The organism is Sphingosinicella microcystinivorans (assembly GCF_027941835.1).
GTDB lineage: Bacteria > Pseudomonadota > Alphaproteobacteria > Sphingomonadales > Sphingomonadaceae > Sphingosinicella.
The window spans coordinates 1733334-1789167 of record NZ_CP116005.1; the positions used below are offsets into that span (position 1 = coordinate 1733334).

Genomic DNA, 55834 nt, shown 5'->3' on the forward strand with positions numbered 1-55834 from the left:
GCGGCCATCGTGGACGTCTCCTCGCCCGCCTTCGCGGTGAAGGGGCAGGTGCCGGTCGCGCAGTTCGGCACGCTGCTGCCCTCGGTTTCGGGCAGCGAAATCTACACCGGCGAGACCTTCCTCTCGCGCCTGACGCGCGGCGAGCGCACGGACGTCATCTCCATCTGGGACAAGGCGACGCTTGCGCCCAAGGGCGAGATCGTGCTGCCGGGCGGCAAGCGCGGCATGTTCGTGACGCTGAAGAACGCCATGCAGTTCACGAACGGCGAGAAGTGGATGCTGGTGTTCAACTTCACGCCGGGCGCCTCGGTGACGGTGGTCGACCTCGAAGGGCGCAAGGTCCTCGGCGACATCGACCTGCCGGGCTGCTCGCTCGTCTACCCCACTGGCCTGCGCGGTTTCACCTCGCTCTGCGCCGACGGCACGCTGATGACGGTGCTGCTCGACGCGGCCGGCGCCGCGCGGTCGACGACGTCGAGCAAGGCGGTCAACGACATCGACAACGATCCGTGGTTCATGACGCCCGCGATGGCGGGCCGCACGGCGTGGTTCGTCAGCTTCAAGGGCAGGCTGCGCGGGTTCGACCTCTCCGGCGACAAGCCGCGCGACCTCGGCGGTTTCGCGATGGTGCCGGGGGACGCCGCGAAGGGCTATCGTCCCGGCGGCTGGCAGGTGGCCTCCGCCGATGCGGCGGGGCGCGTCTACGTGCTGATGGACCCGAACGGCGAGCCGGGCAGCCACAAGAACGGCGGCACCGAGGTCTGGGTCGCGGACACGGCGAAGAAGGCCGTGGCGCGCAAGATCGCCATGAAGAACCACACGCTGTCGATCGAGGTGACGGCGGGCGCGAAGCCCTGGCTCGTCGCGGCGCGGCCCGACGGCAACCTCGACGTATACGACGCGAACAGCGGCGATTTCCTCCACACGGTCGCAGAGGTCGTGAACGACCCGATGACCATGACGGCAGCGGGCAAATGAGCTTCGCGGGTGACAGCATCGCGCTGTTCCTCGCGCTCGTCCTGCTCTCGGCGGCCGCCCACAAGGCATTCCAGCCGGAGCGCATGGCGGGGGCGGCGGCACGGCTCGCCGGCACCGGCACGGGCTTCGGCAAGGCCCTTGCGGCGACCGCCGGCGCGACGGAGTTCCTCGCGGCGATCGCGCTGCTGTTCGCCGCGACGCGGCCGGCAGGCGCGGCCATCGCCGCAGGTCTCTGGCTCGTCTATGCCGTGCTGCTGGTGCGGCGGCGCGGCGAGGCGTTCGATTGCGGCTGCACCTTCGGCGCGCACGCCGCAGCTCCCCGGGTCTTCGCTCCGGCGCGCGCCATCCTCTTCGCGGGCCTTGCGGTCGCGGCGGCGCTGCTGCCGGCGGGCGCGGGTTCGCCCGAGCCGCTGTTCGCGGCGCTCGCCCTCTTCAGCCTGCAGTCCGCCGCCGGTGAGCTGGCGGCCATCCCCGACCCCCATTGGAGGCACGCATGAGCATGATCGTCGTCTCGCAGGTGCTGCTCTGGATCACCGTCGCCGTGCTCGGCGTGCTCGTCGCGGCGCTCGCGCGGCAGGTCGGCGTGCTCCACGAGCGCATCGCCCCGGCGGGCGCGCTGACGCTGCACCAGGGCGTGAAGGCGGGCGACGTCGCGCCGGAAATGCACGTGAAGTCGCTGGACGGCAATGCCGTCGTGATCGGCGGCGCGCGGGGCCGCAGCCAGCTGATCCTCTTCCTGTCGCCCGATTGCCCGGTCTGCAAGACGCTGTTGCCGGTGTTCAAGTCGGCCGCCGCCGCCGAGCGCGGCTGGCTCGACGCGATCCTCGCGAGCGATGGAGACGAGGCCGCGCACCGGCGCCTGATGATGGCCGAAGGTCTTGCGGGTTTCCCCTATGTCCTCTCCGAGGACCTCGGCCGCCGCTTCGGCGTCTCGAAGCTGCCCTATGCCGTGCTGATCGGCGAGGACGGACGCATCGCGTCGCTCGGCCTCGTCAACACGCGTGAACATCTCGAAAGCCTGTTCGAAGCCAAGGAGCGCGGCGTCGCCTCGCTCCAGGACTTCCTGGCGAAGCGGTAAAAGAGGGGAAGCGGTCATGGCCATCGACAAGATCACCGAAGCGCTCACCCGGCGGGTGGCGAAAACGACCTCGCGCCGCAGCCTGCTGACGCTGATCGGCGGCGCGATCACTGGCGCGGCGGCGTTCCCCGTGCTGCCGGTCTCGCGCGCCTATGCGTCGGCGAACCCGGTGCACGGCGGCGCGAGCGGCGGGGTCGCCCCGCAGCCGACCGGCAACCCGCAGGATCCCGGCGATCAGGCGAGCTGCGACTACTGGCGCTACTGCGCGATCGACGGCTATCTCTGCTCGTGCTGCGGCGGCACGGCGAGCACCTGCCCGCCCGGCACGGAGATGTCGCCGATCACGTGGATCGGCACCTGCCTCAACCCGGCGGACAACCGCTCCTACATCATCAGCTACAACGACTGCTGCGGGAAATCCTCGTGCGGGCGGTGCCTGTGCAACCGCAACGAGGGCGACCGGCCGATGGTGCGGCCGCAGGAGAACAACGACATCAACTGGTGCCTCGGCACGTCGAGCGCGATCTACAACTGCTCGACCGCCGTCATCCTCGGCGTGGCGCTGGACAAATGACGATGCTGCGCGCGGGCGTCGCGATGCTGCTGCTGGCGCTGCCCGCCGCCGCACAGGCTGCGGACGGCCCGACGCTCTACAAGCGCTGCGCGGCGTGCCACCTCGCGACCGGCGCGGGCGTGCCGGGGGCGTTCCCGTCGCTGAAGATCGAGCCGGCGGCGCTGGCCGCGAAGCCGGACGGGCGGCGCTTTCTCGTCCTCTCCGTGACGCGCGGGCTTTCGGGGCCGCTGGTGGCGGACGGCAAGACCTATCGCGGCGTGATGCCCGCGCAGGCCACCATGAAGGACGACGAGGTCGCCGCCGTGCTGAACCACGTGCTGGACGCGATCGCGGTGGCCGACAAGGCGGTACGGCGCTTCGATGCCGATGAAGTGGCGGGCATCCGCAAGGGCGGCGCGACGCTGACGTCGCGGCACGTCGCCGAACTCAAGGCCGCGATCAAGTGATCCTGCGCGGCGCTCTTGCGATTGCCGCCCTCGCGGGGCTCGCGGGCGCCACCTTCGCGGCGCAGGGCGTTTCGCCCGACACCGGCGTTTCCGACCCGGCGCTGGCGCGGCAGAACTGGATCCTGAAATGCCAGGGCTGCCACCGGCCGGACGCGACCGGCACGCCGGAGACGACGCCCGCGATGGCGGGGATCGTCGCGAAGTTCCTGCACGTGTCGGGCGGGCGCGAGTACCTGGCGCGCGTGCCGGGCGTGGCGACCGCGCCGCTGGACGACACGCAGCTCGCCGATCTCCTGAACTGGACATTGTACCGCTTCGACGGCGCGCACGTGCCCGCGGATTTCAGGCCCTATTCGGCCGAGGAAATCGGGCGGCTGCGCAAGGCGCCGCTCCGCACCGAGGCGCCTGCCGTCCGCGCGGCGCTCGCCGCCAGGATCAACGCTCTTGCAGAGAGCGACCTTTAGACCTGTGGGAAAATAAAAGGGGAAGTCATGAACACGAAATCTTCAGGAAGGACGGCCGCGTTCGCTGCCATCATGCCGCTTCTGCTGGCGGGGACCGCCGGCGTCGCACACGCGCAGGAAGCGGCCGAGGCGCCGCCGGTGGACACGGAAATCGTCATCACCGCGACGAAGCGCGCCGAGCGGCTCCAGGACGTGCCGATCTCGGTCTCCGCGATCGGCGGCGACCAGCTTTCGAAGTCGCGCGTCACGAACGCCGACGATCTCGTCACCAAGGTGGCGAACCTGCAGCTCACCAGCATTGTCGGCGACAACACGCCGATCTTCGCGCTGCGCGGCGTTTCGATGTCGGACTACAGCCTCAACCAGTCGCGACCTATTACGACGAGGTCTACAAGGGCAATTTCGCGTTCCTCGGCGTCGCCATGTACGACCTCGAGCGCGTCGAGGTGCTGCGCGGGCCGCAGGGCACGCTCTACGGCAAGAACACCACGGGCGGCGCGGTGAACCTGATCAGCCGCGCGCCGGAACTGGGCGAGACGAACGGCTACCTCAACCTCGGCTACGGCAACTACAACCGCATGGACGCGAGCGGCGCGATCAACGTGCCGATGGGCGACAAGGCGGCGGCGCGCGTCGCCTTCACCTTCGCGCGCGCGGACGGCTGGTTCAAGAACCAGCTGCCGGGCGAGCCTGACCTCGCGAGCGTGCGCGAATACGCGGTGCGCGCGTCCGTGCTGCTGGAGCCGTCGGACGGCGTGCGCTTCGTGCTGCGCGGCTCGACGAGCCTGCAGAACCCCCGCAACTACGGCATCTTCGCGCAGCCCGAGGACGTGAACCGCCCCGGCCTCAGCAAGCGCGAGATCGAGGCGAACGTCACCGACCGCCGCCGCGCGCGCACCTATTCGCTCGCGCTCACCGGCAACATCGACGTGTCGGACACGCTCACCGTCACCAGCATCACCTCGTGGGACAAGGGCACGCTGTTCTTCTACGAGGACACGGACGGCACGGCGACCGAGCTGCTGGAGATTCCCTACTACGACAAGGCGAACCAGTTCGCGCAGGACCTCCGGCTCACGAGCAACATGGGCGGACCCTTCGATTTCATCCTCGGCGCCTATTTCAACCGGGAGAAGGTGTTCAACCGCACCACGTTCGAGATCGCCAAGGACATTGATTTCGACGAGGAGCCGGGCGTCACCGACGCCGACTGCGCGATCGGCCTGCCGCTCGCCTGCCTGTTCCGCAACAGCTTCAACCAGGTGAAGAAGAGCCTCGCGCTCTATACCGACCTGAAATACGACATCACCGATTCGGTGACGCTGCGCGGCGGCCTGCGCTACACGCACGATACCGGGCGGCAGACCGATTTCGAATCGAACGCGCTGGGTCCGAACGAGGTTCTCGTCGCGAACCTCATTCCGCCTTCGAACCTCAAATACAGCACCGACAACATCTCGGGGAAGATCGGCGTCGATTTCAAGCTGGCGGACGGCGACCTCATCTACGCGCACTTCAGCCGGGGCTACCGGGCGAGCAGCTTCAACGCGCAGGCGTTCTTCGATCCGTCCGAGCTTTCCATCGCGAAGCCCGAGAAGGTGAACGCCTACGAGATCGGCGCCAAGACGCAGTTCGCGGGCCGCACGGTGACGCTGAACGTCGCGGCGTTCTACTACGACTACCGCAACCAGCAGTTCATCAACGTCGATCCGGTGACGGCGGCGCAGACGCTACTCAACATCCCGAAGTCGCGGATCATGGGCGGCGAGGCCGAGCTGAATGTCCGGGCGAGCGACATGCTCGGGCTGCGCGCCGGCCTCGGCCTCCTCGATTCGAAGATCAAGCGCGGCACGGTGAGCGGCGTCGACGTTTCGGGCAACGAGCTGTCGAACGCGCCGTCGATGACGCTGAACGGCGGCGTCGACCTCACCGTGATGGACTCGGACGCGGGCAGGCTCAGCCTGCACGGCGACGTCAGCTATTCCTCGAGCCAGTACTTCGAGGTGGTGAACGTGCCGCGCCTGCAGCAGGGCGCCTATGCGCTGCTCAGCGCCCATATCGACTTCGAAAGCGCCGACGGACGCTGGAACGCATCGCTGTGGGGCAAGAACCTCGGCAACGAGTTCTACTTCAGCTCGCGCGTGGACCTGCTCGAAGGCTTCGGTTTCGATTATAATCACATCGGCGCGCCGCGGACTTATGGTGTAACGGTGGGCTACAAGTTCTGAAGCAAGACGAGTTACGGGGAAGGATCGGTTATGGACGACTATCGGCTGCTGATCGGCGGCGAGCTGGTGCCCGGGGACATGACGATGGATGTCGTCAACCCGGCGACGGAAGAGGTGCTCGCCGTTTGTCCGCGCGGGTCGGAAGCCCAGCTCGACGCCGCCGTCGCGGCGGCGAAGGCTGCCTTCCCCGCATGGTCGCGGCGTTCCATGCAGGAACGCCGCGATCTGCTCCTGAAGCTCGCCGACGCGATCGAGGCGAAGACCGACGCCTTCGCCCGGCTGCTGACGCAGGAGCAGGGCAAGCCGCTCAGCGAATCGACGGCGGAGATCGCCTACACGGCGGCGTTCATGCGCTACCTCGCGTCGCTGGAGCTTGAAGGCCGGCTGATCGAGGACAACGACACCCGCCGCGTCGAGATGCGGCGGAAGCCGCTCGGCGTCGTGGGCGCCATCATCCCGTGGAACTTCCCGGTGCTGATCGTCGCCTTCAAGATGCCGATGGCGCTGCTCGCGGGGAACACCATCGTCATCAAGCCCGCGCCGACGACGCCGCTCACCACCTTGAGGCTCGGCGAGCTTTGCGCGGAGATCTTCCCGGCGGGCGTCATCAACATCGTCGCCGACCAGAACGACCTCGGCGGCAAGCTGACGACGCACCCCGACATCGCCAAGATCTCGTTCACCGGCTCCACGGAGACCGGCAAGAAGGTGATGGCGAGCGCGGCCTCCAGCATCAAGCGCATCACGCTCGAACTCGGCGGCAACGACGCGGCGATCGTGCTGCCGGACGCCGATCCCAAGACGGTCGCGCCCGGCATCTTCGGCGCGGCGATGATGAACGCCGGGCAGGTGTGCCTCGCCGTGAAGCGGGTCTACGCGCATTCGTCGATCTACGAGGACCTGTGCGCCGAGCTTGCGAAGCTGGCGGATGCCGCCATCGTCGACGACGGGCTCGCGCAGGGCGCGCAGATCGGGCCGCTGCAAAACAAGATGCAGTACGAGAAGGTGAAGGGCTTCCTCGACGACGCGCGCGCCAGCGGCAACATCATCGCGGGCGGCGAGGCCGTGGACCGGCCGGGCTACTTCATCCGCCCGACCATCGTGCGCGACGTGACGGACGGCACGCGCATCGTCGACGAGGAGCAGTTCGGCCCCGTGCTGCCGGTGATCCGCTACGACGACGCGGAAGAGGCGCTCGAACGCGCCAACGCCTCGCCGTGGGGCCTCGGCGGCTCCGTGTGGGGCAAGGACCGCGACACTGCTTACGACATCGCGACGCGCATGGATTCGGGCACGGTGTGGATCAACAAGCACCTCGACTTCGGGCCGAACATCCCGTTCGGCGGCGCCAAGCAGTCCGGCATCGGCGTCGAGTTCGCCGAGGAAGGCCTGCACGAGTTCACGCAGGTGCAGATCATCAACGAAGCGCGATGACGGAAGCATCTTTCGAGTGGAATCCGCCCGCGCGGACCAATTTCGCGCGGGACCGGATGCAGGCGCTTGCCCGCGAACGCGGGGCCGATCGTGCCCTGTTGTGGGTCGATGCGGGCGGCCGCGTCGAGGACATCAGCTTCGCAGCGCTCGATGCGCGCGCGGCGCGCGCGGCGGCCGTGCTGAAGGACGCGGGCGTGCAGCGCGGCGATACCGTGCTGATCCTGCTGGCGCGCGAGCTGGAGTGGTGGGAGCTGATGCTCGGCTGTTTGAGGCTCGGCGCCATCGCCTCGCCGGGCACCGTGCAGCTGATGCCGAAGGACATCGCCTATCGCCGCGCGGCGGCAAACGCGGTGTGCGTGGTCGCGGGGACGGATGTCGCGGACCGCGTGGACACGGCGCTCGGCGATGACGGGATCGCGAAGCTGCACATCGGCGGCCCGCGCGCGGGCTGGGGCGACTATTCGGCGCTCGCCGCGGCGGCCGCGCCGCTGGAGGAGATCGCCGACACGGCGTTCGACGATCCGGCGCTCTGCTATTTCACCAGCGGCACCACCGGCAATCCCAAGATGACGATCCACGGCGCGGGCTATCCGCTGGCGCACGCGATCACCGGGCGCACGTGGCTGGACCTCGGCCCCGGCGACCTGATGTGGAACGTGTCGGACACCGGCTGGGCGAAGGCGGCGTGGTCCAGCCTGTTCGCGCCGTGGATGATGGGGGCGGGCATCTTCGCCTATCACGCGCCGGGCTTCGACGCGGAGGCCGTGCTCGGCCTGCTCGGCAAATATCCGGTGACGACGCTCTGCGCGCCGCCGACCGCCTACCGCATGTTCGTGCGCTCCGACCTCGGCACGCGCCGCTTCGGGACGTTGAGGCGCTGCGTCAGCGCGGGCGAGCCGCTCAACCCCGAGGTGATCGACCTGTGGCGCGCGGCGACCGGGCTTTCGATCCACGACGGCTACGGCCAGACCGAGACGGTGATGCTGTGCTGCAATCGCGAGGGCGCGGAGCGGCAGGGGGCGATGGGGAAGCCCGCACCCGGCATCGACCTTGCCGTGATCGGCGAGGACGGCGAACGCCTGCCGCCGGGCGAGGAAGGCGACGTCGCGCTGCGCGTCGCGGAGGGGCGCCCGCCGGGCCTGTTCCTCGGCTACCGCGACGACGACGAGCGCACGGCGAGCGTGTTCAGGGGCGGCTGGTATCTGACCGGCGACCGCGCCTACGTGGACGTGGACGGGTTCTTCTGGTTCGTCGGGCGCGCCGACGACGTGATCCTGTCGGCGGGATACCGCATCGGTCCGTTCGAGGTGGAAAGCGCGCTGTTCGAGCATCCGGCGGTCGCCGAGAGCGCCGTCGTGGCGAGCCCCGACCCGACGCGCGGCGAGGTTGTGAAGGCGTTCGTGGTGCTCGCCGCCGGGCACGCGCCTTCGGATGCGCTCGTCGAGGCCTTGCAAACCCATGTGAAATCCACGACGGCACCCTATAAGTATCCGCGCAAGATCGAATTTGTCGCATCGCTGCCGAAGACGGTGAGTGGCAAGATTCGTCGCAAGGAATTGAGGGAGCAGGAATGGTCCGGGGAGAATCGCAAGGCTTGAGCCATGTTGTCGGTGCTGTTGAGCCGTCGTTGATCGAGCGTCCGATCGGTGTGCTTTTGGCGGAGGCTGCGGCGCGCGATCCGGACGGCGAGGCGCTGGTGGTGCGGCACCAGGGCGTGCGGCTGACGTGGGCGGAGCTGAAGCGGCGCGCGGACGCGGTGGCGTGCGGGCTGCTGGCGGCGGGCGTGCGGCCCGGCGACCGGGTCGGCATCTGGGCGCCCAACTGCGCCGAGTGGACGATCCTCCAGTTCGCCACCGCGACCGCGGGCATGATCCTCGTGACGATCAACCCGGCCTACCGCACCAGAGAGGTCGAGTACGCGCTGAGGAAGGTCGGCTGCCGCGCGCTGGTGACGGCGGTGCGCCACAAGACGAGCGACTATGTCGCCATGCTGCGCGAACTGATGCCGGAGCTTGCGGAGGCCACGCCCGGCACGCTCCGGGCGCGGGCGCTGCCCGACCTCAGGCTCGTCGCTACCATCGGCGAGGAGACGCACGCGGGCTGCCTGCGCTTCGGCGCGCTTGAAGCCGAGGTTGATGCCGCGGCACTGGATGCGATCCCCATCGACGCGAACGACGCCGTCAACATCCAGTTCACCAGCGGCACCACGGGCTTCCCCAAGGGGCGACGCTCACCCACCGGAACATCCTCAACAACGGCTACTTCGTCGGCGCGGGCATCGGGCTCACGAAGGCCGACCGCGTGTGCATCCCGGTGCCGCTCTACCACTGCTTCGGCATGGTGATGGGCAACCTCGCCTGCCTCGCGCACGGCGCGACGATGGTCTACCCGGCCGAGAGCTTCGACCCGATGGCGGTGCTGGAGACGGTGGCGGCGGAGCGCTGCACGGCGCTCTACGGCGTGCCCACCATGTTCATCGCCGTGCTCGGGCGGCCGGAGTTCGAGAGCTTCGACGTGTCGTCCTTGCGGACCGGCATCATGGCGGGCTCGCCGTGCCCGATCGCGACGATGCGCGAGGTGATCGCGCGGCTCGGGATGAGCCAGGTGACGATCGCCTACGGCATGACCGAGACGAGCCCGGTGAGCTTCCAGAGCGCGATGGACGACCCCATCGAGGAGCGGGTCTCGACGGTGGGCCGCGTGCAGCCGCACCTCGAGGTGAAGATCGTCGGGCCGGACGGGGAGACGCTGCCGCGGGGCGAGGCGGGCGAGCTGTGCACGCGCGGCTACTCGGTGATGCAGGGCTACTGGGACGACGCGGAGCGCACGGCCGAAGCCATCGACGAAGACGGCTGGATGCACACCGGCGACGTCGCGACGATCGACGCGAACGGCTATTGCCGGATCACGGGCCGGATCAAGGACATGGTGATCCGCGGCGGCGAGAACATCTACCCGCGCGAGATCGAGGAGTTCCTGCTCACCCATCCGCTGATCGCCGACGCGCAGGTGATCGGGGTTCCCGACGACCGCTACGGCGAGGAGCTGTGCGCGTGGATCATGACGCGCGGCGGCGCGGCGCTCAGCGAGGAGGACGTGCGCGACCACTGCCGCGGACGCATCGCCCACTACAAGGTCCCGCGCTACGTCCGCGTCGTCGAAACCTTCCCAATGACCGTCACGGGCAAGGTCCAGAAATTCGTCATGCGCAAGACAATGATCGCTGAACTCGAGGGCTGATCCCTCACTCGTAGCGGAGCGCGTGGATGGGATTGGTGCGCGCCACGCGGTAGCTGTGCGCCGCGATCGTGCCGACGGCGATGACCATCGCGAGCGCGCCCGCGCCGATGAACGGCGCCGGTCCCAGCGCGATGCGCGCGTCGAAGCCGTTCAGCCAGTCGCGCATCACCCACCACGCGACCGGCCACGCGATCAGATTGGCGATCAGCACCGGGCGGCTGAACTGCCAGACGAGGAGCTGCACGATGCGCCCCGTGCTGGCGCCGAGCACTTTGCGGATGCCGATCTCCTTGGTGCGGCGCTCGGCGGTGAAGGCGGCGAGGCCGAACAGGCCGAGACAGCCGACGACGACGGCGAGCAGCGCGAAGGCGGCGAAGGTCGTCGCGCGGGCGGCTTCCGCCTGATAGAGATCGCGGACGATGTCGTCGGCATATTGTCCGTTGAAGGGAACGTCGGGCGCAAGGCGCGTCCACACACCCTCGATGCTCCGCATCACCGCCGCGGGGTCGGCGCCCGTCTTGTAGCGGACGACCATCACCTCGTGGCTGTCGCGTTCGTAGAAGAAGGTGATCGGCTCGAGCGGGTCGCGGATCGAGCGGAAGCGCGAGCTCTCCACGACGCCGATGATCGTCGCGGGCACGACACCGCCGTATTCGGGATTGACGATGGAGACGCGGACCTGCTTGCCGATCGCCTCGGCCGGCGTGCGGAAGCCCATGCGCTCCGCGGCGAGCTGATTGACGACGACATTGGCGCCGCGCGCGACGAAGGCGCGCTCCGCGGCCGGGTCTTCAGGGAAGGGCGCGACGAATCGTCGAGCGGGCGGCTGATGTCGAACAGGCGGCCGGCGAGCAGCCTGATGCCCATCGTGTCGAAGAAGGTGGTGTCGACCGAATAGACGTCGCTCGTCACCGGTTCGTCCTGGCCGGGCAGATACACGCCGGTCGACCGGTTGTTGGTCGTGTTGATGCCGATCTGCGTGCGCCCCACGGCGGCGACGTCCAGGATCTGTTCGATCTCGCGCACCAGCGTGTCGCGCACGCCGCCGAGCTGCCGGCGGCTGAGCCCGTCGATCTGGATGAGCCCGTCGCGCCGGTATCCCGGATCGGAATTCCGCGCGTAGAGCGTCTGCGTGTAGACGACCGCCGTGCAGATGATGAGGCCGATCGAGACGGCGAACTGCACGACGACGAGCGCCGAGCGCAGCCGCCCCGAGCCTTCCGCGTCGGCCGAGGACTTGTTCGCCTTCAGCACCCGCGCCGGCTGGAAGCGCGACAGGTAGAAAGCCGGGTAGAGACCGCCCGCGACGCCGACCGCCAGAACGAGGCCGAGGACCGGGAGCAGCAGGCCTCCGTCGCCGAAATAGCGGAGCGTGAGATCGGCCTTGAGGAAGGCGCTGACGGCCGGGAGCAGGAGCTCCACGAAGGCGAGCGCGAGCAGCATGGCGACGGCGGCGATGAGGATCGATTCCCCGACGAACTGCACCACGAGCTGGCGGCGGTTCGCCCCGAGCACCTTGCGCAGCGCCACCTCGCGCGCCCGCTGGCTCGCCCGCGCCGTCGCGAGGTTGACGAAGTTCACGCAGGCCATGCCGAGGATCAGCAGCGCGACCACCGCGAACGTGGTGATCGACCGGTAGTCGTTGCCCGGCGTCATCGCGCCCACTTGCGCGCGGCCGAGGTGCACGTCGCGGACGTTCACGAGCGCGAAATCTATCGAATCCCCGGCGTTGGAACGGCGGCCGTTGATGATCTGGTCCGGGATGTTGCGCTTCTCCCACGCGGGAAACTGCGCGTTGATCGCGTCGACGTCGGCGCCGGGGCGCAGGCGCACGTAGATCCAGCCCGATTGCCAGCCGTATTCCTTCAGGAACTGCGGCTGCTCGGCCCAGTATCTCTGGATGTCGTAGCGGCCGATCATCGAAATCTTGAGATGCGAATTCCTCGGCAGGTCCCTGAGCACGCCCGTGACGCGATAATCGGCGGAAATGCCGCGCGTGACGATGGTCAGCACCTCGCCCACGGGATTGTCGGTCCCGAAGCGCCGCACGGCCTCGCTTTCGGTGATGACGAGATCACCGGGCTTCGCCAGCGCGGTCTTCGGGTCGCCGCGAAGCAGCGGAAGATCGAGCGTGTCGAAGACGGGGCCGTCCGCGAACTTGAAATCCGGGACGTCGGTTGCGACCCCGTCCTTCAGCGCGACCGGACGGGTCGACAGCAGGTGCACGCTCGCCTCGATCTGCGGGAAGTCTTTCCGCAGGGGCTCCTGCGCGACATAGGGACCCATTTGCAGGTCGTAGGGCTCACCCGTCTGGGGGTCCTTGACATAGAGCTGGAACTGGTACGTGCGCTCCGCTTCCGGCAGCCATTCGTCGTAGGTCAGCTCGTTGCGGACGAAGAGCAGGATGACGAGGCACGCCGCCATGCCGATGGCGAGGCCGAGGATGTTGATGAACGCGTAGACCCGGTTCGCCAGCAGCGCGCGGACACCGACCGTCAGGTAGTTCTTCCACATCGTCGGTTCCTCCTCAGGCGGCGCGGCGGCGCTCGACCAGCACGCGGCCGTCGAGCATATTGACGACGCGGCCCGCATAATCGGCGTGCGCGGGGGAATGCGTGACCATCACGATGGTCGCGCCGTCCGCGTTCAGCGCCTGCAGCATCCGCATCACCTCCTCGCCGTGGCTGGTGTCGAGGTTGCCGGTGGGCTCGTCGGCAAGGATCAGGCGCGGCTCGGCGACGAGCGCGCGCGCGACGGCGACGCGCTGCTGCTGGCCGCCCGAAAGCTGGCTCGGCCGGTGCTTCGCACGGTGCGCGATGCCGACCTTGTCCATCACCGCCGCGACCCTGGCGCGGCGCACGGACGCGGGAATGTCATGGTAGAGGAGCGCAAGCTCGATGTTCTCCTCGACCGAAAGCTCGTCGATGAGGTTGAAGCTCTGGAAGATGAAGCCGAGGTTCGCCTTGCGGACGTCCGCGAGCTTCGCCTCGGAAAGGCCCGCCACCTCGATGTCGCCGAAGCGGTACGACCCGCTCGTCGGGCTGTCGAGCATCCCGATGACGTTGAGCAGCGTGGACTTGCCGCAGCCCGACGGCCCCATGATCGCGACGAACTCGCCTTCGAAGATGTCGAGATCGACCAGATCGAGCGCCGTCGTCTCCACCATGTCGGTGCGGTAGACGCGGCTGAGGCCTTTCAGGCTGAGCATCGGCTGGGTCATGGTTGGCCTTTCATGTCTCGAGGTCGAGCCGGTCCTTGTCGGCGAAACCGGTGTAGGGGGAGGTGATCACCTTCTCGCCGGGATCGAGCCCGTCGAGCACCTCGACAAAGTCGCTGTTGCGGCGGCCGAGGCGGACCGGGCGTTTCACCGCCTTGTCGCCGTCCGGCGTCACCACGAACACCCAGCTTCCGCCGGTGTCGTTGTAGAAGGCGCCGTTCGGGATCAGCCGCGCGCGCGACGGGTCGCCGAGCGTCAGGCGCGGCTGCAATGTCTGCCCGCGCTGCAATTGCGGCGGCTCGTCGCCCCTGAATTGCAGGTCGATCTCGAACGTGCCGTTGACCACCGTGGGATAGATCTTGGCGACGGTGAGCGTATAGGTCTTGCCGCGCCATTCGACGGCGGCGGCCTGACCGGGCCGGATGCGCGGCAGGTGGAATTCGTCGACCGGCGCGGCGAGCTTGTTTCGGCCCGCGCTGTCGATCTGCCCGAGCCGCTCGCCGCGCGCCATCGACTGGCCGACCTGGATCGAGAACGCGGAGAGCGTGCCCGACACGGGCGCGCGGAGGTTGAGCGCGTCGAGGCTGGAGCGGGCGAGCGCGAGGCTCGATTCGAGCGAGGCGGCGGCTTCCCGGAGCTGCGCCAGCTGTTTCGTCTGGAGCTGCTCGTCGGTGCGGCGTGTGCGCGCGACGACGCCGTGCCGGTCCTTCTGGAAGTCCAGCTCGTCGGACGTGTCCTTGAACGTCTTGCCGGCGACGAAGCCCTTGGCGGCAAGCGGCGCCTCGCGGTCGTACTGGCGCTGCGCCTTCCTGAGCGCCAGCTCGGATTCGAGCAGGGCGCGGTCGTTCTGGAAGCGCGTCTGCGAGAGTTGAAGTTCCAGCGCGCGCATCGAATTGAGCTGCTGCGTCACCTCGGTCTGGCGCGCCAGCACCGAAAGCTGAAGCTCGGCGTTCGAGAGCACGGCGAGGAGCTGGCCCTTCTCGACCGTGGCGCCGTCCTCGACCAGCACCTTCTCGACGCGGCCGCCCTCGATGGCGTCGAGATAGACGCTGACGAGCGGCGTCACCCGCGCGCGGACGGGAAGCGTGTCCTCGAACCGGCCGTCGGTGACAGTGGAAATCGTGATGCGTTCGGCGGGAACGGTCTGGCTCTGCCCGTCCGGCGCCACCGCGTAGAGGCCGCCGATGACGGCGAGCGCGACGGCGCCGCCGAGGGCATATTTGACCGGCTTCGGGAGCGTCCGCCTTTCGATGACCCGGTCCATGCCGCTGCCGCTGACGGCGCCGGCGGCCTCGGTCTCGTTCTTGATGCGGACGACGCTCATCGGGCTTCCTCTCCGCCGGTGCCGAGCAAGCTGCGTGCCAGACCGGTTTGCGGACGATTGCGGGCTTTTCCGGCCGGCTGCGCCTCGGCGACCGTCCGATTCCGGACACTTGCTGTCCGAAACCGGACGGTCGCGGCGCGGACGACCATCAGTAGCGGACCGGGCCGAAGCAGGACGGAACGGGCGCGCCGCACGACGGCGTGCGGTCTCCGGCATGGACGACCTCGGGAACGGCGCTGATAATCGTGACGAGCGTTGCGGCGACGATCGCGCCGAGCGCGCTCGGGAGGCGGAAGCGGCTGAACGGGGACATTGCGGTTCTCCTTGTCTGCGGCGGCCGGGGGACCGCCGCGGCAATGGCTTCGCAGGAACCGTGCCGGTTTCTGGAAATGGCGGATTTCCGCGATTTCCGCTGTACTGCCCCGATCTGGCACAGATATTGATTGTCCGGTTCCGGACACCGGTTGTACGGGAGCGGACATGGCGGAGAGCAAACCCTTCGACCTCTGCGTCGTCATCGACGACGACACGGACATATTGCTCGCGGCGCGGCTGCTGCTGCGGCAGCTCTTCGACGAGGTGCTGACCGCGGCCGACCCCGCCGAGGCGTTCGCCGCCACGGCGGGCCGCGCGCCCGACGTGATCCTGCTCGACGCCAATTTCGCGCGCGGCGCGACGAACGCCGCCGAGGGCTTCGAATGGCTGGGGCGCTTCCTGGAGCGCGACCCCGAGGCCGTGGTGGTGATGATCACCGCGCACGCGGGCGTGCAGGTCGCGATCGAGGCGATGAAGCGCGGCGCGACCGATTTCGTGACGAAGCCGTGGTCGAACGAGCGGCTGCTGGCGACGGTCCGCACCGCCGCCGCGCTCCGGCAGTCGCGCAAGGCGGTGAACACGGAAAAGCACCGCGCCAGCGCCATCGCGGCGCCGCCCGGCGGCGAGACGCCGCTGCTCGGCCGCTCGCGCGCGATGCGCCACGTGTTCCACCTGATCGACCGCGCCGGGCCCACGGAGGCCAACGTGCTGATCCTCGGCGAGAACGGCACCGGCAAGGAGCTCGTGGCGCGCGAGCTGCACCGCCGATCGGCGCGGCGCGACCGGGTGATGCTGTCGGTCGATCTCGGCGCGATCTCCGAAACGCTCATCGATTCGGAACTCTTCGGGCACGTGAAGGGCGCCTTCACCGACGCGCGCAGCGACCGCATCGGGCGGCTGCAGGCGGCGGACGGCGGCACGGTGTTCCTCGACGAGGTCGGCAACCTGCCGCTCCATCTGCAGCCGAAGCTGCTCACGGCGCTCGAACAGCGCCGGGTGACGCCCGTCGGCGCCAACAAGCCGGTGCCGGTCGACATCCGCGTGATCGCTGCGACGAACCTCTCCGCCGCGCAGCTCGCCGACGAAGGCCGGTTCCGGCAGGACCTGCTGTTTCGGCTGAACACGGTGGAGATCGTGCTGCCGCCGCTGCGCGAACGCCGCGACGACATCCCCATCCTGATCGAGCACTATCTCGCGCTCTACGCGCGCAAGTACGGCAAGCCCGTGCAGCCGGTGCCGCAGGAGGTGATGGACGCCGTCGTCGCCTACGACTGGCCGGGCAACGTGCGGGCGCTGCGCCATGCCGTGGAGCGCGCCGTGATCCTCGCCGGGGACGCGCCGCTCGGCATCGACGACTTCTCGCTGCGCCGCGATGCGCCGCGCCCCGTGCATGTGCCGACCGCCGCCGATCCGGCTGCCGACGACATGAACCTGGAGCGCGTCGAGCGGCGGCTGGTCGAGGCGGCGCTGCGCAAGCACCGCTACAACATCTCGCTCGCCGCGTCCGAACTCGGCCTCACCCGCGCCTCGCTCTATCGCCGGATGGAAAAGCATGGGCTTTGACCAGCGCTTCACGCTCGGGCTCGCGCTGCGGCTCGCGCTGGCGCTGCTTGCGCTCGCCGGCCTTGCGTGGTCGCTGCTGACGCCGGGGCTCGGCGCCGTCCGGATCGTGGCGCTTCTGCTTGCCGCCGCTGCGGGGTGGGCGCTGTGGCAGCACGTGCAGCGCACCAACAGGGAGATCGCGCGGTTCATCGACGCGGTTCGCTTCGGCGACATGCAGGCGCGCTTCTCGCAGCCCGGCGCGGACAGCGGCTTCGATGCGCTCGGCGCGGCGCTCGACGGCGGTATGCGCACGCTCCAGACTGAGCGGGCGAAGCTGTCGGAGGCCGGGCGCTTCTACGAGGCGCTCGTCGACGATGCGCCGGTGGCGATGCTGACCGTCGACGCTGACGGCGCCGTCACGCTCGTCAACAAGGCGGCGCGGCGGCTGTTCAACCGTCACACGGGGGTGCGCGCGGCGGACTTCGAGCCCTACGGCCACGCGCTCGTCGGCGCGATCGAATCGCTGGAGCCGGGCCGCGCGCTGACGATCATCCTCAGCCTCGACGTCGGGCCGCAGCGCGCCATCGTGCGCGCAGGCACGCTCGCCCGCACAGGCGCGGCGACGCGCGTGATCGCGGTGCAGGTGATCCAGCAGTCGCTGAACGCCATCGAGATGGCGGCGCAGAGCGACCTCATCCGCGTGCTGACGCACGAGATCATGAACTCGCTGACGCCGGTGACATCGCTGGCGCGCACCGCCGCCGAACTGATCGCGGAGGCGGACACGGGCGCCGACCCGGTGATCGTGGATGCGCGGCAGGCGGTGGAAACGCTCTCCCGCCGCGCCGACGGGGTCATGCACTTCGTCGAGACCTACCGCGAGATCACGCGGCCGCCGCAGATCGCGCGCAGGCCCGTGCCGGCGGCGCCGTTCGCCGCCGAACTCGCGCAGCTGTTCGAGGCCGACGGCAAGTGGGACGGCGTTGCGCTCGGCGTCGAGGTCGTGCCGGAAACGCACGTCATCGACGCCGATCCGGACCTGCTCGCGCAGGTCGTCATCAACCTGCTGCGCAATGCCGCGGAGGCCGCGGCGGCGCATACGGAGACGCCGCGCGTCGCGCTCCGTATCGCCGCGATGCGCGCGGGCCGGACGATGATCTCCGTCGCCGACAACGGCGCGGGCGTGCCTGTGGCGGTGCGGCAGGACATCTTCCTGCCGTTCTTCACGACGCGGAAGACCGGCACGGGCGTCGGCCTCAGCTTCGCGCGGCAGGTGATGCTGGCGCACGACGGCTCGATCGAGGTGGCCGACGCCGAGGGCGGCGGCGCACTGTTCCGGGTTATCGTCTAACCGAAGAGCTTGCGCGCCTTCGCCATGCGTTCGAGCGCGGCGTCGACGGTGGCGTCGGTCTTGGCGAAGCAGAAGCGCACCACCGAGGTGACGGGCGCCTCCGCGTAGAACGCCGAAACCGGGATGGCGACGACATCGCCTTCGCGCGCGAGGCGGTCGCAGAAGCCGACGTCGTCGAGCGAAACGCCCGAGGCGGCGAGATCGACCGACAGGAAATAGGTGCCCGCGCTCGGCAGCGTCTTCCAGCCCGCGGCTTCGAGGCCCGAGGCCAGCCGGTCGCGCGAGCGGGCGAAATCGGCGCGCATCGCGGTGAAGTACGCATCGTCCTTGCCGAGGCCGTAGGCGATGGCGGCCTGAAGGTTCGGCGGCGTCGTGAAGGTGAGGAACTGGTGCGCGCGGGCGAGCGCGTGGCTGAGCTTGGGCGCGGCGCACATCCAGCCGACCTTCCAGCCGGTGAGCGAGAAGATCTTGCCGCCCGAGCCGATCTTCACCGTCCGCTCGCGCATACCCGGCTGCGCCATGATCGGCGAATGGGCGCGGCCGTCGAACACGACATGCTCCCATACCTCGTCGCTGATCACGACCGCGTCGTGCGCGACGACGAAGCGGGCGAGCAGCGCCAGCTCTTCATCGGAGAACATCGTCGCCGTGGGATTGAGCGGATTGTTGAGCAGGACGACGCGCGTGCGGGGCGTGAACGCCTCGGCGAGCGCCGCCTCGGTCAGCCGCCATTCGGGCGGTTCGAGGCGGATCAGCTTCGGCACGCCGCCCGCTTGGCGAACCATCGGCAGGTAGGCGTCGTACATCGGCTGTATGAGCAGCACCTCGTCGCCGGGGCTGACGAGCGCCATGATCGAGGCCGCGAGCGCTTCCGTCGCGCCCGAGGTGACGGTGATCTCGGTCTGCCAGTCGAGATCGATGCCCTGATGGCGGCGGTAATGATCGGCGACCGCCTGCCGAAGCGCAGGCAGGCCGGGCATCGGCGGATACTGGTTGTAGCCGTCCGTCAGCGCGCGTGCGCCCGCTTCCAGCACGTCGCGCGGCCAGCCCGCGTCGGGGAAGCCTTGCCCGAGGTTGATCGCGCCCGTCTCGCGGGCAAGCGCGGACATCTTCTCGAAGATCGTCGTCGGCAGGTCGGCGTAGAGCGGATTCATGAGGATGGTTCATAGGTGAGCGGAAACCGCTTCGCCAGCGCCGCCGCGATGGTTAAGGAAACATCATGGTTGCAAGCACTTTCGAAAGGGCGGCCGACGCCATCGTCGCCGTGGGGCGCGCATTCGACGCGCGCGGCTGGGCGCCCGCGACGAGCGGCAACTATTCGGCGCGGCTCGACGACGGCAGCTTCGCCGTGACGGTTTCCGGGCGGCACAAGGGGCGCCTGACGCGCGACGACGTGATGCGCGTGGATGCGGGAGGGGCGCCGCTCGACGGCAAGCGCCCGAGCGCGGAGACGGCGCTGCACCTGTCGCTCTACCGGCGCTTCCCGGAGGTCGGCGCGGTGCTGCACAGCCATTCGCCGCAGGCGGTGGCGCTGTCGCGGCTGCTCGGCACGGACTGGGCGATCCGGGGGCACGAACTCGTGAAGGCGTTTCCGGGCATCGTCACCCACGCGGCGGAGATCGTGCTCCCGGTCGTGGACAACAGCCAGGACATGGGCGAGATCGAAGCGGCGATCGCGCCGCATATCGCCCGCGAAGCGCCGCCGCCCGCCTACCTTATCCGCGGCCACGGGCTCTACGGCTGGGGCCGCGACATCGCGGAGGCCGAGCGCGTGATCGAGGCGGCGGAATGGCTCGCCGCGTGCGAGGTCGCCGAACGCAGCATGAGGAGGGAAGCATGAGCCACCTTGCGGTCTATGCGGAGGACGCGCCGGAGCGTCCGCTTCTGGAAACCGCCGATGCGGAGGAGATCGCAGCGGCACTCGGCGGGATCGGCGTGCGCTTCGAGCGCTGGCCGACGCGGGGCGCACCGGGCGGCGACACGCTCGCGGCCTATGCTGAGGAGATCGAACGGCTGAAGGCGATCGGCGGCTATCAGGCGGTGGACGTGGTGAGCATGACGCCCGACCATCCCGACCGCGCCGCGTTCCGGCAGAAGTTCCTCGCCGAGCATCGCCACATGGAGGACGAGGTGCGCTTCTTCGTGGACGGCGAAGGCCTGTTTACGCTCCACGAGGGTGGGCGCGTGTTCAACATGCTGTGCACGAAGGGCGACCTCATCGCCGTGCCCGCCGGGATGCGGCACTGGTTCGACATGGGGCCGGCCCCGCGCTTCACGGCGATCCGCCTGTTCATCAATCCCGAAGGCTGGGTGGCGCATTTCACCGGCGACGACATCGCCGCCCGCTTCCCGCGCCACGAGCCGGCGCTCGCCTGAGTGATCCGCGCCGTCCTCACCGACATCGAAGGCACGACGAGCAGCATCGCCTTCGTCACCGACACGCTGTTCCCCTACGCGCGGGCGCGGCTGGCGGACTGGATCGCGGCGCACCCTGAGGAGGCCGCGCCGATCCTGAAGGACGTGCCCGGCGACGCGCTGGAGACGCTGACGCGCTGGATCGACGAGGACCGCAAGGAAACGGCGCTCAAGACGCTTCAAGGGCTGATCTGGGCGGAAGGCTATGCGGACGGCACGCTGAAGGGCCATGTCTATGCCGACGCCGCCGAGGCGCTGCGGCGCTGGCACGCGGCAGGACTGCGCCTCTACGTCTATTCCTCGGGATCGGTGGCGGCGCAGAAGCTGATCTTCGGGCACAGCGACGCGGGCGACCTGACGCCGCTGTTCTCGGGCTACTTCGACACCACGACGGGGCCGAAGAAGGAGGCCGACTCGTACCGGCGCATCGCGCAGGAGATCGGCCTGCCGCCCGAGGACATCCTGTTCCTGTCGGACAGCGTGCCGGAAATCGAGGCCGCGCGCGCGGCGGGCCTCAGGACCTGTCTCGTCGACCGGGAAACCGGGAACGGCGATGCAACCTCGTTCGCGGAGATCCGCCTGTGAGGCTTGAAGGCGAGCATCGCCGCTCGATCGCACGCACCGCGGACGGCAAGGGCGCGCGCATCCTCGATCAGCGCCGCCTGCCGTGGGAGGTCGTCTGGGTGGACCTGCGCTCCGCCGCCGATGCCGCGCGCGCCATCCGCGAGATGTGGACGCGCGGCGCCCCGCTGATCGGCGCGACCGCCGCATACGGCCTCGCGATGGCGCTGGCCGAGGACGGATCGGACGCCGCGCTGGATGCCGCCTATGCCCTGCTCGCCGGGGCGCGGCCGACGGCGGTGAACCTGCGCTGGGCGCTCGACGAGGTGGCGAAGGCGGTGCGCCCGCTGCCGCCAGCCGTGCGCGGCGAGGCGGCCTTCGCGCGCGCCGACGCGATCTGCGACGAGGACGTCGCGCTCAACCGCGCGATCGGCGCGCACGGCCTCGAACTGCTGCGCGATCTCCACGCGCGAAATCCCTCCCGTCCACTCAACGTCCTCACCCACTGCAACCCCGGCTGGCTGGCGACCGTGGACTACGGCACCGCGACCGCGCCGATCTACATGGCGCAGGACGAGGGGCTCCCCGTCCACGTCTGGGTGGACGAGACGCGCCCGCGCAACCAGGGCGCGCTGCTCACCGCGTTCGAGCTTGCCGGGCACGGCGTGCCGCACACGGTGATCGCGGACAACACGGGCGGGCTTCTGATGCAGCGCGGCGAGGTCGATCTCGTCGTCGTCGGCACCGACCGCGTGACCGCGAACGGCGACGTCTGCAACAAGATCGGCACGTACCTGAAGGCGCTCGCTGCGCACGACAACAATGTGCCTTTCTACGTGGCGCTGCCCTACACGACTTTCGATCCCGCCACGCCCACCGGCGCCGACGTACCCATAGAGGAGCGCCATCCCGACGAGCTTGCGCTGCTCACCGGCCCCGGCGCGGATGGGCACGCGACCGTGCGCGTGACGGCCTCGCCCGCGTACAATCCGGCCTTCGACGTGACGCCCGCCCGCCTCGTCACGGGCTTCATCACGGAACGCGGCCTGCTGGCGCCTTCGGCGCTCGGCGCCTGAGACGATCGGGAACGCCTTTCGCGGGCGCGCGTTCTCACAGCGCATATCCCGAACGGAGGATCATAGGCCATGTACGGAACCGCAATGGGTGACGGTACGCGAAGCAAGACCGGATGGATCGGGCTGGCCGCCGGGCTCGGCGCAGCCGCGGCGGCGTTCGCCGGATGGCAGTTTTTCCGCGCCCGCAAGACGGCGCCCGGCGCTCCGGCCTTCGCGCCCGGCGAGGCCGATCCCGAGAATTTCGACCAGACGCGCTCGGCCGGGCACGAGTCGATGCGCGACAAGCCGAAACGCGAGTGGGACAAGGTCGATCAGGCGGTCGACGAGTCCTTTCCCGCCAGCGATCCGCCCGCCTACTAGAGCGGGCGATGGCGGAAACCCTGTCTCCGGCTCTGCCGGAGCCGCTGGAGCGCGCCGTCCATGCCGTGCTCCGGCGATTGCATGAGGCGGGCCTGAAGGTCGGCACCGCGGAAAGCTGCACGGGCGGACTGCTGGCGTCGCTGTTCACGGACGTGCCGGGCTACGGCCATGTCTTCGAGTCGGGCCTCGTCGTCTACACCGACGCGGCGAAGCAGCGGCTGCTCGGCGTCGATCCCCGGCTGATCGCGGAGCACGGCGCGGTGTCGCGTGTCGTCGCGGTCGCCATGGCGGAAAACCTGTTCGCCCGCGCCGACATCAATCTCGCGTTGGCGATCACGGGCTTCGCCGGACGAGCGGGTGCGGACGACGAGCCCGGCCTCGTCTACCTCGCACGCGCCGGGCGGGGACAGCCGACCGTGTGCCGGGAAGAGCATTTCGGCGACATCGGCCGCGGTGCGACCCGCCTGAAGTGCATCGAGGCCGCCGTCGCCCTGCTTGAGGACGCCTCCCGCCTTCCGCCTGATTTCCCTCCGTCTCGGCCCTTTACGTGCCGGAAGGCGCGTGCTCTATCGCGGTGGGGAGAGCAGAGGCGGGAGGGCGCATGACTCCGACTTTCAACCGGCGCGAGTTGCTCGCGGTCGGGGGTGCGGGTGCCGCGCTGCTCGCCGGCGGCCCGTCGTTTGCCGCTGACAAGGGCGTGCCGCGCGGCGCGATCGTCGTGAACGCGCTCGGCGGGCTTTCCAACCCGAATGTCGAGCGGCCGGAGAAGACGGAACGCTCCGGCTGGACCTCCACCGACGCCGTGATCGACCGGCGCGTGATCGACGATGCCCGCGCGTCGGGCCTCACCGCCGTGAACATCACCATCGGCCACGTGTTCGGACCGAACGCGCCGTTCGAGCAGACCGTGCGCGAGATCGCGCACTGGGACGCGGTCGTGCGCCGCCATCCCGCCGACCTCCTGAAGGTGCTGACCGCGGAGGACATCCTGCGCGCGAACCGCGAGAACCGCATCGGGATCATCTACGGCTTCCAGAACACGACGATGCTGGGCGAGGACGCGAGCCGCGCCGACGTGTTCGCGAACCTCGGCGTGCGCATCGTCCAGCTCACCTACAACCCCGCGAACGCGGTCGGCGACGGCTCGATGGCGCCGGAGAACCGCGGCCTGACACCGTTCGGGCGCGAGGTGGTGGAGCGGCTGAACGCGAACCGCGTGATGGTCGACCTGTCGCACAGCGGCGAGAAGACCTGTCTCGAAGCCGCGCGGGTCTCGAAGCAGCCGATCTCGATCAACCACACCGGCTGCCGCGCGCTCACCGACCTGCCGCGCAACAAGACCGACGCCGAGCTCAGGCTGGTCGCGGAACGGGGCGGGTTCGTCGGCATCTATTTCATGCCGTTCCTCAATCCGACGAGCAAGGCGACCGCCGACGACGTGGTGGCGCATATCGAGCACGCGGTGAACGTCTGCGGCGAGGACCACGTCGGCATCGGCACCGACGGTGGCATCACCACGATCGACGATCTGGGGGCCTACAGGGCAAAGATCGCGAAGGAGATCGCGGACCGGCGCGCGGCGGGGATCGGCGCGAAGGGCGAGAACCCGGATACGCTGCCCTTCGTGATCGACCTGCGCGGACCGTCGCAGTTCCACGACCTCGCCGATCGCCTGCGGCGGCGCGGCTATTCGGACGCACGGATCGAAAAGATCCTCGGCCTCAACTTCGTCGCCTATGCAAAGGCCGTCTGGGGCGCATAGAGAGACGGGAGGGGGGGAGTTCCATGTCCGACGCGATGATCGCCTTCGTCAACACGACCTTCGTGCCCGTGGGCCTGATGCTCATCATGTTCAGCATGGGGCTGACGCTCAGGCTCGGCGATTTCGGGCTGGTGTTCAAGGACGGCCGCGCCGCGCTCGCCGGGCTCGCGGCGCAGCTCCTGGCGCTGCCGCTGCTCGGCCTTGCGATCGGCATCGTGTTCCGCCTGCCGCCCGCGCTCGCGCTCGGCGTCTTCATCCTCGGCATCTGCCCGGCCGGCACGACCTCGAACGCGCTGACGTTCATCGCGCGCGGCAACGTCGCGCTCGCCGTGGTGCTGACGGCGATGTCCAGCCTCGTGACGGTGTTCTCGATTCCCGTGCTGCTCGACTGGGGGCTGCGTCATTTCGGGCTCGAGGGCACCGTGCCGGCGCTGTCGGTCGGCGACACGATGCTCCAGCTTGCGCGGATCACCGTGCTGCCGGTGGCGGTGGGGATGCTCGTCTGCCGCTTCGCGCCGAACGCCGCCGAAAGGATGAGCGGCTGGTTGCGGCCCGTCGCGATGATCGTGCTGTTCGGCGTCATCGCCTTCGCCGTGGGCGTCAGCGCCGAGATGGTGCTCGCGAACCTGCTGAGCGCGGGCCCCGCGATCTGGACGATGAACGTCGTTGCAATGGCGGCGGGGCTCGGCATCGGGCGCGCCTGCGGCGTGAACCGCCGCGATGCGATGACGCTCGCCATCGAGGTCGGCGTGCAGAACGTCACGCTCGCCACGTTCCTGACGCTGACCGTGCTGGGCAGCCTGCCGCTCGCCGTGACCCAGAACATCTACGGAGTCGCCATGATCGTGAACGCCCTGCTCCTCGTCCGCTGGTTCCGCGCCCGCATCGCCCGGGAGGCCGCATGAGCGCGCCGCTGCTGATCGTCGGGGCGGCGGACGTCGAACGCCTGCTCGGCTATGAGGACTGCATCCGCCTGGTGCGCGAGGCGATGGTGGCGCTCGCGCGCGGCGAGACGCGGCAGCCGCTCAGGAACATCGTCGATCTCGACGGCGGCAACGCCTTCGGCGTGATGCCGGGCGCGATGCTCGGCGGCACGTTCGGCGCCAAGATCGTCAGCGTCTATCCGGGCAATTTCGCGCTCGGCAAGCACTCGCATCAGGGCATCGTCGTGCTGTTCGAGCCCGAAAGCGGCGCGCCCGTCGCCATCGTCGACGGCAGCATCGTGACGGCGATCCGCACCGCCGCCGCGTCCGCCGCGGCCACCGATGCGCTCGCGCGGCCGGGTCCGTCGCGGCTCGCCATCCTCGGCTACGGCGAGCAGGCATGGCGGCACGCCGCGGCGGTGCGGCACGTGCGTCCGATCACGGGCGTCAGCGTGTGGGGGCGCTCGGCGGAGCAGGCGAAGCGTTTCGCGCTGCGCGTGCGCGAGGAGCTTGGCCTCGACGCCGAAACCGCGGCCGACGTGGCGGGCGCCGTCAGGGACGCCGACATCGTCTGCACGACGACCGCAGCGGTGGAGCCGATCCTCGCCCTCGCCGACGTGAGGCCGGGCACGCACATCAACGTCGTGGGGTCGAGCCGTGCCGGTCCTGCCGAGATCGCGAACGACCTCGTCGCGGCGTCGCGCTTCATCGCCGACTACCGTCCGGGCGTGCTCGCGCAGGGGGCCGAGTTCCTGAACGCGAAGGCGGCGGGCGTGGTGGACGACGCGCATGTGGCGGGTGAAATTGGCGAAGTATTCGACGGGACGCTCGAGGGGCGCACCGGCGATGATGAAATTACCATCTACAAGTCGCTCGGCCACATCGTACAGGACCTCGCGGCGGGCTGGCACGTCTTCGAGCAGGCGCGCGCCAAGGGGCTCGGGACGACGGCCGCCTTCTAGCTGGCGCGCTTGGTGCGGAGCGTCGGCGCGGCGGCGGCGGGGTCGTCCGGCCATGGATGCTTCGGATAGCGGCCGCGCATCTCCTTCGCGATCGCCGCCCAGCTTCCCGACCAGAAGCCGGGCAGGTCCGTCGTGGTCTGGATCGGGCGCCCCGCCGGTGAGGTGAGGCGCAGCACGAGCGGCACGTTTCCGGCCACCACCGGATGCGCGCGGACACCGAACAGCGCCTGCACGCGAAGCTCCACCGCCGGGCCGCCCTCCGCCGCGTAGTCGATGGCGTGACGGCTGCCGAGCGGCGACACGAACGCTTCGGGGGCGAGGCGGTCGACGGCGGTCCTGCCCGCCCAGCCGAGGCGGGCGTCCAGCATCTGCGTGAGCGCGGACGCGCTGACGGCGCCGAGCGAGCGCTTGCCTTCGAGGAGCGGCGGCAGCCAGTCGTCGAGATCGGCCGTGAGGGCCTCATCGCCGATGTCCGGGATCGCGGGATCGACGCGACGCGCGAAGGCGGCGCGGCGTTGCAGCGCGCGGGCATGGTCGGAGAACGGCAGCGCCGCGAGGCCGCACTTGCGCGCGCCTTCGAGAAGCGCGGCGCTCACGGCGGTGGGATCGGGGCTGTCGTCCTGCCCGGCCGACAGCGCCAGATTGCCGAGACGGCGTTCGCGGGTGGCGACGATGCCGCCGGTGCCTTCGTCGAAACGCACGCGGCGGGCAGTCTCGATGCTGCCGGCGAACAGCGATTCGATAAGGTCGGGCGTGATCGCCGACGCGGCGAGAATACGCGCGCCGGAGGCCGCACCCTGCACCTCGGCGACCGCCAGATACGCCTGCGCGGCGAGCGGCGAGGCGGGATCGAGCCGGAAGCCGCGTCCGCCGGAGGAGGCCCAGTCGGTGCCGTCCGCGCCGCGCCGCTTCGCGATGCGGTCCGGGAAGGCGAGCGCGATGCACGCGGCGACGGGGCCGTCCCCGTCTCCGCTCCCGTCGCCGCCCGCCAAGCGCTGCCAGCGCCCGGCGAGGCCGCGCGCGGCGTCGGCGCGCGGGCCGCGCTCGCGCCGCCAGCGGACGAGGCGCTGTTCGAGATCGGTGTCGCTGCCGCCGAGGCCGCGCTCCGAGAGCAGCACGGCGACCTCGGCGGCGGTCCGGCCCCAGCCGCGTGCCGCCGCGGCGAGCAGCATGTGCGCGAGACGCGGCGGCAGCGGCAGCTCGGCGATGCGGCGGCCGTGCGGCGTCGGGCGGTTCTCCGCGTCGAGCGCGCCGAGCAGCCGCAGCCGCGCGCGCGCCTCCGCGACGGCGGCGGCGGGCGGGGGATCGAGCCAGCGCAGGCTCGCCGGATCGGCGGCGCCCCAGATCGCCGAGTCGAGAACGAGCGAGGACAGGTCGGCTTCGAGGATCTCGGGCGGGTCGAACGGCGGCATCCCCGCCGTCGCAGCCTCCTCCCACAGCCGGTAGCAGACGCCCGCCGCCTGCCGCGCGGCGCGGCCCGCGCGCTGCGTGACGGCGGCCTGGCTGGCGCGCTCGGTGACGAGCCGCGTCATGCCGCCGCCGCGGTCGTAGCGGGCGCGGCGGGCGAGGCCCGAATCGACGACGATGCGGACGCCGTCGATGGTGAGGCTGGTCTCGGCGATGCTGGTGGCGAGCACCACCTTGCGCGTGCCGGGCGGGCCTTTCCGGATCGCGGCGCGCTGCGCGGCGGGGTCGAGGCTGCCGTGCAGGCGGTGCAGCGTGATGCCGGGAAGCCCCTCCAGCCGCTCGGCGGTGCGCTCGATCTCGGCGACGCCGGGCAGGAAGGCGAGGAGGTCGCCTTCGGCCTCGCCGAGCGCGCGGCGGATCGCGGCGGCCATCGCGTCCTCGATGCGCTGCCCGGCCGTGCGGCCGAGGTAGCGGACGGCGAGCGGATGGCTGCGGCCTTCGCTCTCGATGACGGGTGCGCCGCCCAGCAGCGTCGAGACGCGCGCGCCGTCGATCGTCGCCGACATGGGCAGGATGCGGAGGTCGGGGCGCAATGCGCCCTGCGCGTCGAGCGCCAGCGCGAGGCCGAAATCGCTGTCGAGGCTGCGTTCGTGGATCTCGTCGAACAGTACGGCGGAGACGCCCGTGAGTTCGGGATCGGACTGGATGCGATTGCGGAAGATGCCCTCGGTGAGCACGAGGACGCGCGTGCGGGGTCCATGTTTGCTGTCGAGCCGCGTCGCGTAGCCGATCGTCTTGCCGACCGGCTCGCTCGCCAGCTCCGCCATGCGCTCGGCGGCGGCGCGCGCGGCGAGGCGGCGGGGCGAGAGCAGCAGCACCTGCCCCGTGCACCACGGCTCGGTGATGAGTACGGGCGCGACCGCCGTGGTCTTGCCCGCGCCGGGCGGCGCGACGAGCACGGCGGAGGAGCGCGCGCGCAGCGCCACGAGCAGCGCGGGCAGAACGGCATGGATGGGCAGGGCGTCGCTCACGCCTGCCGTCCTAGAATCGTTCCGTTTCCGGTGGAACCTCCAAAGCCCCTCCTCTTCAAGGGAGGGGGGTATATTCAAGCGGGAAGGATCTCCCCCGTTCGGCTCAGGCGGCGAGCGTCGCGTCCAGCGTGATCTCCGCGTTCAGCAGCTTCGAGACCGGGCAGTTCGCCTTCGCGGCCGCGGCGAGCTGCTGGAACGTCGCGTCGTCCGTGCCGGGGATCGCGGCATCGAGCACGAGGTGGACGGCGGTGATCGCATAGCCGCCGTCCTTCTGCTCCAGCGTCACCGTCGCGGCGGTGTCGAGGCTGGTCGCGGTGAGCCCGGCTTCGCCGAGGATCAGCGACAGCGCCATCGTGAAGCAGCCCGCGTGCGCCGCGCCGATCAGCTCTTCGGGATTGGTGCCGGGCACGCCCTCGAAGCGGCTGGCGAAGCCGTAGGGATGCTTGTCGAGCGCGCCGCTCTGCGTCGATATGGCCCCGCGCCCGTCGCGGAGGCCGCCCTCCCAGTGCGCGGAACCCTTGCGATTGATCTTCATGGCCTGCTCCTGTGGATGGAAGGACCGCGAGGCTATGCAGATTCGGCGCGGGAGTCCACGAAAGGCCGGTCAGTCCCGGAAGACGACCGTGGTGGCGCCGTTCAGCAGCACGCGGTCCTGCAGGTGATAGCGGACGGCGCGGGCGAGGACGCGGCGCTCGATGTCGCGGCCCTTGCGGACGAGGTCGTCGGGCGTGTCCATGTGGCTGATGTGCTCGACGTCCTGCGCGATGATCGGACCCTCGTCGAGGTCGGCGGTCACGTAATGCGCCGTCGCGCCGATGATCTTCACGCCGCGCGCGTGCGCCTGATGATAGGGCTTGGCGCCCTTGAAACCGGGCAGGAAGCTGTGGTGGATGTTGATGCAGCGGCCCGCGAGGAACGCCGCGAGGTCGTCCGACAGGATCTGCATGTAGCGGGCGAGCACGACGAGCTCGGCGCCGCTGCCCTCCACGATGCGCTTGATCGCGGCTTCCTGCGCGGGCTTGGTGTCCTTCGCGATCGGCAAGTGATGGAAGGGGATGTCGCCGTTCAGCGGCGCGATCGCCTCCTTCGGGTGGTTGGAGACGATGCCCACCACGTCCATCTCCAGCTCGCCGATGCGCTGACGGTAGAGAAGATCGGTGAGGCAGTGATCGAACTTCGAGACCATCAGCAGCACGCGCATCTTCTCGGCGGCGGCGCGCACGCGCCAGTCCATGCCGTGCCCGGCGGCGAGCGCGGCGAAACGCGCCTTGAACTCCGCCTTGCCGGTGACGGCGGGATCGAGATCGAAGACGACGCGCATGAAGAAGCGGTCGGTGAGCTGGTCGTTGAACTGCTGCGCGTCGAGGATGTTGCCGCCGCTTCCGGCAAGCAGCGTGGCGACCGCGGCGACGAGGCCCGGCTTGTCGGCGCACGACAGCGTCAGCGTGCAGATGTTGCTGGAGTCCATCGACATATCCCCTGAAAATGCGATCGCTACATGGCGCGCAAGAGTGAATCTTCCCTTGTCAGCACATGAAGCGCGAGCCCTGCCTGACGCGCGCGGTCGATGGCAAGCGTTGTCGGCGCCGAGATGGTGGCGAGCGCGCGTGCGCCCGCGACGACGGTCTTCTCGACAAGCTCGTAGCTGCACCGGGCGGTGAGCAGGACGAAGCCGTCCACCGCCGGGATGCCGCGGGCGGCGAGCGCGCCGATCAGCTTGTCGAGCGCGTTGTGCCTGCCGATGTCCTCGCGCGCGGCGAGGATGGCGCCGGAGAGGTCGCAGAAGGCGGCGGCATGGACGGCGGCGGTGCGGCGGCCGAGCGGCTGGTGGTCGCCGAGCGCACCGAGCGCCGCGAAGACCGCCTGCGGTTCCACGCCAAGCGGCACGGCGATGCGCGGCAGCGGCCGGGCGATGTGTTCGAGGTTCTCGATTCCGCAAAGGCCGCAGCTGCTTTCCGAGACGCGGCGGCGCGCGCGCTCCATCACCGGCCCGGCGGCCTCGGGGACGAGCTGCGCGCGGGCGATCCAGCCCTTGTCGGTCTCCGCGATGTCGATGCCCGCGATGTCGGCCTTGCTGCGGACGAGCCTTTCGGTGATCGCGAAGCCGGTGACGAAATCGGAAAGGTTCGCGGGCGTCGCCATCATCACCGCATAGGCGATGCCGTTGAATTCGAGCGCGACGGGCGCCTCCACCGGAAGCGCGCGCGCGATGTCCGCGCTGCCGCCCGCCGCGAAGATTTCCGTGAACCGCGTTTCCCGCGCAGAAAGGTCAGGCATCGGCGCCGGCGCGGACTTCGGCGATCGCGGCGCGCGCGATGTCGGAAAGCCCCTCGCCGCCCGCGTCGAGGTGGCGGAGGATCATGTCCTTCATGCGCGGGTCCCAGAAGGCGACGATGTGCGCGGCCGTCTGCCGGGCGGCGTCGCCCGGCCCGGCGACTTCCAGGTTCCGCGCGATCTGGTTCGCCATGTAGACGAGCTTAGCGGTCGGGCTCACTTCGCCGCGATCCCTTCGATGCGGCGCGCGCGTTCGCTGCGGCGCGAATAGTCCTCCTGCCAGTCGGAAGGCCCGTTGGAGGCGCTGACCTGCACGGCGGTGACCTTGTATTCGGGGCAGTTGGTGGCCCAGTCCGAATAGTCGGTGGTGACGACGTTCGCCTGCGTCATCGGGTGGTGGAATGTGGTGTAGACGACGCCCGGCGCCACGCGGTCCGTCACCAGCGCGCGCAGCGTCGTCTCGCCCGCGCGGCTCGCGAGCCGCACCCAGTCGCCGTCCCGGAGGCCGCGGTTCTCGGCATCGGAGGGGTGGATCTCGAGCCGGTCTTCCGGGTGCCACGCGACGTTCGGTGTGCGGCGGGTCTGCGCGCCGACGTTGTAGTGCGAGAGGATGCGGCCCGTGGTGAGCAGCAGCGGAAAGCGCGGGCCCGTGCGCTCGTCGGTCGGCACGTAGTCGGTGACGACGAACTTGCCGCGCCCGCGCACGAAGCCGTCCACGTGCATGATCGGCGTGCCGTCCGGCGCGGCGGCGTTCACCGGCCATTGCAGGGAGCCTTCCGCATCCAGCCGCGCGAAGCTGACGCCCGCGAAGCTGGGGGTGAGGCGCGCGATCTCGTCCATGATCCCGGACGGGTGCGTGTAGCGCCAGTCGAGCCCCAGCGCCTGCGCGAGCCGCTGCGTGACCTCCCAGTCGGCGAGGCCGCTGAGCGGCGACATCACCTTGCGCACGGGCTGGATGCGCCGCTCGGCGTTGGTGAAGGTGCCGTCCTTTTCGAGGAAGGTGGAGCCGGGCAGGAAGATGTGCGCGTAGTTCGCGGTCTCGTTCAGGAACAGGTCGTGGACGATCACGCATTCCATCGCGGCGAGGCCCGCCGCGACATGGTGCGTATCGGGATCGGACTGGAGGATGTCCTCGCCCTGGATGTAGAGCGCCTTGAACGTGCCGTCGACGGCGGCGTCGAGCATGTTGGGGATACGGAGGCCCGGTTCGGGATCGAGCGCGACGCCCCAGTCGTCCTCGAACAGTTTGCGCGTCGCGGCGTCCGAGATGTGGCGATAGCCGGAAAGCTCGTGCGGGAAGCTGCCCATGTCGCAGGAGCCCTGCACGTTGTTCTGGCCCCTCAGGGGGTTCACGCCGACGCCCGCGCGCCCGATGTTGCCGGTCGCCATCGCGAGGTTGGCGATCGCCATGACGGTGGAGGAGCCCTGGCTGTGCTCGGTGACGCCGAGGCCGTAATAGATCGCGGCGTTGCCGCCCGTGGCATAGAGGCGCGCGGCGGCGCGAAGCGCGGCCGGGTCGACGCCGGTGACGGCGGCGAGCGTTTCGGGCGAATGCGCCTCCTGCGACACGAACGCCGCCCAGTCCTGATACTCGTCGAGGTCGCAGCGTTCGCGGATGAAGGCCTCGTTCGCGAGGCCCTCGGTGACGATGACGTGCGCCATCGCCGTCAGCACCGCGACGTTCGTGCCGGGGCGGAGCGGCAGGTGGTGCTCGGCGACGATGTGCGGGGAACGGACGAGATCAATGCGGCGCGGATCAATGACGATGAGCTTGGCGCCCTGCCGCAGCCGCCGCTTCATGCGGCTGCCGAACACCGGGTGCGCGTCCGTGGGGTTCGCGCCGATGACGAGGATGACGTCGGCCGCCTCGACGCTGTCGAAATCCTGCGTGCCCGCCGACGTGCCGAACGTGGTCTTGAGCCCGTAGCCGGTCGGCGAGTGGCAGACGCGGGCGCACGTATCGACGTTGTTGTTGCCGAAGCCCGCGCGCACCAGCTTCTGGACGAGGAAGGTCTCCTCGTTGGTGCAGCGCGACGAGGTGATGCCGCCGAGCGCGCCGCGCCCGTACTTCGCGGCGATGCGTTTCAGCTCGGAGGCGGTGTGGGCGAAGGCTTCGTCCCACTCCACCTCGCGCCACGGTTCGTCGATGCTGCCGCGGATCATCGGCTTCAGGATGCGCTCGGCGTGCTGCGCGTAGCCCCACGCGAAGCGGCCCTTGACGCACGAGTGGCCGCGATTGGCCTTGCCGTCCTTCCACGGCACCATGCGGACGAGCTGCTCGCCGCGCATCTCGGCGCGGAAGGTGCAGCCGACGCCGCAATAGGCGCAGGTGGTGACGACGGCGCGGTCGGGTAGCCCGATCGCCTTCACCGACTTTTCCTGCAAGGTGGCGGTGGGGCACGCCTGCACGCAGGCGCCGCAGGAGACGCATTCGGAAGCCAGGAAGTCGTCGCTCGCCGCGCCCGCCGACACCTTCGAGCCGAAGCCGCGCCCCTCGATGGTGAGCGCGAACGTGCCCTGCACCTCGTCGCAGGCGCGCACACAGCGCGAGCAGGCGATGCATTTCGACGGATCGAAATCGAAATAGGGGTTCGACGTGTCGAGGTCGAGCGCGAGGTGGTTGTCGCCCTCGTAGCCGTAGCGCACGTCGCGCAGGCCGACGGCGGCAGCCTGGTCCTGAAGCTCGCAGTCGTTGTTCGCCGAGCAGGTGAGGCAGTCGAGCGGGTGATCGGAGATGTAAAGCTCCATCACGCCGCGCCGCAGCTTCTGCAGGCGCGGCGTCTCGGTGTGGACGACCATGCCCTCGGCGACCGGCGTGGTGCACGAGGCGGGCGTGCCGCGCGCGCCGTCGATCTCGACGAGGCAGAGGCGGCAGGAGCCGAATTGCTTGAGATTGTCGGTCGCGCACAGCTTCGGGATGGCGGTGCCGGTCTCCGCGGCGGCGCGCATCACGGTGGTGCCGGCGGGCACGGTGACTTGGCGCCCGTCGATGCTGAGCGTCACGGTTTCGTCGGCGGACACGGCGGGCGTGCCGAAATCGCTCTGGCGGACATAGGTCATGCTGCGTTTCCTTGCGCGGACTCTACCACGAAATCCTCGGGAAAGTGATTCAGCGCCGAAAGCACCGGATAGGGGGTGAAGCCGCCGAGCGCGCACAGCGACCCGAACTTCATGGTTTCGCAGAGGTCGCGCAGCAGGGCGATCTCGTCCTCGGCGCTCCGCGCGCGGCGCGGCGCGTTGTGGATCTGCGGCAGGGTTTCGAGCGTGCCCATGCGGCGCCCGCCCGCGAGGATGCGGTCGATCGTCTCCACGCCGCGCACCGCGCCGATGCGGCAGGGCGTGCACTTGCCGCAGCTTTCCGCCGCGCAGAACTGCATGGCGAAGCGCGCCTGCCGCGCCATGTCCACGCTGTCGTCGAACACCACGATGCCGCCGTGGCCGATGAGCCCGTCCGCCGCGGCGAACGCCTCGTAATCGAACGGCAGGTCGAACTGCGTGCGCGGAATATAGGCGCCGAGCGGCCCGCCGACCTGCACGGCGCGCACCGGGCGGCCGGAGGCGGTGCCGCCGCCGATCTCGTTCACGAGTTCGCCGAGCGTGATGCCGAACGCGGTTTCGTAGAGGCCGCCGTATTTGATGTTCCCGGCAAGCTGCACCGGCATGGTGCCGCGCGAGCGGCCCATGCCGTAGTCGGCGTAGGCCTTCGCGCCCTCCGCCAGCACGAACGGCACGGCGGCAAGCGTCAGCACGTTGTTGATGACCGTGGGGCAGCCGAACAGGCCCTCGTGCGCGGGGAGCGGCGGCTTGGCGCGGACCTCGCCGCGCTTGCCCTCGATACTGTTGAGGAGCGAGGTTTCCTCGCCGCACACGTAAGCGCCCGCGCCGACGCGGATCTCGACCTCGAACGGCGCGATCATCGGCGCGGCGAGCCGGGCGGCGACCTCCATCTTCGCGACGGCGTGCGGATATTCGCTGCGGATGTAGACGTAGGCCTTGTCCGCGCCCACGGCGAGGCCCGCGATGGCCATGCCCTCGATGAGCATGAAGGGGTCGCCCTCCATCACCATGCGGTCGGCGAAGGTGCCGCTGTCGCCCTCGTCGGCGTTGCAGACGATGAACTTGCGCGCGGCCCTTGCGTCGGCGACCGTGCGCCACTTGATGCCCGCCGGGAAGCCCGCGCCGCCGCGCCCGCGCAGGCCCGAGGCGAGCACTTCGGCGATGGTGCCGTCCGGCCCGAGCGCGCGGGCGCGCTCGAGGCCCTTCCAGCCGCCGGTCGCGGCATAGTCTTCAAGGCTGAGCGGCCGCGTCCTGCCGAAGCGCGCGAAGGTGAGGCGCTGCTGGCCCCTGATGAACGGGTGGTCCGCGATGCTGCCGATGCAGAGGTCGTCGGCGTTCCCTGCGAGGATGTCGCCCGCGCGGTCCGGCGTCGCCGGGCCGTAGCCGACGCCGTCCACCTCGACGAGCGGCTCCAGCCAGTGCATCCCCCAGCTCGACACGCGCTCGGGCGCATGACCGGCCTTGGCGAAGGCCTCGGCAACCGCGTCCGCGCCGCACGCGCGCGCCGCCGCATCGTCTGAAATGCGAATCCGCATGGCCTAGAGCGCCTCGATCAGGGCGCCGAGGCGGGCGGCGTCGAGGCGGGCATGGACGTCGCCGTTCGTCATCGCGGCCGGGCCGACCGAGCAGAGGCCGAGGCAGTAGACGGTCTCGATGTGGACGCGCCCGCCCGCGGCCTTTTCCGCGCCCGCCGCCAGCGCCTCGACGCCGCGCGCCTGACAGGCCTCGGCGCGGCAGAGCTTCAGCACCGGACGCGGGTCCGCCTTCGCCTTGTAGTCGTGATAGAAGCTGACGACGCCGTGCACCTCGGCGCGGCTGAGGTTGAGCGCGGCGGCGACGGCGCGCACCGCGTCTTCGTCGACGCAGCCGAAGGCCGCCTGCACGTCGTTCAGGATGGGCAGCAGCGCGCCCTCGCGGTGGCTGTGCGCCGCGATGATGTCGGCAATCCGGTCTTCCCTCATACCGGGCGGTATAGCGCCGCCGGTCCCTGTGAACAATTTCAATTCGGCTCCCGCGCGCCCGGTTTCGATTGACCTGCGTCAATGACCCGCATTGCGCGCGAGGGGAAAGTGCCGGCATGTGGAGGTATTACCCCGAACTGCTGAGCAGCGCCGTGCCGCGCTACACGAGCTATCCGACCGCGGCGGAATTCCGCCCGGTGGAGGCCGCGTTCCACGCACAGGGCCTTGCAGCGGTGGAGGCGGAGACATCGCTCTCGCTCTACCTCCACATCCCCTATTGCGACGCGATTTGCTGGTACTGCGGCTGCAACACGGGCGCGGCCGGGCATCGTCGACGCCTCGGCGCCTACATGCAGGCGCTGGACCGCGAGGTCGCCACGGTGGCGCGGATGCTTCAGGGCCGCGGCCGCGTGCGCCGCGTCGCCTTCGGCGGCGGCAGCCCCAACGCCGTGCCGCCGATCGCGTTCGTGCGGCTGCTGGAACGGCTGACGCTCGCCTTCCGCGCGCTCGACGCGGAGATGGCGATCGAGCTCGATCCGCGCAGCTACACGCCCGAATGGGAGCGCATCGTCGCGATGGCGCCGCTGCGCCGCGTCAGCCTCGGCGTGCAGACGTTCGCGCCGCACGTGCAGGCGGCGATCGGCCGCGTGCAGCCGCTGGACGATATAAGGCGCACCGTGGAGTCGCTGCGCCGCGCCGGTGTCCGCTCGCTGAACTTCGACCTGATGTACGGGCTCCCCGGGCAGACCGACGCCGATCTCGCCGGGACGCTGGAGGAGGCGATGCGGCTCAGGCCCGAGCGGATCGCGCTGTTCGGCTACGCGCACCTGCCCTCGCGCATCCCGCGCCAGCGGCGCATCGACGGCACGCACCTGCCCGGCGCCGAGGCGCGCTTCCGCATGGCGGAGCGCGGCCACGAGATGCTCGTCGCCGCCGGGTACGAGGCGATCGGCTTCGATCATTTCGCGCTGCCGGAAGACAGCATCGCCCGCGCCGCCGCGAACGGACGACTGCGGCGGAATTTCCAGGGGTTCACCGACGACGACAGCGCGGTCCTCATCGGCCTCGGCGCCACCGCGATTAGCAGCTTTCCCGACCGCTTCGTGCAGAACGAGAAGAACGTCGGCCGCTACCGCGGGCTCGCCGGCGACGGGAAGCTCACCGGCGCGCTCGGCGTCTGCCGCACCGCGGACGATAGGCGGCGGGGCGCCGTCATCGAGGCGATCCTGTGCGGCGGCTGGGCGCCGTTCGAGGGCGAGCCGCCCGATGCCGACACGCGGCAGCGCCTGCAACCCTTCGTCGAGCGGGGGCTGTGCACCGTGGGCGACAGGGCGATTTCGCTGGCGGAGGGCGCGCTGCCCTATGCGCGCGCGATCGCCGCCTGCTTCGATGCCCATCGTCATCCGGACGCGCAGCGCTTCAGTAGTGCAATATAACCACATCGGTTCAGATAATTGCAGCTGTTTGCGCCAGATCAAAGTGGCGTCGCGAAGCGGGCGTATGCGCGGGGGGTCAACCTATGCAAGGGGATTCCTCATGACCCGTACCAAGGCCGCGCTTCTGCTGGGTATTGCCGCAGCGGCCGCGATTTCGCCGAATCTTGCCCACGCGGCGGCCGGCGACTTCCTCGTCCGCCTGCGCGGCATCGTCGTTGCGCCGAACGAGAAGAGCGGCAGCGTCCTGCCCGCCTTCCCGGGCGAGAAGGTCAGCCTTGACAATGCCGTCACGCCCGAGGTCGATTTCACCTATATGGCGACGAACAACATCGGCTTCGAGCTGATCGCCGCCACCACCAAGCACACGGCGAGCGGCAGGACCGGCACGACCGGAACCATCGGCAAGCTCGCCTCGACGTGGGTGCTGCCGCCGACGCTGACGGTGCAGTACCACCTGATGCCGGAGGCCAAGGTGCGCCCGTATGTCGGCGCGGGCCTCAACTACACGATGTTCTACAACGACAAGGCGTCGAGCGCGCTCGAGGGCGCCGTCGGCGAGACGCGCGTGCGGCTGAAGGACAGCTTCGGCTGGGCCGCGCAGGCGGGCATCGACATCGACCTCAACGAGAAGATGTTCCTGAATTTCGACATCAAGTACATCGACATCGATACGACCGCGCGGCTCGATACCACCGCGGCCGGGACCCAGCGCGTGAAGATCAACATTGATCCGATCGTCGTCGGCGCGGGCGTCGGCTTCCGCTTCTGAGATTTCGTCGGATCGGCAGGCGGGAAACCCCTTTCCGGACACGTCCGGAAAGGGGTTTCCCTGTTGTACTTTCCCGGTTCATTGCATCTGCTCTCACCCGAGCACATAAGGTGACAATGGCGCAGCCTCAGCCGAGGAAGACGGTGGACCGGATCGTCCGGTGGCAACGGTTGCTTGCCCTGAAGGACTCCTGGCGCGCGCTGGCGGTTTTCGGCGGGATGATCGCGATATTCGCGGGCGTCGCCTTCTATGGTGCAAGCTTGGCTTCGAAACCTGCCGCTTTGGTGGAGGGCAGGATTCTTCGCTTCGGAACATATGCGACGGAATATGGGGAGAGGCCCCTCGTCGTGGTTCAACTCAAGGATGGAGCAACCGTTGCCGTGCGCATTGGCCGAAGCGAAGTTGCCGCTTGCAGGCAAGGTTCTCCAATTCGTCTTCTCAAACGGGGGAATGGATGGGCTACCCCTCCACAAGCCTGCACGGCGGAGACTTCCCTGAAGCAGGATTTCGGCTGACGTATTATCGCCTGCCGGGCAATCAGCGCTGCCCGAACAGCCTCCGCTGGCAGGCGGCGTGGCAGGCCTTGCGGTCGCAGTGCGGCGTATCCTGCGGCGCGGACGGATCGCCCTCGACGACGATGATCTTGCGCGCGCCACCCGCGCCGCAGATCTCCATCATCCGCTGCGAGCCGAGCGCCGCATCGGGCACGCCCATCGTGAAGGCGGCGAGCAGCATGGGGATGAGGCCGCGCGTCATTTCTGTGCCTCGTCCTCGTCGTCGAGCAGCACGCGCATGGCGGCGCCGTCGAGGTCCTCGTATTGGCCCGAGCGCACCGACCAGAAGAACGCCGCCAGCCCCGCGAGGCCGAGCCCGAGCGCGACGGGGATGAGGATGACGAGGCCGTTCACTCCGCCGCGTTCCTGAGGCGAAGCGCGTTGGCGATGACGATCACCGACGAGCCCGACATGGCGAGTGCGGCGATCAGCGGCGTCACGTATCCCATCACCGCGAGCGGCACGGCGATGACGTTGTAGCCGATGGCGAGCGCGAAGTTCTGTCGGACGACCGCCATCGTGCGCCGCGCGGCGAGGACGGCGGCGGCGACGGGGGAGAGGCTGTCGCCGAGGAACACGGCGTCGGCGGCGTTCTGGCCGACGTCGCTCGCCGAGCCGGGCGCCATCGAGACGTGCCCGGCGGCGAGCGCGGGGCCGTCGTTGAGGCCGTCGCCGACCATCAGCACGCGTTCGCCGTCTTCGGCCATCGCGCGGATGAGGCCGAGCTTGCCCGCGGGGGTCAGCGCCGCGACCGCCTCGATGCCGAGCGCGGCGGCGGTTTCCGCGACGGCCTCGGTGCGGTCGCCGGAAAGGATCGTGGCGCCGATGCCGAGCGCGTCGAGCTGCTGGAGCGTCGCGCGCGCGTCGGGCCGGAGCGCGTCCTCGAAGCGCAGCAGCACATCGGTGTCGCCCGCGACGAAGCGGCTCGCCATGCCGGTGTCGCGCGATGCCTCGGGCCGGACGAGGCGGACCTGGTGCCCGCGGTAGCGCGCGCGGACGCCCTCGCCCGGGGTTTCGGTGACGTCGGCGAGCAGGGCGGGCGCGACGCCGGCGGCGTCGAAGTGGCGGCGGATCGCCTCGGCGAGCGGATGGCGGCTCGCGGACGCGAGCGCCAGCAGCACCGGCGCATCGGCGGCGCGCACCGCGTCGGGATTGACGAGCGTCGGGCGGCCGAGCGTCAGCGTGCCGGTCTTGTCGAAGGCGGCGGAGCTGACCTCCGACAGGCGTTCGAGCGCGCTGCCGTCCTTCACCAGCACGCCGCGCCGCATCAGCGCGCCCGCGGCGACGATCTGCGCGGCGGGCACGGCGAGGCCGAGCGCGCACGGGCAGGTGATGATGAGCACGGCGACCGCGATGATCAGCGAATGGTGCCAGCCGGCGCCCGCGAGCATCCAGCCCGCGAACGACAGCGCGGCGAGCGTGTGCACGGCGGGCGCGTACCAGCGCGCGGCGCGGTCCGCGACGCGGACGTAGCGCGATCTGGACTGGCCGGCGGTCTCCATCAGCCGCGCGATGTCGGCGATGGCGGTATCGGCGCCGACGGCGGTCGCGCGGACCACGACCGGCGCGCCGAGGTTGAGCGTGCCGGCGAGCACGGCGTCGCCGGGGCCGCGTTTCTGCGGCGCGCTCTCGCCGGTCAGCAGCGACAGGTCGAATTCGCTCGCGCCCTCGTCGATGACGCCGTCCGCCGCGAGGCGCTCGCCGGCGGCGACATGCATACGCATCCCCGGCGCGAGGGCCTGCGCCGCGTGCCAGCGCTGGCGGCCGTCCTCCAGGATCACGTAGGCGCCGCGCGCGGTCTGCCGCAGCAGCTGCGTGACGCCGCCGCGCGCGCGGTCGCGCATCACGCTGTCGAGCCAGCGGCCGGTGAGCAGGAAGAACAGCAGCATCACCACGCCGTCGAAATAGGCATGGGGGCCGCTGATCGCGGTTTCGAACAGGCTGAGGCCGGCGGCGAGCAGCACGCCGATGGTGATCGGCACGTCCATGTTGGTGCGGCCGCGGCGGAGTGCGGCGAGCGCGGAGGCGAAGAAAGGCCGGCCGGAATAGGCGATGGTCGGGATCGCGATCAGCGCCGACAGCCAGTGGAACATGTCGCGCGTCGCGCCCTCGGCGCCCGACCACACCGAGACCGACAGCAGCATGATGTTCATCGCCGCGAAGCCGGCGACGGCCATCGCGCGCACCAGCATACGGCTTTCGGCGCCCGCGTCTTCGACGAGATCGTTCGGAAGCGGCTCGGCATCGAAACCGATGTCCGCGATGATCGCCTTCAGCGAGGGCTCGTCGAGCGCCGGATCGTGGGTGACGGTGACGCGTTTCGCGCTGAAGTTCGCCCGCGCGGCGGCGATGCCGGAGGTGCCCGAAAGGCCGTTCTCCAGCTTCGCGATGCAGCCCGCGCAGCGCATTCCGGGCACGGCGAAAACCGTGGCCTTCATGCCGGTTGCGGAGCCTGCGGCCGGGACGGGCGTTTCGTGCTTCACAAGATATCCACCACGCGCCGCACCACGGAGGCGCCCTGCGTGACCTCCATGTGGACCTTCCAGCGCCCGGCGGGGAGCGGCTCCACCGCGCGGAAGCGGCCGGGCGCGACCTCGGCGAAGGCGAGCGCCACGTCGGGCGCGCGGCCGACCGGGTGGCGCGCCGTCGCGGAAACGCGCGCCCCGCCGAGCGGTGCGCCCGCCGCCGTCGCCGCGACCACGGCGTGGCGGTCATCGTCGAGCGCCATGTCGAGCGACCAGCCGAGCTGCTCCTGCGCGCGCGCCTCCTCGAGCCAGCCGTTGAACTTCTGGCTGGCGACGTAGGAATTGTCGACGACCGTGCCGCCGAACGTCCGTGTCGCGAACGTCGCCATCGTGAGGTTGACCGCGATGACGACGCCGAAGAAGGCGACCATGATGACGGCCATGTGGCGCCCGGTGAAAGGCCGGGCCGGACGGTGGCTCATTGGCTGGTCTCCCGATCGAAGAAGACGGTGGTCCTATCCTCGCCGCCCCCGGCGTCGAGGCCGCGGACGGTGAAGACGATGTCGTTGCGCGGCGCGCCCTCGGCGGGCGCGGCGACGAAGATGCGCGTCCTGGCGACGGCGTCGGCGGGGGTTTCGACGCGCACCGTGCGGCCGCCGGTGTCGCGCGTGCCCTCGGCGGTCCACATGATCGCGTCAGGCAGGCCCTCGATGCCGATCTCGACCGCGCGCGGGCGGTTCTCCATGTTGCGGACCTTGACCGTGTAGCTGTTGCGGATGTGGCCGTCGGACAGGCGCACGAAGATGGGGTTGCGATCCTGCTGCGCGCTGATGTCGATGCGCGTGCGCTGCCCGAGCACGAACAGCATGGCGAGGCCGATGCCGCCCCACAGCAGGAAATAGGCGATGGTGCGCGGCCTCAGCAGCGTGCGGATCACGGGCTTCGGCGGCTGGCCGGCTCTTTCGAGCGCGGCGCTTTCCTCGGTGACGTAGTCGATGAGGCCGCGCGGGCGGCCGATCTGCGTCATCACCTTGTCGCAGGCGTCGATGCACAGCGCGCAGGTGATGCAGCCGATCTGCGGGCCTTCGCGGATGTCGATGCCGGTGGGGCAGACGGCGACGCACTGGTCGCAGTCGATGCAGTCGCCGACGACATCGAAGTTCGCCGTCTGCGCCTTCTTCAGCCCATGCGTGCGCGGCTCGCCGCGCCAGTCCTTGTAGGTGACGGTGAGCGATTTCTCGTCCATCAGCGCGGCCTGGATGCGCGGCCACGGGCACATGTAGATGCACACCTGCTCGCGCATGAAGCCGCCGAGGATGAAGGTGGTGGCGGTGAGTACGCCGACGGTCGCATAGGCGACGAAGGCGGCTTCGCCCGCGAACAGCTCGCGCAGCAGCGTCGGCGCATCGGCGAAATAGAAGATCCACGCGCCGCCGGTCGACATCGCGATCAGCAGCCAGACGGCGTATTTCGCGGTGCGCTTGCCGAGCTTGGTGACGCTCATCGGCGCTTTCTTAAGGCGGATCTGCGCGTTGCGGTCGCCGTCGATGAAGCGCTCGACGTGGAGGAACAGGTCCGTCCACACGGTCTGCGGGCAGGCGTAGCCGCACCACGCGCGGCCGACCGAGGAGGTGACGAGGAACAGGCCGATGCCGGCCATGATGAGCAGGCCCGCGACGTAGTAGAACTCGTGCGGCCAGATCTCGATCGAGAACATGTAGAAACGGCGGTGCGCGAGATCGACGAGCACGGCCTGATCGGGGGCGTAGGGACCCCGGTCCCAGCGCAGCCACGGCGTGACGTAGTAGATGGTGAGCGTGATCGCCATGATCGCCCACTTGAGGCGGCGGAAGGTGCCGTCCACCGCCTTCGGGTAGACGCCCTTCCGCGCCTCGTAGAGCGACGGCGGCTTCAGGCCTTTCAGGGTGTCAGGGTGTGACATTGCCGGGTTCATCCGCCGCGGCGGTGACGACGGGGGCCTCGCCGCCGCCGAGCGCGTGCACATAGGCGGCGAGCATCTTGACCGTTGTCGGGTCGAGACGGTGGCCCCAGCGCGGCATCACGCCCTGCCGGCTGTTGGTGACGGATGCGACGAGCGCGTCGCGGTCGCCGCCGTAGAGCCAGATCGCGTCGGTGAGATCGGGCGCGCCCTGTGCGCGGTCGCCCTTGCCCTCCGTGCCGTGGCAGACGACGCAGTTCTCGGCATAGACCTGTGCGCCGCGCGCGGTCGCCTTCGACGCCTTGCCCTCTCCGGAGATGAGCTGCACGTAGCTGACGACGTCGTTGATCTGCGCGGGCGTCAGGATGCCGTCGCGGCCGAACGCGGGCATCATCGACAGGCGCGTTTCGCCGTGGTCCGGGTTCCGGATGCCGTGCTCGATCGTGTAGTGGATCGCGGCCATGTCGCCGCCCCACAGCCAGTCGTCGTCGTTGAGGTTCGGATAGCCCTTGCTGCCCGCCGCGCCGGAGCCGTGGCACTGCACGCAGTGGACCTTGAACGCGGACTGCCCGCCCGCGACCGCGGCCTGCAGCAGCCGGGGATCGTTCGGGATGTCCTCGACCGGCGTGCCGGCGATGGCCTGCCGCACGGGTGCGAGCTTCGCGTCGGCGGCGGCGAGCTCGGCCTTCAGCTCGCCCCGGCTCGACCAGCCGAGCGTGCCGGCGGTCGCGCGCTCCAGCATCGGCCATGCCGGGTAGAGCACGGTGTAGATCACCCCCCACACGATGGTGATGTAGAAGAGCCACAGCCACCAGCGCGGAAGCGGCGTGTCGAGCTCCTCGATGCCGTCCCATTCGTGGCCGACGGTTTCGGTGCCGGTCGGCTCGTCGATGCGTTTGTTGTCAGCCATTGTGGTCGTCCCGGTCGAAGATCATGTTGGCGGCGCGCTGGTGATGGTCGCGCGCCCGGGGGCGGAAGGTCCAGCCGATCAGCACGAGGAACACGACCCCCATGAAGACGAGGCCCCAGCTGTCGGCGAAGTGGCGCAGCGCGTCGTAGCTCATCGCGGCTGCTCCTGCGCGGCGGCGGCTTCGAAATCGACGAGCGTGCCGAGCATCTGGAGATAGGCGACGAGCGCGTCCATCTCGGTGAGCTGCCGGGGATTGCCGTCGAAGTCGCGGACCTGCGCCTTCGGGTAGCGTTTCTGGAAGGCTTCGAGGTCGCCGAACTCGTCCGTCTGGAGCTTGAGGTCGTCGTTCGCGGCCGCGATCGCCTCGTCGCTGTAGGGAACGCCGACGCGGCGGAGCGCGACGAGGTGCTTCGACATGTCGCCGGCCTTCAGCGGGCGGTCCTTCAGGAACGCGTAGGGCGGCATGATCGATTCCGGCACCACGGAGCGCGGGTCGATCATGTGCTGGACGTGCCATTCGTCCGAATAGCGGCCGCCGACGCGCGCGAGGTCCGGCCCGGTGCGCTTCGATCCCCACTGGAACGGGTGGTCGTACATGCTTTCGGCCGCGAGGCTGTAGTGGCCGTAGCGCTCCACCTCGTCGCGGAACGGGCGCACCATCTGGCTGTGGCAGTTGTAGCAGCCCTCGCGGATATAGATGTTGCGCCCCGCAAGCTCGAGCGGCGTGTAGGGACGCACGCCCTCTACCTTCTCGACCGTGGAGTCGATCCAGAAGAGCGGCGCGATCTCGACGATGCCGCCGATGAGCACGGCGATGAAGGCGCCCACCGAAAGCAGGGTGACGTTCTTTTCGAGGCGTTTGTGATCGAAGAAACGGGAAGCCATGAGGGCGCGTCCTATTCTGCGGGCTGCGGCGCGAGCGGGCGGTCCGCCTCGGCGTCGTAGGGGGTTTCGGTCAGCGGCTTCTCCTCGCGGAGCCTGCCGGCGATCGTCATCCAGACGTTCCAGACCATGAACACGGCACCAAGCAGGTAGAGCACCCCGCCGGCGGCGCGGATCAGGTAGAGCGGGAACATGGCCGCGACGACCTCCGCGAAGGAATAGACGAGGTAGCCGTCCGCGCCGTACTCGCGCCACATCAGGCCCTGCATGACGCCCGCGATCCACATCGCGGCGGCATAGAGGACGATGCCGAGCGTGGCGCACCAGAAATGCCAGTTCACCATCCGGAGGCTGTAGAGGCGCTGGCGTCCCCACAGCCGCGGCACCAGGTAATAGACCACGGCGAAGCTGATCATGCCGTTCCACCCGAGCGCGCCGGCATGGACGTGTCCGACGGTCCATTCGGTGTAGTGGGACAGCGAGTTGACCGCCTTGATCGACAGCATCGGGCCTTCGAAGGTCGCCATGCCGTAGAAGGCGAGCGCCAGCACCATCATGCGGATGATGGGGTCGGTGCGGATCTTGTCCCACGCGCCGTTCAGCGTCATCAGGCCGTTGATCATGCCGCCCCAGCTCGGCATCCACAGCACCACCGAGAAGACCATGCCGAGCGTCTGCGCCCAGTCCGGCAGCGCGGTGTAGTGCAGGTGGTGCGGACCCGCCCAGATGTAGAGGAAGATCAGCGACCAGAAGTGGATGATCGACAGGCGGTAGCTGTAGATCGGCCGTTCCGCCTGCTTGGGCACGAAGTAGTACATCATCGCGAGGAACGGCACGGTGAGGAAGAACGCCACCGCGTTGTGCCCGTACCACCACTGGGTCAGCGCGTCCTGCACACCCGCGAAGGCGCTGTAGCTCTTCGATCCGAAGAGGCTGACCGGTATCGCGAGGTTGTTGACGATGTGCAGCAGCGCGATGGTGATGATGAACGACAGGTAGAACCAGTTCGCCACGTAGATGTGCGGTTCCCGCCTGCGCACCAGCGTGCCGACGAAGACGACGAAATAGGCCACCCAGACGATGGTGAGCCACAGGTCGACGTACCATTCGGGCTCCGCGTATTCGCGCGCGCCGGTGATGCCGAGCACGTAGCCGGTCGCCGCGAGCACGATGAAGAGCTGGTAGCCCCAGAACACGAAGCGGGCGAGGCCGGGGAAGGCGAGGCGGGCGCGGCAGGTGCGCTGCACGACATAGAAGCTGGAGGCGATCAGGATGTTGCCGCCGAACGCGAAGATCACCGCCGACGTGTGCAGCGGGCGCAGCCGGCCGAAGGTCGTGTATTCGAAGCCGAAATTGAGCGCCGGGAAGGTGAGCTGGAGCGCGATGAAAAGCCCGGCGAGGAAGCCGACGATGCTCCACAGCACGGTCGCGAGCACGCCCCAGCGGACGGGATCGTCGTCGTAGCGGCCCATGTCGGGCGGCGCCCTCAGGATGCCGCGCGCGATGGCGCCGTAGTCCGCGCCCGAAACCGTGACGGCGAGCGTGACGAGCGCCGCCGCCGCGATGATCGCCATATGGATCGCGAATCCCTGATCGGCGGAGAGCGCCACCGCGATGATCGCGAGAATCGAGATGCCCAGCCAGCCGAAGGCCTTGAGTGTGAGTGATTCCATAACCGGTCCCCGCCGTTTTGTCGGCCTGAAAGCCGCAGTTTGGAGGCTGACATGGTCTTGTCCGACCGGCAAGACATTGACCTGCGTCAAATCGTGGCGGACGGCTGATTGCCGGGTCCGCCGCAAGCGGGTAGAGACGGCGCACACGATGACGGATGCCGCGAAACGACTGGGCAAGAACCGATCGGCCTTCGCCGTGCTCGGCTTCCTCGCGGGCGGGCCGCGCTCCGGCTACGACATCAAGAAGGCGATCGCGCGCAGCACCCGCTATTTCTGGAACGAGAGCTTCGGCCAGATCTATCCGATCCTGCAGAAGCTGGAGGCCGAGGGGCTGGTGGAATGCGTCGGCGCGGAAGGCCGCGGCCGGCGGCAGAGCCGCAAGTACGCGATCGCCGAGGCCGGCCGGGAGGCGCTCGGGGACTGGCTCGCCGCGCCGGTTTCGAGCGTGGGCATCCGAAACGAGTATTTACTGAAGCTGTTCTTCGGCCGCCATGTCGCGCCGGAGGTGACGATCGCTCACCTGTCCGACTACCGGCGGCAGCTCGCGCACGACCTCGCGACCTTCGAGGCGTTCCGCGCGGGCTACGAGGACGCGATCCGCGCCGGGCGCACGAGCAGGACGCTGATCTACCTGCTCGCGCCGCTCGATTTCGGCATCCGGGACGCCCGCACGCAGATCGAATGGTGCGACGACACGATCCGCGCGCTGGAAACCCTGCGGGACTGAGTCCGCGGCAGCTCAGGCCTTCTGGACGCCGCCCGGCTCCTCGCCGTGCAGGCTCATCAGCGAATCCATGAGATCGCCCTCGGCGGCCGAGCAGACGCCGATGGTGAGCGCTTCCTCGCAGCCTTCGCCGACGACGTAGGCGTGGCCCATGCTCGAATCGAGGTAGATCGACTCGCCGGCCTCGAGCACGATCGGGTCGTAATATTCGGTGTGCACGACCATGCGGCCTTCGATCACGTAGACGAATTCCTCGCCGGGGTGCCGCACCAGCTCGCCGAACTCCTCGACGGACCGTGCGCGGATGCGCGTCACCAGCGGGATCATGCGTTTCCGCCTGAGCTCGGTGCACAGGTAGAAATAGTCGTAGTTGTTGGTCTTCACGCGGATCGCGCGGTCCTGGCTGCCGATGCTGCGCCGGCCGGTGACGGCGGCGGCTTCCTGCGCGTCGTCTTCCGCGAACAGCTCCGACATGCGGATGTTGAGGCGCTGGCTGAGCTGGAGGAGCTTGTCGTAGGTCAGCGTCAGGCGGTCGTGCTCGACCTTGGAGAGCGTGGAGACGGGGATGCCGCTCCGCTCGCTCATCTCCTTCAGCGTCCAGTCGTTGCGGGTGCGGAGGCTGCGCAGCAGCGTGCCGAGTGTCGGTTTGTCCGATCTCACGCGCGGGCCTCGCCGCTGCGGGAAGGTTCCTCGTGTATCATGCCGTTTGACAATTCTCTAAATAGGATCATTATTGTCTGTATGGGACAAAACAACGTGTTCACGCGCACGGTATATCGTCCGCGCTGAACACGCAATCCAACATGCCGCCCTGCGGCAACATGAGTTCTGGAGGGGGAATATGCGAGGTTCACTGAAATCCCTTTTCGCAGGCGCCGTCGCCCTGATGGCGCAGCCCGCGCTGGCGCAGCCCGCGCCCACGCCTGTCGATCCCGTGCCCACGACGTCCGCAGCGGCCGCCGTGCCGATTCCGGTGCCGGGCGCGCTGGCGCTCACCAAGGCCGATGTCGACGCGTGGCTCGACGGCTACATGCCCTATGCGCTCGCGCGCGGCGCAGTGGCGGGCGCCGTCGTCGTCGTCGTGAAGGACGGTCAGGTCCTGACGCAGCGCGGCTACGGCTATTCGGACGTGGAGAAGCGGACGCCGGTCGATCCGGAGACGACGATGTTCCGTCCCGGCTCGGTGTCGAAGCTGTTCACGTGGACGGCGGTGATGCAGCTCGTGCAGGAGGGCAAGCTCGACCTCGACACGGACGTCAACGCCTACCTCGATTTCAGGATTCCGCCGCGCGAGGGCAAGCCCGTCACGCTGCGCAACATCATGACCCACACGGCGGGCTTCGAGGAGCAGATCCGCGGCCTGATCTCCAAGGGCAAGCCGGAAGCGCCGCTCGGCGACCTCCTGAAGCGCTGGGTGCCGCACCGGATTTACGCGCCGGGCACGACGCCGGCCTATTCCAACTACGCGACCGCGCTTGCCGGCTACATCGTCGAGCGCGCCTCCGGCATGTCGTTCGACGATTATATCGACCAGCGCATCTTCGCGCCGCTCGGCATGGCGCATTCGAGCTTCCGCCAGCCCCTGCCGGAGCGGCTCCAGCCGCTGATGTCGAAAGGCTACGCGACCGCCTCGGGCGAGCCCAAGCCCTATGAGATCGTCGGCCTCGCGCCTGCGGGCAGCCTCGCCGCGAGCGGCGCGGACATGGCGAAGTTCATGATCGCGCACCTCGCGGACGGCGGCCCGCTGCTGTCGCCCGAAACCGCGAAGCTGATGCACACGACGACGCTCACCATCCTGCCGCCGCTGAACCGCATGGCGCTCGGCTTCTACGAGCAGCGGATCAACGGCCAGACGGCGATCGCGCACGGCGGCGACACGCAGTGGTTCCATTCCGACCTCGTCCTGTTCCCGAAGGAGAACGTCGGCCTGTTCATCTCGATGAACAGCTCGGGCAAGGAAGGGGTTACGGGTCCGATCCGCAACACCCTGTTCGAAGGGTTCGCCGACCGCTACTTCCCGCTCGAGCACGCGATCAAGGCCGGCGTGGACGAAAAGACCGCGGCCGAGCACGCGAAGATGCTGGCGGGCACCTACATCAGCTCGCGGCGCGCGGAATCGAGCTTCATGAAGGCGCTCGAGCTCGCGGGCGGCATGAAGATCGGCCTCGACGGCAAGGGCAATCTCGTCCTGCCGTTCAAGAACACCGGCGGCGAGCAGTCGAAGTGGGTGGAAACCGCGCCCTTCGTCTGGGAAGAGGTCGGCGGTCACGGCCGCATGGCGGCGAAGCTCGTGGACGGCAAGGTCGACTGGGTCAGCATCGACGCCATTTCGGCGATCATGATGCTGCAGCGCCCGGCGTGGTACGCCTCGCCCGGCTGGCTGACGCCCGGCGTGCTCGCGGGCCTCGCGGTCCTCGGCCTCACCGCCCTGTCGTGGCCGATCGGCGCCGTCGTGCGCCGCCGCTACGGCGCGCAGCTGCCCCTCACGGGCAAGGACCTCAAGGTCTTCCGCCTCGTCCGCGGCTTCGCGGCGGCGGTGACCGTGGTGCTCATCGGCTGGGCGGTGACGCTCGTCTCGATGATGGGGGACTTCCACCTGCTCGGCGGCGCGATGGACTGGGCGGTGTATCTGCTCCAGATCGTCGGCACGATCGCCTTCATCGGCATGGTCGCCGTGGCGGCGTGGAACCTGCTGCTCGTCTGGACGGGGCGTCGCGGCTGGTTCTCGAAGCTGTGGAGCATCCTCGTGCTTCTCGCCGCGCTCGTGATCCTCTGGGCCGCGTTCGCCTTCCATCTCATCAGCTTCGGAGTCCAGTTCTGATGCCGGTTCTTGAAAAGCTTTCGCTGGATGTTGCGGTCGAGGCCCTGCCTCTGGCGAAACCGTTCAGGATTTCGGGACACGTCTTCACCGAGTCCTCCGTGGTCGTCGTCACGCTTTCCGACGGCGTCTACACGGGGCGCGGCGAGGCCTCCGGCGTCTACTACCTCGGCGACGATGTCGGCGCGATGCGCGCCGCCATCGAAGCCGCCCGTCCGGAGATCGAGCGCGGCATCGACCGCGCTCGTCTTCTGGAGGTGATGCCCGCGGGCGGCGGGCGCAACGCCGTCGACTGCGCGCTGTGGGAGCTCGAGGCGAAGCGCACCGGCCGCAGCATCTGGGACATCGCCGGGCTGGAGGCGCCGCGCGCGCTGCTCACCACCTTCACGCTCGGCGCCGACGACCCGGCCGTGATGGCCGAGACGGCGACGGGCGCCTACGCGCAGGCGCGCGCGCTGAAGCTCAAGCTCACCGGCGACCTCGCGCTCGACATCGCGCGCGTCCGCGCCGTCCGTGCCGCACGGCCGGACTGCTGGATGGGCGTCGACGCCAACCAGGGCTTCGGCATCGCCGACCTTCCCACGCTCGTCGAAGTGCTCGTCGAGACGGACGTCAAGCTGCTCGAACAGCCGCTGCGGCGCGGCGCGGAAGCGGATCTCGACGGCTTCGAATGCCCGATCCCGATCGCGGCGGACGAGAGCGCGCTGACGCTCGCCGACGTCCCCGGCCTCGTCGGGCGGTTCGACGTCGTCAACATCAAGCTCGACAAGTGCGGCGGGCTCACCGAGGGCCTCGCCATGGCGGCGAAGGCGCGCGAGCTCGGCCTCGACGTGATGGTCGGCAACATGGTCGGCAGCAGCCTCGCGATGGCGCCCGCCTTCGTGCTCGGCCAGCTCTGCGACGTCGTCGATCTCGACGGCCCGATCTTCCTCGCGGCGGACCGCCGGCCGGGCGTCGTCTACAAGGACGGCAAGGTCTGGTGCCCCGACGACGTCTGGGGCCTCGCCGCCTGAGATTTTTCAGCTGAGATTTTCCGGATACCGGGGGGATTTGTTGTGATGAAAATTGTTCTTCCGGCCCTGCTGGCCGCCGCTGCGATCGCACCGGCGACGGCGGCGCCCGCCGACGATGCGGCCACCTATGTGCAGGCCGGGCGCCTGCTCGCCGATCCCGGCACCGGCCGGGTCGAGACCGAAAAGACCATCGTCGTCCGGGGCGGCCGTGTCGCCGAAATCCGCGACGGCTATGTCGGCGAGGGCAAGGTCGTCGATCTTCGCGACGCCTTCGTCATGCCGGGCTTCATCGACAGCCACGTCCACATCACCGGCGAATCCAACCCGAATGAACGGAGCGACGCGCTCACCAAGTCGGCGACGGATTCGGCGTTCGACGGCGTCGTCTACGCCGGGCGCACGCTGCGCGCCGGGTTCACCACCGTCATCGACCTCGGCGGCGAGCCGGAGGCCATCTACGGCCTCCGCAACGCGATCGCGGCGGGCAAGGTCGAAGGACCGCGCATCATCGCGGCGGGCGGCGTCGCGGCGCATGGCGGCCACGGCGACATCCACGGCTATCGGCAGGAGATTCTCGATCTCTACCGCTCGCCGACGTTGTGCTCGGGCGCGGACGACTGCGCGCGTGCGGTGCGGCAGGCCGTGCAGAGCGGCGCCGACGTCATCAAGACCGCCTCGACGGGCGGCGTGATGTCCAACACCGCCGCCGGGCTCGGCCAGCAGATGAGCGACGCCGAACTCGCCTCGCTCGTCGAGACCGCGCACAGGCTCGGCCGCAAGGTGGCGGCGCACGCGCACGGCACGGACGGCGTCAACGCCGCGCTCCGCGCCGGTGTCGATTCCGTCGAGCACGGCACGTACCTCGACGCGGAATCGATCCGGCTGTTCAAGGCGAAGGGCAGCTATCTCGTGCCGACGCTGCTCGCCGGGGACACGGTGAAGCAGCGCGCCGAGACCGCGGAGTGGATGCCCGCGCCGGTGCGCGCCAAGGCGCGGCAGGTCGGCCCGCTGATGGTCGACGCGCTGCGCCGCGCGCACAAGGCCGGCGTGAAGATCGCGTTCGGCACCGATTCCGGCGTTTCCGCCCACGGCGACAACGCCAGGGAATTCGCGCTGATGGTGGAGGCGGGGATGACCCCGCTGGAGGCCATTCGCGCCGCCACGGTCTGGGCGGCGGACCACGCCGGGCTCACGAACGAGATCGGCACGCTCGCGCCCGGCAAGGCTGCGGACATCGTGGCCGTGAAAGGCGACCCGCTCACCAATATCCGGGCGCTGGAGGCCACGGCCTTCGTGATGAAGGGCGGCGCCGTCGCCAAGGCCCCGCAATGATGGTGCCGGGATCGCAGATTGACAATTTTCTGATCAGGATTGATAGTCCTGATCAGGATAATTCATAACCAGACAGGGAGAGAGGCGATGGCTGCATTGCCCGGGGTTTCGCGGCGACAGCTGCTCGGCGGTGCGGTGGCGGCAGCGGCCGTGACCGGTTTTCCGATGATCAACACGGGCATGTTCCGCGCGCACGCCGCGGCGACGAAGGCCTATTCGAAGCGGGCCATCGATCTCGTCAAGCAGTCGCTCGTCATCGACATGCTCGCGCCGCTCAAGATTGATTTCCGGCCCGAATATTACGCGAGCCCGCTCAGCGAGAAGGACGCCGCCGATTTCCGCGCGAGCGGCATCACCGGCTTCCACAACGCGGTCGGCACGGGCGGTCCGGAGGCCTATTCGCAAACGCTGGCGTGGATCGCCGCATGGCAGGGCTTCGCCGGGCGCAACGCCCACGTGTTCTCGCTCGTCGGCAAGGCCGAGGACCTCGACCGCGCCAAGCGCGAGGGCAAGTGCGCCGTCATCATGGGCGTCCAGAACTCCGAGCACTTCCGCAAGCCGGAAGACGTGAAGATGTTCTACGAGATCGGCCAGCGCTGCTCGCAGCTCACCTACAATGCCCAGAACCTGCTCGGCTCCGGCAGCACCGAGCGCGTCGACGGCGGCGTCACCGATTTCGGCGCCGCGATCATCGAGGCGATGAACAAGGTCGGTATGCTGGTCGACGTGTCGCACTGCGGCGACCGCACCACGCTCGACGCCATCGCCATCTCGCCGAGGCCGATCGCGATCACGCACAGCAATTGCCGCGCGCTCGTCGATCACCCGCGCGTCAAGACCGACGAGGCGATCAAGGCGCTCGGCGCCAAGGGCGGCGTGATGGGCATCACCGGCGTCCGCATGTTCGTGAGCGAGAAGGAGCCGACGACGATCAGCAACATGGTCGATCACATCGACCATGTCGTGAAGCTGATCGGCGTCGATCACGTCGGCATCGGTTCGGACGCCGATCTCAACGGCTACGACGACATGCCCGCCGATCAGTACAAGATGCTGAAGGCCGGCTACAAGGAGAGCTACGCGTTCCGCGACAAGATCGACACGGACGGCTTCGATCACCCGATGAAGACCTACGACCTCGCCGAGGAACTCATTCGCCGCAAATATTCGAACGAGAACATCACCGCCATCCTCGGAGGGAATTTCAGGCGGTTGCTGGGGGCGACCTGGGCATGAAGCCCGGGCGCGAGATCGGCGTCGCGCCCGATCGTTCCTTCTAGACACGAGAAACTGACGGGTATCCATGCACATGTCGTCTTTCCCCGGAAACGCCCGGTTGCGGCTTCCAACCCCCTATCTTTTATTTTTGGGAGATGTTGTTGAGAGTGGTTACGCGAAGACGGCGTTTGGTTTGCGGGATTGGGCTGGCGAGAAGTGCGTTGGGGAGTACCGTCTTGCGGCGGGGACGGTGACGGCGGGTCTTCCTGTGCTGACGCCTTCGGAAGCGTATGCGCGGGGTGCGCGTTCGCTGGTGATCGGTGTTGCGCCGGGCGGCGGCGGCATTGCGGCGTCGTGGGTGCCTGCGCTGCTTGAGGCGCTGGAGGCGGGTCTCGACATCGTCAGCGGGATGCACGTGCGGCTCGGCGAGGTTCCGGAGCTTGCCGCGGCGGCGCAGAAGCATGGCCGCTGCCTGATCGACGTCCGCGTGCCGCCTGCGGGTCTTCCGGTGGGGACGGGGCGCAAGCGGACGGGCAAGCGCCTGCTGACGGTGGGGACGGACTGCGCGCTCGGCAAGAAGTACACGGCGCTGTCGCTGGCGGCGGCGTTCGCCGAGCGGGGCCTCGACGTGGATTTCCGTGCGACGGGCCAGACCGGGATCATGATCGCGGGCGGGGGCATTCCGATGGACGCGGTGGTGTCGGACTTCGAGGCGGGTGCGGCCGAGGTGCTGAGCCCGGACGCGGCGGCGGACCACTGGGACGTGATCGAGGGGCAGGGCTCGCTGTTCCACCCGGCCTATGCGGCGGTGTCGCTGGGCCTTCTGCACGGCAGCCAGCCGGACGTGATCGTGGTGTGCCACCAGCCGGGGCGGGCGGAGATCCTCGGTGCGCCGGGCTATGCGATCCCGAGCCTCGAGGAGACGATCGCGCTCAACCTCCTGCTCGGGCGGCGGACCAACCCGCAGGTCCGCTGCGGCGGCCTTGCGTTCAACACGGGCGGCATGGACGCGGCCGAAGCCGAGGCGCTGATGGCAGCGGAGAGCAAACGCCTCGGCCTTCCCGTCGCCGACCCCATCCGGGGCGGAAAAACCTTCCAAATCCTCGTCGAGAATTGCATAGGGTGAACCGCGTGGGGGAAGGGACAACATCGAGCTGGTTCCAGCGGTTCTTGCTGCCGGGCTTCGCATTCAAGGCCGTGGTGATCGGCGGCGGCTACGCCACCGGGCGCGAACTCGCCGAATTCTTCATGCCGAGCGGGCCGTGGGGCGGACTTGCCGCGATGCTGCTCGCGACGGTGCTCTGGAGCGTCATCGCCGCCACCACCTTCGCCTTCGCGCGGAAGGTCGGCGCGCTCGACTACCGCACCTTCTTCGCCCGCCTGCTCGGGCCCGGCTGGATCGTGTTCGAGATCGCCTACGTGCTGTTCGTGATCCTGATCCTGTCCGTGTTCGGCGCGGCCGCGGGCGCGATCGGCGCGGCGATGTTCGGCCTGCCGCCGATCGTCGGCACGCTGGTCCTCGCGGCCTCGATCGCCGGTTTCGCGGCGTTCGGCAACAGCTCGGTCGAGGAGCTGTTCAAGTACGTCTCGTTCCTTCTCTACGGCGTCTACGCGCTGTTCCTCGTCCTCGCGCTCGGCACGTTCGGGGACAAGATCGCCGCCAACTTCGCGATCCCCGCACCCAGCGACGGCTGGGTGCTCGGCGGCATCACCTATGCGTCCTACAACATCGTCGGCGCGGTGGTGATCCTGCCGGTGCTGCGCCATATCCACAGCCAGCGCGACGCCGTGGTCTCAGGGCTGATCGCGGGGCCGCTCGCAATGGCGCCCGCGATCCTGTTCTTCGTGTGCATGATCGCCTTCTATCCCGGCATCCAGCATGAAGAGCTGCCGTCCGATTTCATGCTCCGGCATCTCGAAATGCCGCTCTTCCACCTGCTGTTCCAGTTCATGATCTTCACCGCGCTTCTCGAAAGCGGCACCGGCTCGGTCCATGCCATCAACGAGCGGATCGCCGCCGTGTGGCGGGCGCGGACCGGCGCCGAACTCGGCACGCGCGCCCGTGCGCTCATCGCCACGACGCTGCTGATCGGCTGCATCTTCGTCGCTGATCACTTTGGC

The 55834-nt window shown here is 69.4% G+C and carries 53 protein-coding genes and 2 pseudogenes (2 of these 55 only partly in view); 31 read left to right on the plus strand and 24 right to left on the minus strand.

Going from position 1 to position 55834, the window contains the following annotated elements; translation table 11 throughout:
* The 10 genes and pseudogenes from PE061_RS08500 to PE061_RS08545 all read left to right on the plus strand — a co-directional run.
* Positions 1-978, plus strand: partial view of an amine dehydrogenase large subunit gene (locus PE061_RS08500; RefSeq protein ID WP_271258660.1) — the 3' portion only. 204 nt of this gene lie to the left of the window's left edge; only the last 978 of its 1182 coding nucleotides appear in the window; its start codon lies off the left edge, out of view; its stop codon occupies positions 976-978.
* A complete protein-coding gene (locus PE061_RS08505; RefSeq protein ID WP_271258661.1) occupies positions 975-1475 on the plus strand; it encodes a MauE/DoxX family redox-associated membrane protein in 501 nt (166 codons plus the stop codon). The genes PE061_RS08500 and PE061_RS08505 overlap by 4 nt, the downstream gene beginning before the upstream one ends.
* The gene (locus PE061_RS08510; protein ID WP_271258662.1) at positions 1472-2056 is read left to right on the plus strand and encodes a redoxin family protein; all 585 of its coding nucleotides are present in this window, start codon (positions 1472-1474) and stop codon (positions 2054-2056) included. Before PE061_RS08505 ends, PE061_RS08510 begins: the two co-directional genes overlap by 4 nt.
* A 16-nt stretch (positions 2057-2072) precedes the next feature.
* Positions 2073-2630, plus strand: coding sequence for a methylamine dehydrogenase light chain (locus PE061_RS08515; protein ID WP_271258663.1), 558 nt, complete (start codon positions 2073-2075; stop codon positions 2628-2630).
* The gene (locus tag PE061_RS08520; RefSeq protein WP_271258664.1) at positions 2627-3076 is read left to right on the plus strand and encodes a c-type cytochrome; all 450 of its coding nucleotides are present in this window, start codon (positions 2627-2629) and stop codon (positions 3074-3076) included. The genes PE061_RS08515 and PE061_RS08520 overlap by 4 nt, the downstream gene beginning before the upstream one ends.
* Positions 3073-3540, plus strand: a complete 468-nt coding sequence (locus tag PE061_RS08525) for a cytochrome C (RefSeq protein WP_271258665.1) — start codon at positions 3073-3075, stop codon at positions 3538-3540. The genes PE061_RS08520 and PE061_RS08525 overlap by 4 nt, the downstream gene beginning before the upstream one ends.
* A gap of 38 nt (positions 3541-3578) precedes the next feature.
* Positions 3579-5768 (plus strand): TonB-dependent receptor, encoded by a 2190-nt coding sequence (locus PE061_RS08530; RefSeq protein ID WP_271259159.1) that lies wholly within the window; start codon positions 3579-3581, stop codon positions 5766-5768.
* Positions 5769-5798: 30 nt separating this feature from the next.
* A complete protein-coding gene (locus tag PE061_RS08535) occupies positions 5799-7202 on the plus strand; it encodes an aldehyde dehydrogenase family protein (RefSeq protein WP_271258666.1) in 1404 nt (467 codons plus the stop codon).
* The gene (locus PE061_RS08540) at positions 7199-8800 is read left to right on the plus strand and encodes an AMP-binding protein (RefSeq protein ID WP_271258667.1); all 1602 of its coding nucleotides are present in this window, start codon (positions 7199-7201) and stop codon (positions 8798-8800) included. Before PE061_RS08535 ends, PE061_RS08540 begins: the two co-directional genes overlap by 4 nt.
* Positions 8773-10442 (plus strand): annotated as a pseudogene (locus PE061_RS08545) (AMP-binding protein). The gene PE061_RS08540 and the pseudogene PE061_RS08545 overlap by 28 nt, the downstream one beginning before the upstream one ends.
* A 4-nt stretch (positions 10443-10446) precedes the next feature.
* Here the strand turns inward: PE061_RS08545 and PE061_RS08550 are convergent.
* From PE061_RS08550 to PE061_RS08570, 5 genes and pseudogenes are all read right to left on the minus strand, one after another.
* Complete coding sequence (locus PE061_RS08550; protein WP_420794383.1) at positions 10447-11160, minus strand: ABC transporter permease; 714 nt, start codon at positions 11158-11160, stop codon at positions 10447-10449.
* A gap of 602 nt (positions 11161-11762) precedes the next feature.
* Positions 11763-13034, minus strand: a pseudogene (locus tag PE061_RS21760) (ABC transporter permease); the annotation flags it as partial.
* Positions 12970-13650: an ABC transporter ATP-binding protein gene (locus PE061_RS08560; protein ID WP_420794395.1), complete on the minus strand. Its 681-nt coding sequence runs from the start codon at positions 13648-13650 to the stop codon at positions 12970-12972. The pseudogene PE061_RS21760 and the gene PE061_RS08560, both read right to left, overlap by 65 nt.
* Before the next feature lie 22 nt (positions 13651-13672).
* Positions 13673-14983, minus strand: a complete 1311-nt coding sequence (locus PE061_RS08565; protein WP_271258671.1) for an efflux RND transporter periplasmic adaptor subunit — start codon at positions 14981-14983, stop codon at positions 13673-13675.
* Positions 14984-15131: 148 nt separating this feature from the next.
* Complete coding sequence (locus PE061_RS08570; protein WP_271258672.1) at positions 15132-15296, minus strand: hypothetical protein; 165 nt, start codon at positions 15294-15296, stop codon at positions 15132-15134.
* A gap of 167 nt (positions 15297-15463) precedes the next feature.
* Here PE061_RS08570 and PE061_RS08575 point away from each other — a divergent pair, with 167 nt between their 5' ends.
* Positions 15464-16861, plus strand: a complete 1398-nt coding sequence (locus PE061_RS08575; RefSeq protein WP_271258673.1) for a sigma-54-dependent transcriptional regulator — start codon at positions 15464-15466, stop codon at positions 16859-16861.
* Positions 16851-18191: a sensor histidine kinase gene (locus PE061_RS08580; protein ID WP_271258674.1), complete on the plus strand. Its 1341-nt coding sequence runs from the start codon at positions 16851-16853 to the stop codon at positions 18189-18191. Before PE061_RS08575 ends, PE061_RS08580 begins: the two co-directional genes overlap by 11 nt.
* On the opposite strand, the gene PE061_RS08585 is transcribed toward PE061_RS08580, so the two are convergent.
* Entirely contained in the window at positions 18188-19345 is a 1158-nt protein-coding gene (locus PE061_RS08585; RefSeq protein WP_271258675.1) for an aminotransferase, read from the minus strand. The two genes, PE061_RS08580 and PE061_RS08585, sit on opposite strands and share 4 nt — an antisense overlap.
* A gap of 65 nt (positions 19346-19410) precedes the next feature.
* On the opposite strand from PE061_RS08585, the gene PE061_RS08590 reads away from it, so the two are divergent.
* From PE061_RS08590 to PE061_RS08630, 9 genes are all read left to right on the plus strand, one after another.
* Positions 19411-20031, plus strand: coding sequence for a methylthioribulose 1-phosphate dehydratase (locus PE061_RS08590; protein WP_271258676.1), 621 nt, complete (start codon positions 19411-19413; stop codon positions 20029-20031).
* Positions 20028-20567: a 1,2-dihydroxy-3-keto-5-methylthiopentene dioxygenase gene (locus tag PE061_RS08595; protein WP_271258677.1), complete on the plus strand. Its 540-nt coding sequence runs from the start codon at positions 20028-20030 to the stop codon at positions 20565-20567. Before PE061_RS08590 ends, PE061_RS08595 begins: the two co-directional genes overlap by 4 nt.
* A 3-nt stretch (positions 20568-20570) precedes the next feature.
* Positions 20571-21191: an acireductone synthase gene (mtnC, locus tag PE061_RS08600; protein ID WP_271259160.1), complete on the plus strand. Its 621-nt coding sequence runs from the start codon at positions 20571-20573 to the stop codon at positions 21189-21191.
* Entirely contained in the window at positions 21188-22243 is a 1056-nt protein-coding gene (mtnA, locus tag PE061_RS08605) for an S-methyl-5-thioribose-1-phosphate isomerase (RefSeq protein ID WP_271258678.1), read from the plus strand. Before mtnC ends, mtnA begins: the two co-directional genes overlap by 4 nt.
* 69 nt (positions 22244-22312) lie before the next feature.
* Complete coding sequence (locus tag PE061_RS08610; RefSeq protein ID WP_271258679.1) at positions 22313-22603, plus strand: hypothetical protein; 291 nt, start codon at positions 22313-22315, stop codon at positions 22601-22603.
* Between the two features lie 8 nt (positions 22604-22611).
* Complete coding sequence (locus PE061_RS08615) at positions 22612-23208, plus strand: CinA family protein (protein WP_271258680.1); 597 nt, start codon at positions 22612-22614, stop codon at positions 23206-23208.
* Entirely contained in the window at positions 23205-24365 is a 1161-nt protein-coding gene (locus PE061_RS08620) for a dipeptidase (protein ID WP_271258681.1), read from the plus strand. Before PE061_RS08615 ends, PE061_RS08620 begins: the two co-directional genes overlap by 4 nt.
* A gap of 23 nt (positions 24366-24388) precedes the next feature.
* On the plus strand, positions 24389-25270 hold the full coding sequence (locus tag PE061_RS08625) for a bile acid:sodium symporter family protein (RefSeq protein WP_271258682.1): 882 nt from the start codon (positions 24389-24391) through the stop codon (positions 25268-25270).
* Positions 25267-26250 (plus strand): ornithine cyclodeaminase family protein, encoded by a 984-nt coding sequence (locus tag PE061_RS08630; RefSeq protein WP_271258683.1) that lies wholly within the window; start codon positions 25267-25269, stop codon positions 26248-26250. The genes PE061_RS08625 and PE061_RS08630 overlap by 4 nt, the downstream gene beginning before the upstream one ends.
* Here the strand turns inward: PE061_RS08630 and hrpB are convergent.
* The 8 genes from hrpB to PE061_RS08670 all read right to left on the minus strand — a co-directional run bounded on the left by hrpB (position 26247) and on the right by PE061_RS08670 (position 35980).
* Complete coding sequence (gene hrpB, locus PE061_RS08635) at positions 26247-28688, minus strand: ATP-dependent helicase HrpB (protein ID WP_271258684.1); 2442 nt, start codon at positions 28686-28688, stop codon at positions 26247-26249. The two genes, PE061_RS08630 and hrpB, sit on opposite strands and share 4 nt — an antisense overlap.
* A gap of 103 nt (positions 28689-28791) precedes the next feature.
* A complete protein-coding gene (locus PE061_RS08640) occupies positions 28792-29223 on the minus strand; it encodes an OsmC family protein (protein ID WP_271258685.1) in 432 nt (143 codons plus the stop codon).
* A 69-nt stretch (positions 29224-29292) separates the two neighbouring features.
* Positions 29293-30156: a formyltetrahydrofolate deformylase gene (gene purU / locus PE061_RS08645; protein WP_271258686.1), complete on the minus strand. Its 864-nt coding sequence runs from the start codon at positions 30154-30156 to the stop codon at positions 29293-29295.
* A gap of 26 nt (positions 30157-30182) precedes the next feature.
* A complete protein-coding gene (gene fdhD, locus PE061_RS08650) occupies positions 30183-30965 on the minus strand; it encodes a formate dehydrogenase accessory sulfurtransferase FdhD (protein WP_271258687.1) in 783 nt (260 codons plus the stop codon).
* Entirely contained in the window at positions 30958-31182 is a 225-nt protein-coding gene (locus PE061_RS08655) for a formate dehydrogenase subunit delta (RefSeq protein WP_271258688.1), read from the minus strand. The genes fdhD and PE061_RS08655 overlap by 8 nt, the downstream gene beginning before the upstream one ends.
* Entirely contained in the window at positions 31179-34022 is a 2844-nt protein-coding gene (fdhF, locus tag PE061_RS08660; protein ID WP_271258689.1) for a formate dehydrogenase subunit alpha, read from the minus strand. The genes PE061_RS08655 and fdhF overlap by 4 nt, the downstream gene beginning before the upstream one ends.
* Positions 34019-35554: an NADH-ubiquinone oxidoreductase-F iron-sulfur binding region domain-containing protein gene (locus tag PE061_RS08665; RefSeq protein ID WP_271258690.1), complete on the minus strand. Its 1536-nt coding sequence runs from the start codon at positions 35552-35554 to the stop codon at positions 34019-34021. The genes fdhF and PE061_RS08665 overlap by 4 nt, the downstream gene beginning before the upstream one ends.
* Before the next feature lie 3 nt (positions 35555-35557).
* The gene (locus PE061_RS08670; RefSeq protein ID WP_271258691.1) at positions 35558-35980 is read right to left on the minus strand and encodes an NAD(P)H-dependent oxidoreductase subunit E; all 423 of its coding nucleotides are present in this window, start codon (positions 35978-35980) and stop codon (positions 35558-35560) included.
* A gap of 116 nt (positions 35981-36096) precedes the next feature.
* Here PE061_RS08670 and PE061_RS08675 point away from each other — a divergent pair, with 116 nt between their 5' ends.
* From PE061_RS08675 to PE061_RS08685, 3 genes are all read left to right on the plus strand, one after another.
* Positions 36097-37416, plus strand: coding sequence for a radical SAM protein (locus PE061_RS08675; RefSeq protein WP_271258692.1), 1320 nt, complete (start codon positions 36097-36099; stop codon positions 37414-37416).
* A 100-nt stretch (positions 37417-37516) separates the two neighbouring features.
* Positions 37517-38185, plus strand: coding sequence for an OmpW/AlkL family protein (locus tag PE061_RS08680; protein WP_271258693.1), 669 nt, complete (start codon positions 37517-37519; stop codon positions 38183-38185).
* A 143-nt stretch (positions 38186-38328) separates the two neighbouring features.
* The gene (locus tag PE061_RS08685; protein ID WP_271258694.1) at positions 38329-38700 is read left to right on the plus strand and encodes a hypothetical protein; all 372 of its coding nucleotides are present in this window, start codon (positions 38329-38331) and stop codon (positions 38698-38700) included.
* A gap of 22 nt (positions 38701-38722) precedes the next feature.
* On the opposite strand, the gene PE061_RS08690 is transcribed toward PE061_RS08685, so the two are convergent.
* The 9 genes from PE061_RS08690 to ccoN are packed head-to-tail and all read right to left on the minus strand — an operon-like array spanning position 38723 to position 46608.
* Positions 38723-38941: a hypothetical protein gene (locus PE061_RS08690; protein ID WP_271258695.1), complete on the minus strand. Its 219-nt coding sequence runs from the start codon at positions 38939-38941 to the stop codon at positions 38723-38725.
* A complete protein-coding gene (gene ccoS / locus PE061_RS08695; RefSeq protein WP_271258696.1) occupies positions 38938-39093 on the minus strand; it encodes a cbb3-type cytochrome oxidase assembly protein CcoS in 156 nt (51 codons plus the stop codon). Before ccoS ends, PE061_RS08690 begins: the two co-directional genes overlap by 4 nt.
* Complete coding sequence (locus PE061_RS08700; RefSeq protein WP_271258697.1) at positions 39090-41177, minus strand: heavy metal translocating P-type ATPase; 2088 nt, start codon at positions 41175-41177, stop codon at positions 39090-39092. Before PE061_RS08700 ends, ccoS begins: the two co-directional genes overlap by 4 nt.
* A 41-nt stretch (positions 41178-41218) precedes the next feature.
* A complete protein-coding gene (locus PE061_RS08705; protein WP_271258698.1) occupies positions 41219-41686 on the minus strand; it encodes a FixH family protein in 468 nt (155 codons plus the stop codon).
* Positions 41683-43146, minus strand: coding sequence for a cytochrome c oxidase accessory protein CcoG (gene ccoG, locus PE061_RS08710; protein WP_271258699.1), 1464 nt, complete (start codon positions 43144-43146; stop codon positions 41683-41685). The genes PE061_RS08705 and ccoG overlap by 4 nt, the downstream gene beginning before the upstream one ends.
* A complete protein-coding gene (gene ccoP, locus PE061_RS08715; RefSeq protein ID WP_271258700.1) occupies positions 43133-44053 on the minus strand; it encodes a cytochrome-c oxidase, cbb3-type subunit III in 921 nt (306 codons plus the stop codon). The genes ccoG and ccoP overlap by 14 nt, the downstream gene beginning before the upstream one ends.
* Complete coding sequence (locus tag PE061_RS08720) at positions 44046-44207, minus strand: cbb3-type cytochrome c oxidase subunit 3 (protein ID WP_271258701.1); 162 nt, start codon at positions 44205-44207, stop codon at positions 44046-44048. Before PE061_RS08720 ends, ccoP begins: the two co-directional genes overlap by 8 nt.
* Entirely contained in the window at positions 44204-44938 is a 735-nt protein-coding gene (gene ccoO, locus PE061_RS08725; protein WP_271258702.1) for a cytochrome-c oxidase, cbb3-type subunit II, read from the minus strand. Before ccoO ends, PE061_RS08720 begins: the two co-directional genes overlap by 4 nt.
* An 11-nt stretch (positions 44939-44949) precedes the next feature.
* Positions 44950-46608 (minus strand): cytochrome-c oxidase, cbb3-type subunit I, encoded by a 1659-nt coding sequence (gene ccoN, locus PE061_RS08730; RefSeq protein ID WP_271258703.1) that lies wholly within the window; start codon positions 46606-46608, stop codon positions 44950-44952.
* A gap of 148 nt (positions 46609-46756) precedes the next feature.
* Between ccoN and PE061_RS08735 the strand changes: the two genes are divergently transcribed.
* Positions 46757-47335 carry a PadR family transcriptional regulator gene (locus PE061_RS08735; RefSeq protein ID WP_271258704.1) on the plus strand — a complete coding sequence of 193 codons (579 nt, stop codon included), beginning with the start codon at positions 46757-46759 and terminating at the stop codon, positions 47333-47335.
* A 12-nt stretch (positions 47336-47347) separates the two neighbouring features.
* Here PE061_RS08735 and PE061_RS08740 read toward each other — a convergent pair whose 3' ends face one another.
* Positions 47348-47992, minus strand: a complete 645-nt coding sequence (locus tag PE061_RS08740) for a helix-turn-helix domain-containing protein (protein ID WP_271258705.1) — start codon at positions 47990-47992, stop codon at positions 47348-47350.
* Between the two features lie 181 nt (positions 47993-48173).
* On the opposite strand from PE061_RS08740, the gene PE061_RS08745 reads away from it, so the two are divergent.
* From PE061_RS08745 to PE061_RS08770, 6 genes are all read left to right on the plus strand, one after another.
* Entirely contained in the window at positions 48174-50153 is a 1980-nt protein-coding gene (locus tag PE061_RS08745; protein WP_271258706.1) for a serine hydrolase domain-containing protein, read from the plus strand.
* Positions 50153-51163: a dipeptide epimerase gene (locus tag PE061_RS08750; RefSeq protein ID WP_271258707.1), complete on the plus strand. Its 1011-nt coding sequence runs from the start codon at positions 50153-50155 to the stop codon at positions 51161-51163. The genes PE061_RS08745 and PE061_RS08750 overlap by 1 nt, the downstream gene beginning before the upstream one ends.
* Positions 51164-51208: 45 nt before the next feature.
* The gene (locus PE061_RS08755) at positions 51209-52495 is read left to right on the plus strand and encodes a metal-dependent hydrolase family protein (RefSeq protein WP_271258708.1); all 1287 of its coding nucleotides are present in this window, start codon (positions 51209-51211) and stop codon (positions 52493-52495) included.
* Positions 52496-52582: 87 nt separating this feature from the next.
* The gene (locus PE061_RS08760) at positions 52583-53731 is read left to right on the plus strand and encodes a dipeptidase (RefSeq protein WP_271258709.1); all 1149 of its coding nucleotides are present in this window, start codon (positions 52583-52585) and stop codon (positions 53729-53731) included.
* Positions 53732-53798: 67 nt separating this feature from the next.
* The gene (locus PE061_RS08765) at positions 53799-54839 is read left to right on the plus strand and encodes a DUF1611 domain-containing protein (protein WP_271258710.1); all 1041 of its coding nucleotides are present in this window, start codon (positions 53799-53801) and stop codon (positions 54837-54839) included.
* Positions 54840-54844: 5 nt separating this feature from the next.
* On the plus strand, positions 54845-55834 hold the 5' portion of the coding sequence (locus tag PE061_RS08770) for a hypothetical protein (RefSeq protein ID WP_271258711.1). Its footprint extends 132 nt past the window's final position; 990 of the gene's 1122 nt are visible here — the first part of the coding sequence; it begins with the start codon at positions 54845-54847; the stop codon falls past the right edge of the window.

What these genes read in the sequence shown, in the direction of transcription:
- PE061_RS08505 (WP_271258661.1), top strand. Translation starts at nt 975, where the DNA reads ATGAGCTTCGCGGGTGACAGCATCGCGCTGTTCCTCGCGCTCGTCCTG.
- PE061_RS08510 (WP_271258662.1), top strand. Translation starts at nt 1,472, where the DNA reads ATGAGCATGATCGTCGTCTCGCAGGTGCTGCTCTGGATCACCGTCGCC.
- PE061_RS08515 (WP_271258663.1), top strand. Translation starts at nt 2,073, where the DNA reads ATGGCCATCGACAAGATCACCGAAGCGCTCACCCGGCGGGTGGCGAAA.
- PE061_RS08520 (WP_271258664.1), top strand. Translation starts at nt 2,627, where the DNA reads ATGACGATGCTGCGCGCGGGCGTCGCGATGCTGCTGCTGGCGCTGCCC.
- PE061_RS08535 (WP_271258666.1), top strand. Translation starts at nt 5,799, where the DNA reads ATGGACGACTATCGGCTGCTGATCGGCGGCGAGCTGGTGCCCGGGGAC.
- PE061_RS08540 (WP_271258667.1), top strand. Translation starts at nt 7,199, where the DNA reads ATGACGGAAGCATCTTTCGAGTGGAATCCGCCCGCGCGGACCAATTTC.
- PE061_RS08550 (WP_420794383.1), bottom strand. Translation starts at nt 11,160, where the DNA reads ATGGGCTTCCGCACGCCGGCCGAGGCGATCGGCAAGCAGGTCCGCGTC.
- PE061_RS08560 (WP_420794395.1), bottom strand. Translation starts at nt 13,650, where the DNA reads ATGCTCAGCCTGAAAGGCCTCAGCCGCGTCTACCGCACCGACATGGTG.
- PE061_RS08565 (WP_271258671.1), bottom strand. Translation starts at nt 14,983, where the DNA reads ATGAGCGTCGTCCGCATCAAGAACGAGACCGAGGCCGCCGGCGCCGTC.
- PE061_RS08570 (WP_271258672.1), bottom strand. Translation starts at nt 15,296, where the DNA reads ATGTCCCCGTTCAGCCGCTTCCGCCTCCCGAGCGCGCTCGGCGCGATC.
- PE061_RS08575 (WP_271258673.1), top strand. Translation starts at nt 15,464, where the DNA reads ATGGCGGAGAGCAAACCCTTCGACCTCTGCGTCGTCATCGACGACGAC.
- PE061_RS08580 (WP_271258674.1), top strand. Translation starts at nt 16,851, where the DNA reads ATGGGCTTTGACCAGCGCTTCACGCTCGGGCTCGCGCTGCGGCTCGCG.
- PE061_RS08585 (WP_271258675.1), bottom strand. Translation starts at nt 19,345, where the DNA reads ATGAATCCGCTCTACGCCGACCTGCCGACGACGATCTTCGAGAAGATG.
- PE061_RS08590 (WP_271258676.1), top strand. Translation starts at nt 19,411, where the DNA reads ATGGTTGCAAGCACTTTCGAAAGGGCGGCCGACGCCATCGTCGCCGTG.
- PE061_RS08595 (WP_271258677.1), top strand. Translation starts at nt 20,028, where the DNA reads ATGAGCCACCTTGCGGTCTATGCGGAGGACGCGCCGGAGCGTCCGCTT.
- PE061_RS08610 (WP_271258679.1), top strand. Translation starts at nt 22,313, where the DNA reads ATGTACGGAACCGCAATGGGTGACGGTACGCGAAGCAAGACCGGATGG.
- PE061_RS08615 (WP_271258680.1), top strand. Translation starts at nt 22,612, where the DNA reads ATGGCGGAAACCCTGTCTCCGGCTCTGCCGGAGCCGCTGGAGCGCGCC.
- PE061_RS08620 (WP_271258681.1), top strand. Translation starts at nt 23,205, where the DNA reads ATGACTCCGACTTTCAACCGGCGCGAGTTGCTCGCGGTCGGGGGTGCG.
- PE061_RS08625 (WP_271258682.1), top strand. Translation starts at nt 24,389, where the DNA reads ATGTCCGACGCGATGATCGCCTTCGTCAACACGACCTTCGTGCCCGTG.
- PE061_RS08630 (WP_271258683.1), top strand. Translation starts at nt 25,267, where the DNA reads ATGAGCGCGCCGCTGCTGATCGTCGGGGCGGCGGACGTCGAACGCCTG.
- PE061_RS08640 (WP_271258685.1), bottom strand. Translation starts at nt 29,223, where the DNA reads ATGAAGATCAATCGCAAGGGTTCCGCGCACTGGGAGGGCGGCCTCCGC.
- purU (WP_271258686.1), bottom strand. Translation starts at nt 30,156, where the DNA reads ATGGACTCCAGCAACATCTGCACGCTGACGCTGTCGTGCGCCGACAAG.
- fdhD (WP_271258687.1), bottom strand. Translation starts at nt 30,965, where the DNA reads ATGCCTGACCTTTCTGCGCGGGAAACGCGGTTCACGGAAATCTTCGCG.
- fdhF (WP_271258689.1), bottom strand. Translation starts at nt 34,022, where the DNA reads ATGACCTATGTCCGCCAGAGCGATTTCGGCACGCCCGCCGTGTCCGCC.
- PE061_RS08665 (WP_271258690.1), bottom strand. Translation starts at nt 35,554, where the DNA reads ATGCGGATTCGCATTTCAGACGATGCGGCGGCGCGCGCGTGCGGCGCG.
- PE061_RS08670 (WP_271258691.1), bottom strand. Translation starts at nt 35,980, where the DNA reads ATGAGGGAAGACCGGATTGCCGACATCATCGCGGCGCACAGCCACCGC.
- PE061_RS08675 (WP_271258692.1), top strand. Translation starts at nt 36,097, where the DNA reads ATGTGGAGGTATTACCCCGAACTGCTGAGCAGCGCCGTGCCGCGCTAC.
- PE061_RS08680 (WP_271258693.1), top strand. Translation starts at nt 37,517, where the DNA reads ATGACCCGTACCAAGGCCGCGCTTCTGCTGGGTATTGCCGCAGCGGCC.
- PE061_RS08690 (WP_271258695.1), bottom strand. Translation starts at nt 38,941, where the DNA reads ATGACGCGCGGCCTCATCCCCATGCTGCTCGCCGCCTTCACGATGGGC.
- PE061_RS08700 (WP_271258697.1), bottom strand. Translation starts at nt 41,177, where the DNA reads ATGAAGGCCACGGTTTTCGCCGTGCCCGGAATGCGCTGCGCGGGCTGC.
- PE061_RS08705 (WP_271258698.1), bottom strand. Translation starts at nt 41,686, where the DNA reads ATGAGCCACCGTCCGGCCCGGCCTTTCACCGGGCGCCACATGGCCGTC.
- ccoG (WP_271258699.1), bottom strand. Translation starts at nt 43,146, where the DNA reads ATGTCACACCCTGACACCCTGAAAGGCCTGAAGCCGCCGTCGCTCTAC.
- ccoP (WP_271258700.1), bottom strand. Translation starts at nt 44,053, where the DNA reads ATGGCTGACAACAAACGCATCGACGAGCCGACCGGCACCGAAACCGTC.
- PE061_RS08720 (WP_271258701.1), bottom strand. Translation starts at nt 44,207, where the DNA reads ATGAGCTACGACGCGCTGCGCCACTTCGCCGACAGCTGGGGCCTCGTC.
- ccoO (WP_271258702.1), bottom strand. Translation starts at nt 44,938, where the DNA reads ATGGCTTCCCGTTTCTTCGATCACAAACGCCTCGAAAAGAACGTCACC.
- ccoN (WP_271258703.1), bottom strand. Translation starts at nt 46,608, where the DNA reads ATGGAATCACTCACACTCAAGGCCTTCGGCTGGCTGGGCATCTCGATT.
- PE061_RS08735 (WP_271258704.1), top strand. Translation starts at nt 46,757, where the DNA reads ATGACGGATGCCGCGAAACGACTGGGCAAGAACCGATCGGCCTTCGCC.
- PE061_RS08745 (WP_271258706.1), top strand. Translation starts at nt 48,174, where the DNA reads ATGCGAGGTTCACTGAAATCCCTTTTCGCAGGCGCCGTCGCCCTGATG.
- PE061_RS08750 (WP_271258707.1), top strand. Translation starts at nt 50,153, where the DNA reads ATGCCGGTTCTTGAAAAGCTTTCGCTGGATGTTGCGGTCGAGGCCCTG.
- PE061_RS08755 (WP_271258708.1), top strand. Translation starts at nt 51,209, where the DNA reads ATGAAAATTGTTCTTCCGGCCCTGCTGGCCGCCGCTGCGATCGCACCG.
- PE061_RS08760 (WP_271258709.1), top strand. Translation starts at nt 52,583, where the DNA reads ATGGCTGCATTGCCCGGGGTTTCGCGGCGACAGCTGCTCGGCGGTGCG.
- PE061_RS08765 (WP_271258710.1), top strand. Translation starts at nt 53,799, where the DNA reads ATGCACATGTCGTCTTTCCCCGGAAACGCCCGGTTGCGGCTTCCAACC.